Origin of the sequence: Alteromonas lipotrueae (assembly GCF_019249255.1) — a bacterium.
GTDB lineage: Bacteria > Pseudomonadota > Gammaproteobacteria > Enterobacterales > Alteromonadaceae > Alteromonas > Alteromonas lipotrueae.
Genome location: NZ_JAESDJ010000003.1, coordinates 115,344 through 173,014 on the forward strand (window position 1 = coordinate 115,344; position 57,671 = coordinate 173,014).

A 57,671-nucleotide genomic window follows, 5' to 3' on the forward strand; every position below is an offset into this window, starting at 1 on the left:
TGAATCCCAAGGTAAAGGTTTGATGCCAGATGGCACCAGTCGTTTCTCGAAAGACGGTGAGCCAATTTACCATTACATGGGGTGTTCTACTTTTTCTGAATACACCGTATTGCCAGAAATTTCTTTGGCTAAAGTGAATAAATCAGCGCCTCTTGAAGAAGTCTGCTTGTTAGGCTGTGGCGTTACCACGGGTATGGGCGCTGTGCTTAATACTGCTAAGGTAAAAGAAGGCGATACCGTTGCTATATTTGGCTTAGGCGGCATTGGGCTTTCAGCTATTATTGGTGCACGTATGGCGGGCGCTAGTCGTATTATCGGTATTGATATTAACGAAAGTAAATTCGACCTTGCTAAGCAACTTGGTGCTACCGACCTTGTTAACCCTAAAAATTTCGACAAACCTATTCAGGAAGTGATAGTTGAAATGACCGACGGCGGCGTAGATTACTCCTTTGAGTGTATCGGTAACGTGAATGTGATGCGTTCTGCACTCGAGTGCTGCCACAAAGGTTGGGGCGAATCGGTGATCATTGGAGTAGCCGGTGCAGGCCAGGAAATATCTACTCGTCCATTCCAGTTAGTAACAGGCAGAGTATGGCGTGGTTCTGCTTTTGGCGGTGTGAAAGGTCGCTCTGAACTACCTGGTATTGTTGAACGCTACCTAGATGGTGAATTTGGCTTACAAGAATTCATTACACACACAATGGGGCTTGATGGCATCAATGATGCGTTCGATTTAATGCATAAAGGCGAAAGTATTCGTTCTGTTGTGCACATGGATAAATAGCGCTTAACCACTAAATTTGTCGTGTAATATTCAACAAGACCCGCGGTGAAGAACCCAAGCGGGTCTTGTTTATTTTTCTTCTATAGTTATCTTCCCTATTTACAACCATCCCCACTCTAATGCTTTAAGCACGGCTCGAGTTCTGTCTCGCACGCCCATTTTCGCCATAATGGCAGACACTTGGTTCTTAACCGTCCCGGTTGACTTGAACATAGCCTCAGATATTTCTTTATTGCTATAACCAGCGGCCACTAAACGTAAAATTTCTATTTCTTTTCGGCTTAAAGCTTCTGGCTGTTCAAACGACTCGAAGTTAACTTCTAACCCTTGTAACCCTTTAAGTACTTTTTCGGTAACACTTGGTTGAATGAGGGTATCCCCATTAACGACGGACTTAATTGCGTCAATTAAGGTTTCAAGTGAGACATCTTTAAGCAAATACCCTTTCGCCCCCGACTGCATCGCTTGAGTAACCAGTTCATGATCGTCAAATGTGGTTAGCATAATAACGGGGGTATCAATGTTATGCTTTCGCATTGCACGCAAAGCATCAATACCCGTCATCTCGGGCATACGAATATCCATTAATACAATATCTGCTCTATTAGCGTTAAGTGCATCAATAACATGGGCACCATCATCACACTCGGCCACGACTTCTACACTGTCATCCAATGCCAATAAAGAGCGTATTCCTTGTCGCACTAACATTTGATCTTCAACTAATACAACACGAATACTCATATTGGCTCCGGCAATAAAATATCAATAAGAAAACCTTGGTTGTTAAAGCCGAATTTCATTGTTCCACCAGTCTGCTCTACTCGCTCTACCATTCCGGTTAATCCATTACCCTTTTTTACAGGGCTTTCGGTCTGTACTTGTTCATCTTGTAGTTTCAACCAATAGCTATTTTTATGCTTGGTTAAACTGACACGCAGTTGCGCAGACTGAGTGTGTTTAATGGTATTCGTTAGGCTTTCTTGTACGCAACGAAGTAAGGTATCAGCGGTGGTCACATCTTCAATTTTGACATTATCTGCAATAGATAATTGCAGGCTTGGCCGAGGCAAATCTTTAAACAGAGCCCTCACCGCTTGCTGCCAATCCAAGGCCGCATTTTCACGAATATCGGACACCGCTTCTCTTACATCAGAAAGTAGCAGCTTAGCTAAGCTATGGCACTGATCAACATGCGCCTTTACTTCATCTAGCCCGCTAGCGTTAGCTTTATGGGACGCCACCTGCAAATTAATGGTAAGCGCCGTTAAGTGATGACCGAGTACATCGTGAATATTTCTGGCAATGCGCAGCCTTTCGTCCTGCTGCCCAGCTTGTCGTATAAGTTGTTGAGCACTCATTAACTGGCGATTCAATTCATCAGACTTTTCTCTGGCCATTTTTTCTTTAATAGCCACGTTTGACATCATCATGGCAAATAAATTGAACGTCCAGAATAGGGCAGCAGTAAGCAATGCATAACTGTCTTGCCAATAAAACGAGTGGATCAATCCTAGCGGTAAAGCGGCTACAACAGAAACAGCCAAACATATTTTCCACGCTAGATAGTAGGGCAGTAAAGCTGACCATATCACCAGAAAAATAGCGAGATAACTGTAGGGTAATAAAAATAAGCTAGTCACCGACAGCACATACAATGTGACCAACAATGGTATTCGCCACTGAGGAAACGACATATCTCGCCGTGTAACAACACTAAAACACAATGCTATTCCACCCACTACAGCACTAGTTAGCCAAGGCCTAGACGACGAGACGCCATAGTGTGAAAACGAGTAATAAAGTGCAGAACTGCTCACAAATAGCCAAGTTATGAGTGCGCTTGTCCTTTCGAAGTCAAAAAATTTGAGTATTTTCATACGCCTATTATTGCCTCAAGCGACGATAAATACATAGGCCAAAAGTCACTTTTTATCTTGTGACCTTCGGCACTAATACTAGAGAGAAGATATTGGCAAACTGACTACATCAAACATTTAAGGTGTAAGTCATGCAAAACATTCACAGCGCTATCGTTCTATTTCACATTATTTGCGGTGCAAGTTCACTGTTACTTTTTTGGGGACCATGTTTTACCAAAAAAGGCGGAAAACAACATAAAAAGATAGGTAATATTTATCTGGCCACGATGACGTTGACATCAGTCAGTGGTGTAGTTAGCTCGTCATTAGTGCTGCTTGCGCCCCTTCTTATCTTTCCGACGATGCCGGCGCACTTTGAAACTGTTGAGTATTTTCTTGCTTACCTTCAAGGCCAGTATATCTTCTTGCTCATGCTAAGCCTTCTGGTTTGGAACAATGTCAGGCACGCTAAAAGAGTCTTAGAGGTAAAAGTTAACCGAGGTGAGCTTCGTAAGGTTGAATACTTATGGTTACCCACTGCACTATTTTTTGTAGCCAGTATTGCGTTGTATCAAGGCATAAAATACAACATTACACTGACCCAAATTTTTGCGCCTATCGCACTATTTAACAGCATTGGTATTGCGCGATATGCATTCAAAAAAGACATTGCCAAAGGAGCATGGGTCATTCAACACATCGGGCATATTATTGGCTCAGGCATTGGAGCCTACACGGCATTTTTCGCTTTCGGTGGCCGCAGCCTATTTCAAAGCCTCCCCTTACTTCAGCTAGGAAGTTGGGTATTGCCAAGTTTAATCGGCGTCCCTTTTATTATTTGGCTAAGCAGGAAGTATTTTACGTTATTTAATCCAACTGCCCCTTCGTAATCAATCGTTAAAAAATCATCAAATACATAGTGCACTTGCTATCGATCAGAAAAGTGTATTAGTGTGTTTACATCATGCAAAAGGATTTGTAATTTAATGAAAAATAAAATGAAACAACAGCTAAACGTACTAATTACCCTGTTGTTACTTTCTGCGTCCGCCCCCTGTTTTAGTAAAGCAGATTCTGAGCAGGTACCTGAAAAAGAAAACGACATTGAAACCATAGAAGTCACCGCTAAACTTAAATTGCATCAATTAAAGTACGCTATCAAGCAGCGCTCATACGAATTTTTCGATGTTTTCAACAAGTACAATGATGTACCTGAGTTCGAAGTTATTTGTCGTTACCGAGCACCAAAAGGCTCAAAAATAAAGCGAAAAGAGTGTGAATCTCGTTATATAAAAGCGAAAAGAACACAGCTTATTGGTACTGCAATGGCAACAGGCGGCAGGCTTCCAGACGAAGGCCTTGTTGATATTCAAACCCGCGTCATGCGTATTGAATCACAAATGCACCTGCGTTCATTAATTGTCGACAACCCTGAGCTAAAAGAAAGCTATAATTCGTTAAAAGATGCTATGGACCGTTATGAAAAACATAAAGATGCAAGCAAAGAGTAACGCTTTAATCGTTAATGGTTTTACCCCTTTTAAAAATATCAATAAAGAGACCTTATAATGAAAATGTTAGTCGCTTTGGCGTCAGTTTTATCTATCGCATTTACGCTGAGTAATGCATGCGCGAACCAAGTAGCTGAAAGCACAAAACGAAAAAACGCAGAAGCTAACGCTAGCGCAGAAACTAAGCCTCATATTGAAGTCACTCTCGACTCACTAACCAACTATCAAGTTAATAACGACCGTATGGTTAGTTCTGGTTTGCCTTCTGCTGCGCATTTTCAATTATTGAAAGACGAAGGGATAAGTAGGGTTATAGATCTAATTCCCGGCGAGCGAGGGCAAGAAAAGCTAATGGTTGAAGCACTATCGCTTGACTATCACAACATTCAAGTTGAATGGGAACACCCTACCCTCGCTAATTTCAAAGACTATACGGGCTATATGGCTCAAGAAAATTCAACCGATGATAAGGTGCTTACTCATTGTAAATTGAATTGGCGAGGTGCCGTATTTACCTATTTGTACCGCATTACCGCATTAGGTGAATCAGAGCTATTGGCTAAACAAGACTTACTGGCCATCTGGCAGCCGAATCAAACCTGGTTTCAATTTATTAATACCGTCATAGATGACTTTAACCAAACCCACAATGCTCAACTCGTTACCTCTGTAACGCCACAGGTAGAGCCTCTTGAACAATAATTTTTAATTGTATTTTGGTAGCGACATCACCAAGAGCATAGTAAAACATCATTTAAGTTTGACACATACGAAAATTCATATACGATACCAACATATATGATTTAGCGTATTTGAGATAAATGATGACTGCAGCAACTTCTACTTCATGCGTTTCGCTTTCACCACTTTCATTGTTTAAATGTTTAGCGGAAGAAACTCGGCTAAAAACACTGTTTATGCTTTGTGTTAAAGACGAACTTTGTGTGTGTGATTTAACCGACGCGCTCAATCTTAGCCAACCCAAAATATCGCGTCATCTGGCCGATTTACGTAAATGCGGGCTAGTGACTGACGACCGACGTGGTAAGTGGGTTTATTACCGCCTCAACCCAGCGCTTCCCGCATGGGCCAAAGAAGTGATTCATTTATCTGCCACAAATAACGCTGGCTATATTAGCGATGCGCTAAACAACCTTAAATATGACGCGGGCTGTTAAACGCCCTTCTTACTTTTTTCAAATATGTGACGTAAACCATCAGGATTTTTGTAATGAAAATATTGTATATCTGCACGCACAATCGTTGCCGTAGCATCCTTTGCGAAGCCATTACTAATGCTTCAAGCAATTCATCGTTAGAAGCACGTAGTGCTGGTAGCCAGCCTGTGGGTGAAGTACATCCGTTGTCAGTAAAGTACCTTGCCGAGCGTGGCTATAGTACCGACGGTCTTAAAAGCCAGTCGTGGGACGACTTTGAAGACTACCAACCTGACATCGTCATTACCGTGTGTGACTCAGCAGCGGGTGAAGCTTGTCCTGTTTACTTTGGCAACTCTCTGAAGTTGCACTGGGGTCTTGAAGATCCTTCGAAATTAGAAGGTAGTGAAGAAGACAAAGCCCAAGCGTTCTACAACACCATCGATATTATCGAAAGCCGCGTTGCCGCACTAAGCGATATTGCATCTCGTAACCTTGCTATCGAAGACGTTAAAAAGGCGCTTCAGGAAAAAGGAGCTCAGTAATGTCGGAAAAAATATCACCTTCTGATAACTTAGTGACAAGCGTTACGCCTGCACCTACAGCTGAAGACTTCGCAAAAACGTATTCTGAACACAAACCGCGTATATTGTTGCTTTACGGCTCGTTAAGAGAGCGCTCTTACAGCCGTTTAGTAATTGAAGAAAGTGCGCGCTTGCTTGAATACTATGGTTGTGAAGCTAAAATTTTTGACCCTAGAGGTTTGCCACAACCAGACACAGAGGATGACACCCACCCAAAAGTAAAAGAGCTTCGCGAGCTCATGATGTGGTCTGAGGGGCAAATTTGGTGCTCGCCTGAACGGCACGGCAGTATGACAGGCATTATTAAAAGTATTATCGATTGGGTACCCTTGAGCATTGGCGCGGTGCGCCCAACTCAAGGGAAAACCTTAGCTGTAATGCAAGTCAGTGGTGGCTCTCAATCGTTCAACGCAGTGAATCAAATGCGTGTGCTTGGTCGCTGGATGCGCATGCTGACCATTCCTAACCAGTCTTCGGTGGCAAAAGCCTTTTTAGAATTTGAAGACAATGGCCGGATGAAGCCATCTTCTTACTACAACCGCATCGTGGATGTAGTTGAAGAACTGGTGAAATTTACCCTGCTGACCCGCGACAACAAAGATCACCTTGTTAATCGCTATTCTGAGCGCGTTGAAAGCGCAGAAGAATTGAGCAAACGGGTTAACCAAAAAACGATTTAGTCGACGCGATACTCGCACGTACTATCAACACGAAAGACATAAAAACCATTAAGGACACTGTCTCATGGGATTTTTCGAACGATACCTATCCGTATGGGTAGGACTTTGTATTATTGCAGGTGTAAGTATCGGCAGTCTTTTTCCAGACTTCTTTACGCTAGTAGCTAGCCTTGAATATGCTCACGTTAATTTGGTGATTGCTGTACTAATTTGGCTCATGATTTACCCAATGATGATTCAAATTGATTTTTCATCCATAAAAGATGTGGGTAAAAAGCCCAAAGGGCTGGTGCTCACCTTAGTAGTGAACTGGTTAATAAAGCCTTTCACAATGGCGCTACTTGGCTGGTTATTCTTCAAAGGCATTTTCGCCGACTGGGTAGACCCACAAACGGCCACTGAATATATCGCCGGTATGATTTTACTAGGCGTAGCACCGTGTACTGCCATGGTATTTGTATGGAGCCATTTAACAAAAGGTGATGCAAACTATACCCTCGTCCAGGTCTCTATTAACGACTTGATAATGATTATCTTATTTGCCCCTATCACGGCTATGTTACTGGGTGTTACCGATATCACAGTCCCCTGGGATACATTAATTCTATCTGTGGTGCTATATGTGGTATTGCCGCTCATCGCTGGGGTTATTACACGTAAGAAGATGGAGAAAAAAGGCGAGCAAGCAGTTACCGCTATTATCGAACGCTTTAAGCCATTCTCGGTACTTGGGTTGCTAATTACCATTGTTTTACTGTTTGGCTTTCAAGCAGAAACAATATTGGCTCAGCCTCAAGACATTGTGCTAATTGCTATTCCGTTGCTTATTCAAACCTACGGGATATTTGCGATAGCCTACTTTGCGGCGAAAAAAATGAAACTACCTCACAATGTTGCCGCACCTGCTTGCATGATTGGTACGTCTAACTTTTTCGAGCTCGCCGTTGCTGTTGCCATTTCCTTATTTGGCTTACATAGCGGTGCTGCCCTCGCAACTGTTGTTGGAGTGCTGGTTGAAGTACCAGTTATGTTATCACTGGTATGGTTCGCGAATAGAACCCGCCATTGGTTTGAATAGCACAAGCATTCATTAGCGCTACAAAAGTTAGCACAAACCTAAACGCAAAAAGGAGCTCAAATGAGCTCCTTTTTTTGTATTTATTAGTGTATGAACACTCAATATCACTACCCGCTAGGGTGTTTGTTTAGCACACCATGGTTTCTGGCAGAATAAATCCATAACGCTTTAATGTGGTTTCTAAAGGTAGGCGTTTAAGCGGCTTTTCAATAAAAGCGAGCGCGCCCAACTCCATCACACGGTTTTGCATCACCGGTTGGATATCACCTGAAATGACCACAACAAACACTTCTATTTTTCGGCGCTTTATTTCTTCAAGTACGCCTACCCCATCGAGTATCGGCATGGTTAAATCTAGCAACACTAAATCGATGCGATGATGCCCCATTATCTCGAGCGCATCTACACCATTTGATGCTTCATAAATTTCACTCGCTAATCCATCGGGCAAGTTACGGCGCGCCATTTTTCTTGCTAGCGCCGAATCATCACAAATCAGAATGTTAAAGCTCATGGTCTACTCTTAGTAATCTACTAGTACATACATCGCCACATAAAATTAGCAGCGTTGAATATATTGTCGAAAACATGGATGAAGAAAGTAGGCTTAAGATTATATTAAACGAAAGTATAAAAAAACACTTTTAGGCCAATTTTCCAGTAGCTTATCGTAAATATTTGTTACTTTAGAAGGTATATGCAGCCAAAATTAAAAACAAAGCACAGAGCGCCGCATCGAATATCACATATTGTTAAAGGTTAAATTATGCTGGATGTAACCCTTTCTAAAAAAGTTGCTTATCAAGTTCTTTCCCATTTTGATAAGAGCTATCGTTGGTTTACTCGTATTACGAGAGGTGCCCAATCACGGTTTGAACAAGGCCAATGGAAAGAAATTCAGCTAGCATCGAAAGAGCGCATTACCATTTACGAACAAAGCCTTTCAGATGCCATTGCCGATGTTTACCACCTAACTGAAGTGCACAAGAAAAATGACGAGTTTTGGCAAGACTTAAAGAAAACCTTCGCACGACAACTTGAAGGCCACCCACAATTTGAGCTAGCCGAAACCTTTTATAACTCTGTGATCGGGCGTTTATTCAAACACCGCAAAATAGACAACAGCATGATGTTTGTATTGCCCAGTCGCTGCTTTTTACCCGGACAAGACCGAGATAAAGTCATTCACAGCTTCGATACCACCACCACGGTGCGCGAGATGTACGTGTCTATTTTCAAAATCTATCGCTATGGTATCCCTTTTGAAAACTACGAACGTGACATGCAAAACCTTGAAGAAGCACTTAGAAAGCGATTAACCACACGGCAATTGGCCAGTGTTCATACGGTTGAGCTTTTAAAGCCCACGTTTTTTAGGGGGAAATCGGCATATCTCATTGGCAGAATATGCATGCCTGAAGAAACCCTCCCTTTTGTAATCTCTTTGCAACGCAGTGATGAACATACCTTGTTCGTAGATGCTCTGCTTACACACAGAAGTGATTTAAGCGTTATCTTCGGCTTTGCCAGAAGCTACTTCATGGCTGATACCCAAAACCCAGCAGAAGTCGCTGCGTTTCTGCAAGAACTATTACCCAACAAAAAACACTTTGAGCTCTATATGGCGCTGGGTCACTACAAGCACGGGAAAACAGTCTTCTATCGTAATTTCCTCGACCATATGGCTACCTCCGATGATCACTTCGAGGCCGCACCTGGTATAAGAGGATTGGTGATGATGGTGTTCCACCTGCCCTCATATGGTGTGGTATTTAAAATTATAAAAGATGAATTTGCCGAAAGTAAGAAGATCACCCGAGAGCATGTTAAAGACTGCTACCGGTTGGTGAAGATGTCAGATCGAGTGGGACGAATGGCAGACACCCATGAGTACGTTAACTTTCGCTTTCCCTTGTCTCGCATCGACCCATTACTCATTGAAGAGTTAAAGGAAACATGCGCTTCTAGCCTTGAATTTACCGAAGACGAGCTGGTCATTAAGCACTTGTATATAGAACGTAAGATGACTCCGCTTAATTTGTACCTTCAACAAGAAGAAGATGAAGATAAAGTACGTAGCGCATTAAACGAGTTAGGGCTATGTATTAAACAAATAGCCATGGCAAATATTTTCCCTGGCGACATGCTGCATAAAAATTTCGGTATCACGCGACATGGCAGAGTTATCTTTTACGACTATGATGAAATATGTTTAATGAACGAACGTCATTTTAGGGCGCTACCCAAATCAGATGACCCTTATGCGATGGACATGTTGTCGGTTGGACCTAGTGACGTTTTCCCAGAGCAGTTTGAGCATTTTATTGTTGGAAAACGGAAACTTAAAGATATTTTAAAGTCGCTACATGGCGACCTAATGACCCCGGAATACTGGCATGAAGTACAGATGAAATGTGCGCGTGGGGACATTCAACATTTTACGCCATATAACGCCAACGTCCGTTTTAATAGGGGTGCTGATAGCAACCCAAAGTGATCGCAACACGATAGATTGAATGTATAAACGTTGATATTTAACTCCATTAATTAGAAGTACCAAAATCATGAATGTGCTACTTGTTGAAGATGATCCCAAAGTTGCCGCTCACATTGAAAAAGGATTTATTGGTGAAGGGCACAGCTGCATTGCGGCGCGTGATGGCGAAAAGGGCTTAGCTGAAGCTTTGTCCGAAGATGTAGACGTTATTGTATTAGATGTAATGCTTCCTTTGTTAGACGGCTTTACCATCTTGGAACGTTTACGAAATGACAACGTACTTACCCCTGTACTACTGCTTAGTGCGAAAAGCCAAGTAGAAGATAAAGTGCGAGGTTTACGTTCAGGCGCTAACGATTACTTGACCAAACCCTTTGCGTTTGAAGAGCTACTTGCCCGTGTTGAAGGGCTGGCAGGAAGAGAACGTGAAAGTGGCGATAAGACACTAATCAAAGTGGGTGATCTTACGCTTGACCTAGTGAACAGGAAGGTGCAAAGAGGTGATACTGAAATAGACTTACAATCAAAAGAGTTTCAGTTATTAGAGTGCTTATTGCGCCATCAAGGGAAAGTCGTTACACGCAGCATGCTGTTGGAACAAGTGTGGAATTATCACTTCGATCCGCAAACCAATGTTATCGATGTGCATATTAGCCGTTTGCGTCAAAAAGTAGATAAAGCATTTAACGTCCCTCTTATTGAAACGGTAAGAGGCACGGGATATAGAATTGCGGATCCTGTTGTGTGTTAGCAATAGGCAACTTCACCCGAAGTTCTAGTTTCCGTGTTGGGGTATTACTAACCTCGTTAGCGCTTGTCGCTATTTTATTTATCGTTTACTTCTGGCGTCTTGCCAGCAGTGATGTATTTATTCGTGAGGCAAGCGCTGCGGTTGATGCAGAAACCTATACATTCACGCTATTACATAAACAAGCAGGCATTGATGCGGTAATTGACAATATCCAATTGAGAGCAACGCCCAGTCTAGCGATAGGCCCGAAACACGCCGATACAACTCACCCGCTGTCAGCTTCTCGATTAATTGTGGTGCTTCGCGACAGCGAAAACCAGATAGTAGCAGGCAATTATCCAATGTGGCCTATTGCCATGGGTGAAAGTGTTGACGCGGGCACTACCCTTACAAGCATTATTAAATTGCCCGCACTGAGCGGCGAAAAAGAGAGTATCGCGCAAGACAGCACCCGCTATTCCTTCTCTGATTCAACCAACAGCATCCTTTATGAAGAGGTAAATTGGGGCGGCTATTCTTTGTTTGTTGGCCGGAATATCGATGATTTATACAGTGCACAGTGGTTAGGAAAAACGTTTGGTTGGATAATTATTGCCTTGCTATGCGTATTGGGTGCCATAAGCTTTGCGGTCGCGCTGTATGTGGTAAAACGCATTAACCGCATGGCACAAACTGCTGATTACATTATTCGTACTGGTAATTTAGAAGAACGATTGGAAATAGACAGCAACTGGGATGATTTAAGTCGACTGGCTGTTGTGTTCAATCATATGCTCGATACCATTGAAAGTGCGGTGAACAATATAAAGTCGGTAAGCGACAGTATTGCCCATGACTTGCGTACACCGTTGGCACGCTTACGCAATAATTTAGAACATATTGGTGATGAGAAACTACGGCACGAAACTACCTACGAAGCTGACAAACTCTTAAATATGTTCAACAGTCTTTTGCGAATTAGCAAACTAGAAACGGTTCACAAAAAAGAAGGGTTTTGTGAAACCGAGCTAAGTGAAATGATTATTGATGTAGAGGATTTATATCAGCCATTGGCCGAAGACCGTGATATTAAACTTATTAGCCAACTGTCAAAAGTTCAGTTCTACGGCGATCCAAACTTACTGTTTCAAGCAGTAGCGAATGTGCTAGATAACGCCATAAAATACACGCCTGATGGCGGAACCGTTACGCTACAACTTACCGCCACGTCTTCCAATGTGATTATCAGCGTGAATGATAATGGGAAGGGAGTTGATGAACATGAACTTGATAGTTTAGAACGCCGCTTCTTTCAGGCTGACAAAAGCAGAACCTGTGAAGGGAACGGGTTGGGGTTATCGCTTGTTTCGGCAATTATTAAACTGCACAAAGGTAAACTATGGTTTGTGCACGACCCGCTTATGCAAGGGCACGGGTTGGGCGTAGTATTCACCTTCCCCCGTTAATGCTTTGATAAAGTGCCAAATCGACACTAGTCTTGTTTCTGCATAAAAATGGTAACTTCGGCCATTACCACACCAAACTTTTTAATGTATGAGCGGTTCATCATGGCACTATCGTCAAATGCCCAAAACCAATCATCGAAGGTAACCGAATAGGTTGTATCATCAACCGGTAAGTCCATATTGTAATGAAAGTTAAATGCGTTGCCGTATGAAGTGCCTTTTGCTGGCCCGTCTATATCACCCGCGTTGCCCACGTAGGTGCCATCGGCTTGCTTAACAATTTTCCACGTACGATTTTTTGGCCCTTCGCCTACCCCGTAGGTGAATGTCTCATCTAGCGTTAATGTGCCGCCCTCGTTTTTACCTTCAATATCTACCACAAAGCGCTGAACCACTTCGCCGGACCGATTTTGAACTATTCCCCATGCTCGAACGTTACCAGCAAAAAACTCCTCAATATTGAACGTAGGGGAAACTTGCTTGTATGTATTGCCTTCTATCGATGTAGAACATCCGACTATAAGAGTAAGGCAAGATAAAAGCCCGACTAACACCGTGCGCTGTATAAATTTCATAGTGACCTCAATTTTGGTTTATTTTGCTGCCGCCTATCGACGTATTCTTTCAATAAGTCTTTCGCTAAAAAAGGCAGCCGACTGCGCGCTTGTTACTGCGCTTTGTGTTTTTATGGGTTGATGTTTTTAGCTAATTTTTTTGATTTATATTTTGTTTATAGCCTTTATTCATGAGCTTTATTGATGAGCTTTTTAACGCGCTTAGAATCTCTGCCCATTATTGATAAAGAATGTACTTATTACTTTTGTAACAAGGCTTTACGTAATTTTGGTTCAGAGGTTTTTTCTGACAGCCAAATGTCGAAAAAAGACTGCGTGAAGTTTGTATCCTCAATAGTGCCAGCTAGCTCACCATTGATATAAAACTCACTGGTTCGGTTTGAGGTAGCCACACCGGTAATCACGTCACCGTCTTCAACGTCGGGGAAAAGTGCCGCCATTTTTTCTCGCCATTCACTTAACACAGCTTCGTCGCTAATACCTTGCTTACGCATTTCATCCACCGAGCGCTGTGCTATTTTTTTACCGTCTAGTCCCCTTTGATAATCTAGCTTTAATGCAAAAGGAGCATTAGGCTGCCACGTTCCTTTTGGGGCGTAGAGCGTAGCGTCGTACACGTCCCAAAACATATACGTAAACATTGCATTACCCACCACTTGCGCCTCTGGCACTTGTTTGGTGACATAATCAGGCACGCTTTGCGCCAGCACATTTTTCGACAAAACCACAAGTGATATTCCCAATGCGATGACGAGCTTTAAAGTGGTATAACGACGTTGAAACATATACATGTACCTTCTTTATCTATCTTCTAGTTATACTGTTGGAATTGCCACATTGATCATTTGAATAGCTTGTTTTGAATTTTGAAAGTTTTGCTGATGCCCTATGTTTACCCTCCCCACTAGAGCCCTTTACGCCAGACTGGGAGGGTGCTGAACATGTATCAATGTTTGTTAAGCGGGACGATAAAATACATCCCGTCATTTCAGGCAACAAATGGCGTAAATTAAAGTACGCGTTTGCTCTTCCTCCGCACCAAGAAATGGCTTTAAATTCGCAGGCGGGTTTCCGCTCGGATTTGAACACCCAGCTACCTTCCTCAGTAGTCAGTTTTGGCGGTGGGTTTTCCAACCATCTGCATGCTTTGGGTTATTTATGTCATCAGCTAAATGTGCCTTTTCACGCTATTATTCGCGGCGACTACACAAAACACCCCAGCCCAATGATTCAGGATTTAGTGAAATGGGGCGCTCAAGTTCACTACGTAAATAAAAAAACCTATCAGCAAAGGGATGAGCCTACTTATTTAGCGAGCCTACGAACTCAGTTTCCCGATGCGTTGATTATTCCTGAAGGTGGCAGCCAAATGGCGGCGCTAAAAGGCGTGCAAGAAGTCGTAAACGAAATAGATATCCCTTTCGACCGTATTATTGCTCCTGTTGCCAGTGGCGCGACCTTGGCAGGGTTAACCTCTGCATTATCACCCCACCAACACGCTATTGGCATTGGCGTATTAAAAGGAGAAGGATATCTAGAAGGACTCGTAGAAAAGTTTCTTGAGCCGGGGCTTGCTTTTAATCTTGCTCATACTTCTACACCCACTCATACATCAGCCCTTAGTGCTTGCTCAAAAAGCCAATTCAGCATCAATCATGATTTTCACTGTGGCGGATACGGGAAAATCCCCCCGTACTTGAAGGCATTCTGTGAAAACTTCAATCAAACAATGCCTTTTGAAATTGAAGGGGTTTACTCTGGAAAAATGTTTTGGGCACTTAAGCACTTGCTAGCAAATTTTGCTTCAACGAATCTCTCGACCAATGCATGTGAAAAAGGGGCATTTAAAAAAGGACAAACACTTATTATTGTTCATACTGGTGGAATTCAGGGCGCCAGAAAAAATAAAATCCCTTGATCTTATAGACCTACACATTCGTTTAACCTAATATCGAGGTTGTGGGGAATATTTTCTACAAGCACAGCCTGGTTGTATCTAGCTTCGCGTTACTCATAGCTTTCGTTCAAACGCAATAATCGTTAGGAGATGCACCGTGATAAAAGGAACAAGTAGCTTACCTCCCCCTTTAAATATATTGGTTTCTAGGGCGCTCAAGTTATGCGAACTGGTACTTTCTACCAGTTCCGTCTTCTATCCCTTCGCGGCTATCTATGAAAATGGCAAAGTCGGTTGTTTGTTTAGCGAAGAAACCCATTATCGTATCGATGAAAGTCAACTTATAGAGTGTTTGCAGTGGCGAATCATCGACACTACTACAGACTCTGAAAGTTACAGTATTCTCGTTTATGCCGCGACGGTTGAAACGCAAAAGCACACCCGCTTGGATGCTATCGCCATCAGTGCTGCTTGCCCCAATGACGAGGAAAAACTTTTACTCTATCCTTATTATCGAGTGGGCGACAAAATTGTGGTTTCCCCTCCCATCAATACAATGCCAGAATAGGCGTTATCGCGTATAAATTACGCTTATTCGTTTTCCTTGTGTTAACGATGACTATTTTTTGTCGAACCTATGCTGTCTTTGCTTGCCAATTTGGTATCGTCTGCTAGCATTCAGCCCAAAATTCATTAGCTTATTTAGGGATTAATTATTATGTCTCGCGTTTTAATTATTGGTGCTGGCGGCGTTGCCTCAGTAACCGTAAAAAAGTGTGCACGTTTACCTCAGCACTTTGACGAAATTTTTCTTGCCAGCCGCACTGTGTCTAAGTGTGAAGCATTGCAACAAGAAGTGGGTGCAGACCGCGTTAAAGGCGTATTCGCCCTTGATGCCGATAACGCCAAAGAAGTAGAAGCGCTTATTAATGATGTTAAGCCTGACTTAGTAATTAACCTTGCATTACCGTATCAAGATTTGCCTATTATGGACGCGTGTTTAGCCACTAACACCGACTACCTTGATACCGCAAACTACGAACCAAAAGACGAAGCAAAATTCGAATACTCTTGGCAGTGGGCTTACCAGCAGAAATTTAAAGACGCTGGCATTATGGCGTTGTTAGGCAGTGGTTTCGATCCAGGTGTAACCAACGTGTACACCGCTTACGCTGCTAAGCACTATTTCGACGAAATTCACTATTTGGATATTGTTGATTGTAATGGTGGTGATCATGGTCAAGCGTTTGCAACCAACTTCAACCCTGAAATCAATATTCGTGAAATTACTCAACGTGGTCGTTTCTGGGAAAATGGCGAGTGGAAAGAAACCGATCCACTCAGCGTGCGTGAAGATTTAGATTACCAAAATATTGGTGTGCGCGCGTCATACTTGATGTTCCATGAAGAATTGGAATCTTTGGTTAAGCACTTCCCTACCCTAAAACGTGCGCGTTTTTGGATGACCTTTGGTGATGAATACCTCACACACCTTCGTGTTTTAGAAGGCGTAGGCATGACCAGCATTGAACCAGTTGAATTCCAAGGCCAAAAAGTGGTGCCTTTAGAGTTCTTGAAGGCTGTATTACCTAACCCAGGTTCACTAGCTGAAGGCTATACCGGCATGACCTGTATCGGTACTTACATTACTGGCGTGAAAGATGGTAAAGAAAAAACCATTTTCATCTACAACAACTGTGAACATGCTAAGTGTAACGATGAAGTGGGTGCACAAGCGGTGTCTTACACTACAGGTGTTCCAGCCATGATTGGGGCTGCGCTAATGCTAAACGGCACTTGGAAAGAAAACGGTGTTTGGAACATGGAACAATTTGATCCAGACCCATTCATGGATATGCTAAACGAGCACGGCCTTCCTTGGCATGTACTTGAGTGTGATAGCAGCCCATTCACTAAGTAACAGAACACTGTAACTGGAGCAAATAAAGGTTGGCAGACTTAACGCAACGAACAGATATCCCTTCTCCTTGCTATGTGCTGGAAGAGGAAAAACTCATCCGAAACCTTGAGTTGATGAAGCGTGTACAAGACGAGTCAGGTGTTAGAATTATTCTGGCTTTGAAAGGGTTTTCAATGTGGTCGAGCTTCGACATCATTAAACCTTATTTACATGGCGCAACCGCAAGTTCGGTATGGGAAGCCAAATTAGCCGCTGAAATGGGTAAGGAAGTCCATGCCTATTCTCCTGCGTATAAAAAGGCGGATATAGAAGAGCTGGCTACGCTGGTGAATCACTTGTCGTTCAATAGTCTGTCACAATGGCAAACTCACAAAGATGCGCTTGCGGGCGTGTCTCTGGGTTTGCGTATTAATCCAGAGCATCAAGAAGCAGATACCCCGCTTTACGACCCCGCAGCGCCGGGTTCGCGACTAGGGCTTCGAGTAAGTGAACTGGAAGGTGTAGATTTATCGGGCATTGACGGCTTCCATTGTCATAACTTGTGTGAGTGTGACTCATTTGCTACCGAACGTACGCTTAAAGCAATAGAGGCACGCTTTGGCGATTACCTAGGTCAGTTAAAGTGGTTAAACTTAGGAGGTGGCCACTTGATGACTAGCGAAGGTTACGATGTTGACCACCTGATTAAAACCCTTAGCGATTTTAAACAGCGCTACCCGCATTTAGACGTTATCTTAGAGCCGGGCTCTGCCGTCGCGTGGCAAACAGGGCCGCTAATTGCTGAGGTCGTGGATGTAGTAAACAATGATGGTGATATTGCCATTTTAGATATTTCAGCCACGGCGCACATGCCTGATGTGCTTGAAATGCCTTATCGGCCGACGATTTTAAATGCGGCGTTACCTGGCGAGAAAGCCTACGACTATCGTTTAGGTGGAAATTCCTGCTTAGCGGGCGATGTGATTGATACCTATTCCTTCGATGCGCCATTAAAAGCCGGCGATCGGGTTCAGTTTGAAGACATGATGCACTACACCATGGTGAAAACGTCATTCTTCAACGGCGTTGAACACCCTGCCATTGGTATTTTGCGTAAAAATGGGGAGTTCGAAATTGTTCGCCAATTCACTTACGAAGACTTTAAAGGCCGCTTGTCATAAGCAGTAGATAGCGACTTTTACCTAAAAAAATAAATGCCCGCTGCGTTAACGCTAGCGGGCATTTTTTTGGTTCTTTTATTCGTGGTGTTTTATTAGACATATTTTTTGAGGCAGTGAAAATGATTGCCTCAATAGACGGTAATCGATTAGCATCAACGCTATAGAATACCAGTACCGTTAAGGTTCTGGCTTTTATCTACCGTACCTTCCGCGATAACCGTATCATCAAGATAAATAGCAAATGGCGTACCTTCAGGGCCTGTAAGATTATACCGAAATCCATGCATTTCATCGGCTAAGGCTAACTTCACCTGCGTGTTAGGGTGAATTAAATCGTATTCACCAGAATCGCCGGATTTATCAAAAATATCGACGACCCATTTGCCCTCTGGCATCTCAATTTTCAAAACTTGCTGACTCATAACTATCCTCCAACCTTATACTTAACGTGATAAGCAAGAGTGCAAAGTGCGCTAAGCCTATCCCGTGTTAACTATATTGTTTAGATAGGTACCCTTAATCCATAGGTCTGAGATCAATCAGTCTCTTTCACTTCTTTCGCACCTTTTGCTTCTAGTCCTGCTTGGTACAAGGCATTCTTTTTCAAGTCATAGTGATCAGCCACAACAGCTGCAGCTTTTTTTAGCGGCATGTGATCACATAACGTGGTTAAAAGCGACATGGCTTCAGTCGATATTTCAGATAAATTCACTTGGGCTGGCGACACCATCACCACGAACTCACCTTTTTGATGGGCTGCATCGGCTTCTAAATAATCAATAACATCACCTGGCGTACCACTCACATAGGTTTCAAAGGTCTTGCTAAGCTCTTTGGCGACCACAATGTGCCTGTCTCCTAGCACACGGGCAATGTCATTCATTGTGGCTAAAATACGGCGTGGGGCTTCGTAAAATACGCTCGTGCAAGTACGCTCTTTTAGTGCAGCAAGTTGGTTGTCTTTAGCTTGTGTTTTTACCGGTAAAAAGCCTTCAAAAATAAATCGGTCTGTTGGCAGCCCTGAAGCACTTAGCGCGGTAATAGCGGCACATGGGCCTGGCAATGCGGTAACAGGAATACATTCTTCCCGGCAGCGCCTAACAAATACAAAACCAGGGTCGCTAATTAATGGCGTGCCCGCATCACTGATTAACGCTACAGATTCGCCGTCTTTTAAGCGCTGAACCAGCATTGCGGTACGTTTATCTTCATTATGATCATGCAGCGATAAGGTACGTGTAGAAATACTGAAGTGCTGTAATAACCGGGAGCTGTGTCGTGTATCTTCCGCAGCAATCCAGTTAACCTGTTTTAGTACCTCGATAGCGCGGGCGCTAATATCATCAAGGTTGCCGATAGGTGTAGGAACGATATACAAGGTGGCGAAATTGGTCATATAAACAATAAAAATAACGAATAATAAAGAAAGTGTACCACGCCATTGGGCTAGTTTACGCCGGCAAACGTAGATTTTCATCGTGGTTAGGATAAACTTGCCGCTACTTGCCGTTAAACGAAGTGAAAGGAAACAGACTGTGGGTCACATTGGACATTTTACAAAGCGCATTACCTTTGCAATGGCGACAGCCACCAGCATGCTATTTTTAGCAGGCTGCGGGAGCACACCTGAACCCACCTCGGCACCGAAGATTATCAATACTGAGCCGGTAGAAGCGCCAGTAGAGAAGCATATCACGCCAGAACACAAGCTGGTAGAAGCTAAAAAAGTATGGCTTCAAACCCGAGACAAAGTGAAGCGAGACACGTTACTACTAGATGCCGTAGGCCTTTATATCGCTCAAGACGATACCATTTTAGCGCAGCAAATCTTATTTGAAATGAAACAAGACGGTGTAGCTACCTCGTTGCAAGATAGCTACGCCATACATGTTGCGATGGCATATCAGAACGACCCTTCTTCATCGCCAGCGCAACTTACTGCAATGCTGGAAGATGTAAATACTAGCCCTGCCCTTGTTGCCAAACTTGCGGCGCTACAAGCAGACCTTTATGCCAAGCAAGGTTTGTGGGCAAAGGCGGCCAATAGCGTTTTGTCTACCGAGCTAGAAGACGAACAGAAAGTCGCTAAGGTGTGGTCGCTATTAAACCAAATACCTGCCGATAGGCTCAAGCAAAGTGAAAACCAATACCCTAAGTTGCAGCCCTTCTTTGCCCTTCGTCAATTAACCATTGAAAATGTGCGAAACCCGCAGCAGTTGAATCGGTCAATTACGCAATATCAACAGGTTTATGCAGGCCATATGTTGGCAAAGCATTTACCCAAAGATGTTGCATTAGCACAGGCGCTAACCGCCCCTCAAATTCGCGAACTTGTTGTTCTATTGCCGCTGAGCGGAAGGCTTGCGGCTACTGGTGAAGCGGTGAAAGACGGCATTATGGCGGGTTATTATCAACAGCTTCAACAAAGCAGCAACCCAAATAGTATGCCTGCCATTCGGTTTGTTGATACTACCAACGCTGATACACAAACCATGGTCGCCGCTATTGGCGACGCTAAATTTATAGTCGGCCCACTACTAAAAGAAACCGTTGAACAATTAATACCCGCGTTACCGCCCGGCGTGAACATGTTGGCGTTAAACCGCCCAGATGAAATGCCGACAATTTTAGACAACTCAACGTCAGTACACTCTGATTCTGTTAGCTATGAATCTGAGATACCTTCCTCCATGGCACCAGCGGTCAATTATTTCGCCCTTGCGCCGGAAGATGAAGCCAATCAGCTTGCAGAGTTTATTTATAGCAAAGGCTTTAGAGCCCCTATTGTTATTGCAGCACAGAGTAACTTGTACCAACGTATGAACGATGCATTTAAAGCGCGCTGGAACACGTTGCACGAACATGAAGCCCAAGCCCGCAAGGCTAACATCACCTCAGTGACGTTCAATGATAGCGAGTCACTAAGAGAGGGCATTACCCAAGCCTTAGATGTAGCGCAAAGTAATCAGCGTATTAACCAAATTGAATACATGACGAACGAAGAAGTTTACAACATGCCCCGCAGCAGACGAGACATTGATGCCATTGTTGCGTTCGCGTCGCCACAAGATACCGAACTTCTTAACCCCATTATTGAAGCTAGCTTAAATCCGTACGATGGAAAACAAGTGCCTGTTTACGCGACCTCTCGTTCAATGGACTACAACAGCGGCAAGAACCAGTGGCGTGATTTGCAAAACGTACGCTTTATCGACATGCCGTGGATGATGCCAAACCATAAATGGCAACAACTTGCTCAAGAAACTAAGCAAACGTGGCCCAACCGCAGTACGTTGCAAAATAGACTGTTCGCCTTCGGTGTAGATGCTTACGAATTACTTCCTCAATTAGGGATGCTAAACACCCTGTCGTACATAACATTCGACGGGTTAACCGGTACACTTACGCTGAATAAAAACAGTGAAGTAGAACGAAACTTACCTCAAGCCGTTATTCGTAACGAGCGCGTGCAAATGCTAATGGAGTAAACTACATTGTCCGTATTGCAAGGGAATGCAGCAGAAAACAAGGCCGTTACCTATTTAGAGGAACAAGGGCTTACATTACGTTGTCGTAACTACCGAACCAAACGTGGTGAACTTGATATTGTTATGCAAGATGGTGACACCATTGTTTGTGTAGAAGTGAAATTTCGCAAAAAGTCACAGTATGGTCAGGCCGCCGAATTTGTCACAATGAAGAAACTTCAACGAATTCAGGCTGCGTTTGCGTTCTATTTGTTAGATAATAACCTTAATCCCGCGTCTACCCCATTACGCATAGACGTTATCGCCATTGACGGAAGCGACCTTCAGTGGCTTAAAAATATTGGATAAAAAGCGCAGCACGTCAGGCATTGCAGGAGGTAGGGCAGGCTTACGCAAACTCGCGGTGAACCCATCCATGGGCGCTCCGCTGCCGCATCCATGCGGCAGAGGGTTTGCTACAGCCTGCCCTACCTCCTACATACTGATGTGCATTGTACATTCAAAGTAGTAATTGCTTGATATCCTGAAATGCAGAGAAAAGAAGTATGATTGAACAAATTAAAGCGAACTTTACTGAAAGTATTCAAACCAAAATTGCTGCATCTGAAATTTTGCCTGAATCAATTGAAAAAGCAGCCATGATGATGGTTGAGGCGCTAATTCGCGGCAACAAGATTCTTAGCTGCGGTAACGGTGGTTCGGCGGGTGATGCACAGCACTTTTCTTCTGAAATGCTTAACCGCTATGAACGCGATCGCCCTAGCCTTCCAGCCATTGCGTTAAGTACTGATACTTCTACTATTACTTCCATCGCTAACGACTATAGCTACGATGAAATTTTTGCCAAACAAGTTCGTGCGTTAGGTCAGTCTGGCGATATTTTGTTTGCTATATCAACCAGTGGTAACTCACGAAATGTAATTGCCGCCATGGAAGCTGCCTTGTCTCGCGATATGACCATTGTAGCCTTAACCGGTAAAGACGGTGGTGAAATGGCAGGTTTCTTAAGCGAGCACGATGTTGAAGTACGTGTGCCTTCTAACCGCACTGCCCGTATTCAGGAAGTTCACTTGTTGGTTATTCACAACTTATGTGAATGCATTGATGACAGCTTATTCCCAGCCGACCTTGGAGACGAATAACGTTTACCCATTTATGAAACGAGTTAAAACGTTAACTATTACTCTTGTATCACTGCTTTTTGTGATGCAATTACAGGGCTGCGTGGTGGCGGTTGGCGCCGCGGGTGCAATGGCTGCAAAAGTGGCGAACGACAGACGTACCGTTGGTACTCAACTTGATGACCAAAACGCAGGTCGCTCTGTGGCTTATCAATGGTCAAAAAGTGAAGCACTAAAAGAGCAAACCAATCTACAAGTCGATATGTATAACGGCATTGCTTTGCTTACCGGACAAGCCCCCACGCAAGCGTTAATTGATGAAGCGGTTAGACGGGCTCAGGAAGTCGATTACCTAAAGAAAATTCACAATCAAATTCGCATTGGCGAGCCTATTGGCGCAGGAACTCAAGCTAACGACATTTGGCTTGCATCAAAAGTCCGCACCAAGATAGTGGCCGATGAACGCGTGCCAGCTTTACAAGTTAGCGTGGTAGTGCAAGATTCTGAAGTGTTCTTAATGGGCCGATTAACCAATGCAGAAGCTAATGCTGCTGTAGATATTGCAAGGAACATAACGGGCGTAGCCCGCGTAGTGCGCGCATTTGAGATCATTTAGTCGCGATACCGCAACGGCCCTGCTTGTTGCTGGGGCCTTGTTTATGGAAATTCTGGATGCCACGGTGATCACCACCGCGCTTCCCGTTATTGCCGCTGATTTTGGCGTGCCAGCAACTCAGCTTTCTATTGGCGTATCTGCCTACCTTGTTGCCGTTACCTTTTTTATTCCGCTAAGTGGTTATGTGGCCGACAAATTCGGTGCCCGTAATGTCTTCATGGCCGCCATTATCATTTTTGTGGTGGCATCAATATTATGTGGAATTAGCACTAACCTAACTAGCTTTACCTTATCTCGGATTATGCAGGGCATTGGCGGCGCCTTAATGGTGCCCGTAGGCCGTTTAGTGGTGCTGCGAGACTTACCCAAAGAAAAGCTAGTTAAAACCGTTGCTATTATCACGTGGCCGGCGTTAAGTGCCCCTATTCTTGGCCCTGTATTAGGGGGTTGGATTGCCACCCACTTGAGCTGGCAATGGATATTCTTTATGAACGTGCCATTAGGTATATTCGCGCTTATTGCTTCCGCCTATTTGCTTGAGAACTTCACCGCGAATGTGGGTAAGTTTGATGTAGTAGGCTTTCTACTAACCGGTATTGGCTTTGCCTCTTTTATGGCCGGTATAGAATTATTTGCGGGTCACAATACTTCTACCCTATTGGGCAGCGTGGTAACCGTATTTGGGCTGTTATTATTGATAGCTGCGGTATTTCATATTCGCCGTGCAAAAAAACCTCTGTTTTCTTTTGAAGCTATACAGTATCGAACCTTTCGATTGTCGATGTACGGCGGCTCGGTGGTACGTATAGCTTTAGGTAGCGCACCTTTTCTTGTTCCGCTTATGCTGCAATTGGGAATGGGTTACTCGCCGGTGGAAGCAGGTACATTATTGCTATGGCTATTTGTAGGTAATATTGCCATTAAACCCGCGACTACCTGGATAATGAACACCTTTGGCTTTAAGCGAGTGCTTATTGCAAATGGCATTATGATCTCACTGGGTTTTGTGGCGCTATCGCTAGTTACTCAACAAAGTTCATCGGTTGTGATTGCGGTTATCTTATTTGTTAGCGGTGTGAATAGGTCGATGCATTTAACCTTACTAAACACTATCGCCTTTGCTGATGTGCCAAAAGATAAAATGCGCGATGCCAATACACTGGGTGCAATACTCATGCAAATGAACCGTGGCATGGGGATCACCATTTCTGCGCTTATGCTGGCCGTTGCTTCACTGATGGTGGGTAATTCAAGTAGCGACCCGTCGCTTATCAACTTCAAAATTGCTATGGCGATGATGGCAGTAGTTGCGCTGCTTAGTATTACCGACAGCATAATGTTATCAAAAACTGATGGCGACTCAGTTTTGAAAAAGCGACTTAAAAAGCAGGTAAGCTGAAGTAGCACAGGCAAGTGCTACTGTTCAGATAAAGCGAATGACTTTCGGTTTAATTCGATATGTCAGCAACTGACTTAACTTTGTCTGACAGGCTGCTGCGTACCTTGAGTTCAATTGGTAAATGCAACTAACGAACTTTATAGGTACTGGGTTTTACCTTTTGATGTAATGGAGAGAGGGCCTGAAGCAATTTCTGAACACTATGAAAAGCTATCAACCGATCTTTACCAAGAAGTTAAACCGCGCATGGGGGCAATCGACTACGCTGCCGACTATATGACCAATGGTGTTAAATCTTCCGAGAAAGGTCTGAAGCTATTAGAATACAACGCTGCATTATACCCCGACTCTGCATGGGTTAATTTCAATTTAGCCAAAGGTTATAAGCAACGTGAAGAAATGACGCTGGCAAAAACATACGGACTAAAAGCTTTAAGGCTAGTAGCTCAAGATAACGAAAAGTTAAAATCTTCAGTTGTTAATTTTCTTTAAGCCTTATAATTCTATTGATGTAACTCCTCTGAAGGCCTGAGATTTATTTCAGCTAGAAAATTAAAATGCCACGCTTTTGCTCATGCCAGATATTCAACGATACAAACCTATCAGGCCGAACCCACAACTTATTCATGACAAATGTCATGTAACTTTGCTTACCTTTGTGACTAACCAAATCTTTCCGCGTATTACATACTTTCATCACTGCTTACGCACTTTTATTTATCAAACAAAAAGGCTGGTTATAAACCAGCCTTTTTTATATATCCGCTACACCTATTTCACATGTAGCGTTTATCTTTTTAGCTTACTCAATTCGTTAATTAAAACTCAGTTGAGAAACGTACGCCAAATTCGCTAGCGTCATTGCTTAATACTTGCAGAATATAATCGCCAGTGTTTAAGCGAGCATTGTCATAACGCTCATCAAAAATATTGCGGCCATATAGTGCCACCGTGTAAGCCTCATCAGCTGGCGTATATGCCACATCAAAGTTAACTAATTCACGGCTTTCAATTTCCGTCATACGAGCAGGCTCTGAGCTAGGCTCACCGTACATATCTGCGCGGTATGAATAGTCGATACGAGCGCGAATTTTATCGCCACCTTCAAGGTCGAAAGTATATGACGGGCCAACCGCAAACGTTAAATCAGGCGTTAATGGTGCAACAGGATTAAATCCATCTTGCTCATCTACTTCAACGTCCATATAACCAATACTGGTCAACATGCTGAAGTTTCCTACGTTTAAGGTAGTATCTAGCTCGATACCGCGAGAAGTTTGTTCAACCACTAAGTTTGCTGTATCAAAACCGCCTTCACTTACACGGCTAACTTGGTACGGTAGGTCTTCAAACTCAGTGTTAAATACTGCAACACTTACGTCGAAGTATTCATTAACGCGACCTTTAACACCCACTTCGTAGTTCACTGCGGTAATGTTATCAGAAGCAACAAAGCAGTTGCTTGCATTAACTGCTGCTACTGCGCCGTCTAAATCATCGAAGCCACCCGCGCCAAAGAACTCGCCAATTAGGCAGTATGGACGAGCAGGATATTGACCTGACTGATAACCATTTTGAATAGTGGCATAACCTGTCATGCCATTTTCAAAGGTATAGTTAGTCGCCAATTCCCACGTCACTTCGTCCCATTCGTTTGAATCGAAAATGGTGCCAAGGGCGTCAAAAACATTAGCAGATGCGTCTTTTTCATCTTCAGTGTAACGAATACCACCAGATACACTAAGCTCGTCAGTTAAGTCATGACGAAGGTTTAAGTACACCGCTTTACTGGTAGTTTCTTGATCAAGTTGAAGCGTGTTACCGCCACCATCAAAACTTGAATCGCTACCTTGGCGGTTACTACCTTCTTCATTGAAGTAATAAAGGCCAGCAACAAAGTCAGTGTACTCGTTGATATAACCATTTAATTGAACTTCAATTGACGTTTGGTCTGCTTCACCGCGTTCTGGATATTGGTCTAATGAATAGATAGTGCCATCATCATCCAAACCCGCTTTGTACTTAGAGGTACGGCGGCTAGCAACGACTTTAGCAGTGTAATCGTCGTTAATATCCCATTCGGTAGTTAGAGACACACCACGGGCTTCATTCGATACGCTGGTCACTTCTGGTGTGCCTGTAGCGTTATCGTAAATGTCATACCCTTCTGGGGTTACATCACTATTTCTAAGCTCAAGACCTAGGCTGTTCGTACCTGCATAAAAACGCCCTTCTGGCATTTCATCAATAAGCACTGTGTAAGGGCGTAAACCACCGTCACCATTGTTGGCATCAGCGGTTAGTACCATACGGAAATCATCAGACGGCTCATATTTTACCGAGATACGACCAGAAATATCTTCTGTTTCGCCAACATCATATTCTGCATTAGGTACGTTAATGAACTCGCCCAAACCATCACGGGTGTTATAAGCAAGGTTCATGTTAAATGCTAGGGTGTCAGATAATGCATGGTTCACGAACAAGTCAGTCTTAACACGACCGCGAGTACCGAACTCTGCATTCACTTTAGTCACATCGCCTTGATCTGGCTCTTTGGTAATGATGTTAATTGCACCACCAATAGAGTTACGACCGTATAGCGTACCTTGAGGACCACGAAGCACCTCAATACGCTCGATGTTATTCAAGCTCCAGTTTTGACCCACTTGGCGGCCTAAATACACGCCATCTACATAGACGCTTACGCCTGGATCAGTAGTGATAAGGTGATCTTGAAGACCAATACCACGAATAAAAGGGTTTACAGAAGAAGTGTGACCCGCTGAGAAGCCCGTTACGTTTAAGTTTGGAACAAACTTACCAACATCCGTTAAATCAGTAATGCCTTGTTCAGCCAGCATATCACCGTCAAATGCACTAATTGCAATTGGTACTTCATAGATAACTTGAGGGCGCTTGGTTGCTGTAACGGTAATCGCTTCGTACATTTGTTCTTCAGTTGCTTCAGCCTCTTGAGCAAATGCCGAATGAGAAATGGCAGGTACGGTTAACGCTACTGCCAAAGCGACAGGCGAAAGTCTACTAACTAGTGTCTTAGACACGTCAGTATTGGTGATCATGTGTAACCCCTTTGCGAGAGTGTTTAGTGTCGAAAATTTATTGTTTTTAGGCTGCTTCAAGTTCTCTATGGAACTTTAAAACCAATAGACTCACAAAATAGAGGGTGTTACGACAAGTAACATTTAGCTGATTTATGGATATCCTAATGAAAGTGGCGGTATCCTACTGGTTATACTGTCACTTTCTCTACCCTACCAGCCCCCATCTACTCACGGTTGGAGTATTGGCATGAAGACTGGAGAAATATCATACTGACTTCTTTTTAACTTGCATAGCGAAATATTGCACTTTTATTAAATTGAGACTTTAAAATTAGACTAATTGGTTAAGCTTAAAACGGCTCCACCCCCACCATTCCAATTGACATATTATTATTTATAATCATTACGTTAGCATAGGTTACTTATTAAGCATAAAACCGATTGCCTTTAACTATTCACTAGACCATTTAGACAATACTCTCCCTCACCTTTACAGCATTCCAGCAAAAAGCGCTGCAAGTTGTAGCCGCCCCTCTACGTTAAATCGGCCTCTTTGTACTTTATCTCTTGTCGCTAGCCTTTTAGATTAACCTCTTGCACTAGCAGCAAATTGTTATCTTTTTTATTTTTCATAAGCCTTCCACTTATAAAAAATAACACCACTTTGTCGACAATAACCACTAAGAAAGTTTGACCGAACAATCTAAACCCCCTATATTGTCGACATGTAATTCATTTTGTGGTGAATAGCTTGTCGGTACAGATAACCCTAGAAAAGCCTGTAACTAATGCAGATAGAACCTTCTATCAGCTGCGAAAAGACATTGTAGAAGGTGTTATTCCTGCAGGCTCTAAACTTAGTGAGACTGAGTTGTCGACAAAATATGAAGTCAGCCGTGCGGTTATCCGAGAAGGTATTAATCGTCTTGCCGCCTGTCATCTTGTTGAGCGAAAGGCGAATATTGGTGCCAAGGTAGTATCGCTAACCCCTGAAGGGCTTATTCAGCTTTATCAAGTAAGAGAAGCACTTGAAGGCATGGCCGCTCGCCTTGCCGCAAGACACATGAGCGATGAAGAAGTCGCCTCATTACAAGGCTTATTAGATTCACACTTTAATAAAGTGAAAGACGCCCAGCTCTATTACCAAGAAGCCGGCGACGTGGACTTCCACTACCGCATCGTGACTGGCAGTAAAAACAGCCACCTCATTAGCGTGTTAATAGATGGGCTTTATCACCTTGTACGCATGTATCGCGTTCAGCTAGGCATGGCTGGCCCAAGGGTTACTACTGCCTTTGACGAACACAGACACATTGTTAACGCGATTGCGAATCGCGATGAAGAGTTGGCAGAAATGCTAATGCGACGCCATATTCTTTATTCTAAGAACAATATTGAAAACAAACTTAGCGCCACACCAACCTAATTTGAAACCAGAGAGTGTTACTTATGAGTGCAGGAAAGAAATTCAGACAAGCACTGGCCGACAATAAGCCATTGCAAATATTAGGCACCATTAATGCCTATACCGCCATGATGGCAAAATCTATCGGCCACAAAGCAATATACCTCTCCGGTGGTGGCGTTGCGAATGCTTCATACGGGCTACCCGATTTGGGCATGACATCACTAAACGACGTGATTGTTGATGTACAACGCATCACGTCAGCCTGTGATTTACCGTTATTGGTAGACATAGACACGGGCTGGGGCGGCGCATTTAATATTGCAAAAACCATTCGCGATATGGAAAAAGCAGGCGCTGCGGCTGTGCATATGGAAGATCAAGTTGCGCAAAAGCGCTGCGGCCATCGCCCTAACAAAGAAATTGTGAGCACAGAAGAAATGGTCGATCGCATTAAAGCTGCGGTAGATGCTAGAACCGACCCTGACTTTTTCATTATGGCGCGAACCGACTCTTTCGCTCAAGAAGGGTTAGAAAAAGCCATTGAACGCGCAAGGGCTTATGTTGCGGCCGGTGCCGATGGCATATTTGCAGAAGCAGTAAAAACTGAAGAACACTACCGCGCATTTTCAGAAGCGTTAGACGTCCCTATTCTTGCCAACATTACCGAATTCGGACAAACCGAACTTTGGAACAAAGAACAACTTGGCGAATGGGGCGCTGCGATGGTGCTTTACCCACTAAGTGCATTCCGCGCCATGAACAAAGCGGCCGAAAACGTGTACCAATCAATACTTGATAATGGCGATCAAAAAGCCGTTGTCGACACCATGCAAACACGCATGGAGTTATACGATTACCTTGGCTATCACGACTACGAGCAAAAGCTCGACGAACTGTTCGCCAAAGGCAAAGGCTAACGGCTGAGATGACTCGAGGCAGTATTGCATGCGAGGCCGCTTTGGCTGAATTGACTCGAGGCAGCATTGCCTGCGAAGCCGCTTTGGCTGAGGAGGCAGGGATACGGCGCTGCCACGCCGTAAACCCATCCATGGGGGCTCCGCCTCGGCATCCATGCCTCGGAGGGGCAGCGCTCGTATTCCCTGCCTCCCCATCCGCGGCCTCGAACGCCAATTTGCATCGAGTAATACTTTGTTAAAAACAACGCTTTTAAATATCGATTGTTGAATTAAAAACTAAACAAACTTTTGTACCTTACATACACAAGACCGGAGACAACAAGATGGCTAAACAATTAAGTGGCGCGGGATTACGCGGCCAAGTTGCAGGAAAAACAGCACTGTCTACTGTAGGCGTATCAGGTTCTGGCCTGACATACCGTGGTTACGATGTAAAAGATTTAGCAGCCAGTTGCCAGTTTGAGGAAGTGGCTTATCTTATTTTAAAAGGTAAATTGCCTACCCAGTCCGAGTTAGATGAATACAAAACCTTACTTCGTGGTAGGCGCGGATTGCCTCAGGCTCTTAAAGATGTATTAGAGCGTATTCCAAAAGATGCACATCCTATGGACGTACTTCGTACAGGTTGCTCTATGTTGGGCAACCTTGAAATGGAAAACGATTTCAGCGAACAGCAGCAAGCAACCGATCGTATGCTAGCTTGTTTCCCAAGCATTATTTGCTATTGGTATCGCTTTACTCACGATGGCGTTCGTATTGATGTAGAAACCGATGACGATTCAATCGGCGGTCATTTCTTGCATATGCTACACGGCGAAAAACCTCGCGAGTTGCATGAAAAAGTCATGCACGTTTCACTTATTTTGTATGCAGAGCACGAATTCAATGCCTCTACCTTTACCGCTCGCGTATGTGCCTCAACCTTGTCAGATATGCACTCATGTGTCACCGGCGCTATTGGCTCACTTCGCGGTCCATTGCATGGCGGTGCGAATGAAGCAGCTATGGAAATGATTGAAGGCTTTACCTCGGCAGACGACGCTGAAAAAAAAATGATGGCCATGCTTGCCCGTAAAGACAAAATCATGGGCTTTGGCCATGCCATCTATTCTGAATCAGACCCACGTAACGAAATCATCAAAGGCTGGTCTGAAAAGCTCGCTGCCGATGTAGGTGACGAGGTGCTTTACCCCGTATCTGTGCGCTGTGAAGAAGTAATGTGGCGCGAGAAAAAGCTATTCTGTAACGCTGATTTCTTCCACGCTTCCGCCTATAACTTTATGGGAATTCCCACCAAGTTGTTTACCCCTATCTTCGTGATGTCTCGCCTAACGGGCTGGGCAGCACATGTGATGGAACAACGCGCTGACAACCGTATTATTCGCCCGTCAGCTGAATATACTGGTGAAGATATTCGTGACGTGCCTCCTATGTCTGCACGTAGTTAACGACTAAGGCTTAAAATCATGAGTAATATGAATTACGAATACCGTAAACCTTTGCCTGGCGCAGGTATCGATTTTTTTGATACCCGCGAGGCAGTGGAAGCCATTGAACCTGGTGCCTACGATAAACTTCCTTACACCTCACGAGTGTTTGCTGAAAACTTAGTGCGCCGTTGTAACCCTGACGCATTAACCGATTCACTTAAGCAGTTTATTTATCGCAAGAACGACTTGGATTTTCCGTGGTTTCCAGCCCGCGTGGTATGCCACGACATTCTGGGGCAAACCGCGTTGGTTGACTTGGCTGGTTTACGTGATGCTATTGCGGCGAAAGGCGGCGATCCGGCGAAAGTAAACCCCGTTGTGCCTACCCAGTTAATTGTCGATCACTCATTAGCCGTTGAACATGCGGGTTTTGAACCCGACGCGTTTGAAAAAAACCGCGCTATTGAAGATAGACGTAACGACGACCGATTCCATTTTATCGACTGGACTAAGTTAGCGTTTAAAAACGTGGATGTGATACCGCCGGGTAACGGTATTATGCACCAAATCAACTTAGAGCGTATGTCGCCGGTTATTCAGTCTCGCGACGGTGTTGCCTTTCCTGATACCTTGGTTGGCACCGACAGCCATACCCCTCATGTTGATGCACTAGGTGTTATTGCTATTGGTGTAGGCGGCCTTGAAGCAGAAAGCGTTATGCTGGGGCGCGCCTCTTACATGCGCCTACCTGATATTGTTGGTGTTGAACTTACCGGTAAGCCACAGCCCAATATTACTGCTACCGATATTGTATTGGCACTTACCGAGTTTTTACGTAAAGAGCGTGTGGTGTCTTCTTATTTGGAATTTTATGGCGAAGGTACTACGCACCTTACCCTTGGCGATCGCGCTACTATTTCAAACATGACACCCGAATACGGCGCTACCGCGGCGATGTTCTACATCGACCAGCAAACCATCGATTATTTGCGCTTAACTGGCCGTGAAGAAAAGCAAATTGCCTTAGTTGAACAATACGCGAAACACACAGGTTTATGGGCAGATTCATTAGCGAGTGCCGAATACGAGCGTGTTCTCACCTTTGATTTATCCTCTGTTGGCCGCAACATGGCTGGCCCGTCTAATCCACATGCACGTTTAGCCACCAGCGATTTGGCTCAGCGCGGAGTTGCTAGCGCATGGGAACAAGAAGAAGGCAAAATGCCCGATGGCGCGGTAATTATCGCTGCCATTACCAGTTGTACCAACACATCTAACCCGCGAAATGTGATTGCAGCAGGCTTAATTGCCCGCAATGCAAACCAGCGCGGATTAACCCGTAAACCTTGGGTGAAAAGTTCATTAGCCCCTGGCTCTAAAGCGGTAAAGCTGTATTTAGAAGAAGCTGATTTAATGGGCGAACTAGAACAGTTGGGCTTTGGTGTCGTTGCTTTTGCCTGCACCACCTGTAACGGAATGAGCGGCGCGCTAGACCCTAAAATTCAGCAAGAAATTATAGACCGTGACTTATACGCAACGGCAGTGCTTTCTGGTAACCGTAATTTCGATGGCCGTATTCACCCGTATGCGAAACAAGCCTTTTTGGCCTCACCGCCATTAGTGGTGGCCTACGCCATTGCAGGTACGGTTCGTTTCGATATTGAAAAAGACGTATTAGGTATTGATAACGACGGTAACCCTGTCACGCTCAAAGATATTTGGCCAAGCGATGAAGAGATTGATGCCATTGTCGCGAAAAGCGTGAAGCCAGAGCATTTTCGTAAAGTGTACGAGCCCATGTTCGATTTGAAAGTGAATACTGGCAGCGACATTAGCCCGCTGTATGATTGGCGTGAAATGAGTACCTATATTCGCCGCCCTCCTTATTGGGAAGGTGCGATGGATGCGAAACGCACCATGACGGGTATGCGACCGCTGGCTATATTGGGCGATAACATTACCACCGATCATTTATCGCCATCGAATGCGATTATGGCTACCAGTGCAGCAGGTGAGTATTTGGCGAAAATGGGGTTACCGGAAGAAGACTTTAACTCTTATGCCACCCATAGGGGCGACCATTTAACGGCGCTTCGCGCTACTTTGGCGAACCCGAAAGTGTTCAACGAGATGGTGCTTGAAAACGGCGAAGTGAAACAGGGCTCGCTTGCTCGCATTGAGCCAGAAGGCAAAGTGGTGCGCATGTGGGAAGCCATTGAAGCCTACATGCAGCGCAGACAGCCACTGATTATTGTAGCAGGTGCCGACTATGGTCAGGGCTCTTCACGCGACTGGGCTGCCAAAGGTGTTCGTTTAGCTGGGGTAGAAGTCATTGCCGCAGAGGGCTTCGAGCGTATTCACCGTACCAACTTACTTGGCATGGGTGTACTACCTCTTGAGTTTAAGCCAGGTACAACACGCAAAACCCTTGAACTTGATGGCACTGAAACCTACGACGTTAAAGGTGAACCTGCACCGGGTGCTACGCTAACCTTAGTGGTTAATCGAGCCAACGGTGAAACCCTAGATGTGCCCGTAACCTGTCGCTTAGATACCGCAGAAGAGGTGTCGATTTACAGCGCAGGCGGTGTGCTTCAACGCTTTGCCAAAGACTTCTTAGAAGCTGAAGAGGTTGAAGGCTAACGCCTTCATCTTAGCGAATTGACGTTTGGCACTGAGCCACTTCACTTCATAAACACGCCGTGAACCCATCCATGGGGGCTCTGCCGCAGCATCCTTGCTGCGGAAGGTTTATGAAGCGAAGTAGCTCAATACCTTAGTGTGTAACGACGTTAAGCCAAAACTTGTAATACAACTGTGGAAAGTGATTTTTAAGCGCTGCTTTCGCTGAGTGACTGGTTGCCTTGCTGTTGTAAGCTCCCAACTTGCATCCATGCGTATTGAGGGCCCTGAGCCCAAATTACGTTCCCCTAACATCCTCCAACAACGTTTAATTAGGTGGTGGATTTAGGTGATGGATTGGTGTGTTTTAAGTGGGGCTTAATCGTTATCACGGCTCGCAACCAATCATCGTAATCAGCCATTGCCACCACTCAAAAAAGGAATAAACATGACGAAGTATGCTCCTCAAATTCGTGTACCAGCTACCTATATGCGCGGTGGTACCAGTAAAGGTGTGTTCTTTAACGTATCTGATTTACCCGAAGCGGCGCAGCAGCCTGGGCCGGCGCGAGATGCGCTTTTATTGCGTGTGATTGGCAGTCCAGACCCTTACGGTAAACAAACCGATGGCATGGGTGGCGCTACGTCGAGCACTAGCAAAACCGTGCTTATTAGTAAGAGTGAGCGCAATGATTACGATGTTGACTACTTATTTGGTCAAGTTTCTATCGACAAGCCTTTTGTAGATTGGAGCGGCAACTGCGGTAACTTAACGGCCGCAGTGGGCGCATTTGCGATAAATAATGGGTTGGTCGATGCCAATAAAATTCCAGATAATGGCATTGCTGTTGTCAATATATGGCAAGCCAACATCAATAAAGCCATTATTGCCAAGGTGCCTATTACTAATGGTGAAGTGCAAGAAACCGGCGACTTTGAATTAGACGGGGTGACGTTTCCTGCCGCAGAAGTTGAGGTTGCGTTTGTCGACCCAGCCGATGGCGAAGGCGCTATATTTCCTACCGGTCGTTTAGTCGATACGCTTGAAGTACCTGATGTAGGCTCTTTCAGTGCCACCATGATTAACGCAGGCATTCCGACTATTTTCATCAACGCTGAAGATATTGGCTACACGGGTACGGAACTGCAAGATGACATTAATAACGATGATGCCGCCCTTGCCAAATTTGAAGCTATTCGTGCTTATGGCGCTGTGAAAATGGGGCTAATTAGTGATATTGGCGAAGCGGCCTCTCGCCAGCACACTCCTAAAGTGGCTATGGTAGCGCCACCTACAGGCTATAAGGCCTCTAGTGGTAAAGACATTTTGGGAAATGATATTGATGTACTGGTTCGCGCTATGTCTATGGGTAAGCTGCATCACGCTATGATGGGGACAGCCGCTGTGGCCATAGCTGCAGCTGCGGCTATTCCGGGTACATTAGTGAACCTTGCTGCTGGTGGCAGTGAACGTGAAGCGGTTGTTTTTGGACACCCCTCAGGCACCTTGCGTGTTGGCGCAAAAGCAAGCTTCGAAAACGATAAATGGAACATTGAACAAGCCGTCATGAGCAGAAGCGCTCGCATATTGATGGAAGGCTGGGTTCGCGTTCCCACCGAACAAAGCTAAACCATTAGATTAGATTCTGTATTACTGGATGTAGTAGCCTAGCTGTTAAAACAAAAGCCGTTGCTACATCCAAGACTTTCGTTTCGATTCAACTTCAAATAGCACGTTATTAGCTAACTCATTCGCAAAACCTTCAGGTAAAAACGGCACTGAAATAGCCCCAGATGCTAATACAAACTGCACCGTGGCAAGCTTTCGCCTTTTCATGAACACACTTTGCTTTACCACTACCTGCTGAACTTTGTAGGGTTCGAAGCATAAGTAATCCACACCTATGCGCCCTCGCCTTACATAAATGTATTTACCGTCGCTAACCACACCCCAACGCCACCATCTAAGCACAATAACACTTAGCAGTATTGCGCTAACAAAAGTGACCCCTGCGGTAATATCTAAATGTTCTATATAGATACCGAATCCAGCACCCACCACAAAAGGAATAGAAAGCCCTGCTATCACCCAGTGTAAAATGTAACGCTTGCTTATAGACTGGTAGTCGCTGCGGCGAATTTTACTCTGCGGCATGACTTCTTGGCTTAACTCATCCGCTTCGTCTTCAGTCACAGAAGGTACAATAAGTCGGTTTGGCGACATAAGCTCATTGGTCGAGTGCCCAATTGATGCGTTTTGCTCGAAGTACAGGTTCACGCGCTTAAGAATTCTGTCTAACCAATCTTGCTTCGCAGAGATAACTTGAATGCGGGATGCCCGCATACTCACTTCTTGTTTATTCAATAACCCACTTCTGCGGATATATCTGTCGTTGTGGCGCGACAATGTATAATCGTAAAAGGTAAACAGAGCCCCGCCAATACTAATCACTGCGACCAAGGCCATAGCCATCATTAGCATCACAAACGCGTACAAGCCAAACTGCCACCACGCTATGGTCTGCTCGCCAACAAGCTGATTTAGCTGCAAGCCCTTTTCAGCCAGCCACTCTGATAGGTAGCCAAACGCATTGTCATAAAAGGGGGCTGCAGCACCTAATAAAATCCATACTCGGTTGTTGGTAATTCCGTGGATCACGATATCGGTTATAGAGCGCCTATTCAGTATGGTTTCGCCATCCTCGTTGGTTTCTAAATAGCGCTTGCTTTGGTCACTGTTGACCGCAATATTAGCAACAGCATTGCTATCATTTACATAAGAGCTTGCATGGCGCTCAGTTTGTTGATGCCCAGTCTCTTGATGTTCTTCCTCGCTATGTCGAGCGTCTAGGGGGCGAGAGTCTTGATGCTCGGCTAGTACTTGCTTTCTTAAGGCATGAGCATAGGCCAAAGGAACGGCGACAATTTTAGCCTCTTCTCCTGCACTTCCAGCGGTATCAAGTATTACGAGTGCAAAGCCGAACGGTCGATAGTAGAAAGGTAATTCAATTTTAACATTCTGAATACGCCAAAATGGCAAGTTGGTGTAACTTCGAGAAAACACCCCACTGTGAATTTCAACATGCTGGTTGTTTACTCTAAAGCGGTACATGAAGAAGCTAACAACACCGCTTGAAAAGAAAATAATGAAGATCGCAGCAATGCCTAAAAGGGTATTGGGCGATTGAATGTTATCGGTAATATTGGCCGTTACTGCAATGGCCGGTACGGCGTAAATGGCGCCTTGTGCCATGTTTTTAATGCTGCGAAGGGTAAAATAAGCAATGGCAATGGGGGAAAGCCTACGCCAGCCTTCGCCGGTATCAACCTTAACGGCTTTCCCTTGTGCGCTGCTTTCGGAAGGCTTCGCCGTTTCTACTTCGGGGGAAGCCATTATTTTGCACTCACATCTTTATGATCAAGTATGAACTGCCTTAACCGCTCGGCCACCTCCACCTCTATACCTGGAATTTCAAACGTGTGGGTTGCACCACCAGCCGAAAAAACCTGCAAAGAAGCTAAACCCGCTAGGCGCGCAATCGGTCCACGTTTTAATTCAACATGTTGAACGCGAAGTATGGGCTGGCAAGATAACGACCTAAATACCAAGCCTGATTGCAAGCTTAAGTCTTGTTCACGCAGGGCATATTTAATAAGCGGATCGGCAAAAAAATGATAGGTCGTCCATAAACATCCCAGCACAGAAATGCCCACAACAATATAAGGAAAGGCGGCGACCAAGGGCTCTGGTAGCGCGAAAAATGACTGATACCGTAGCGCACTAGCCACCATGATAAGCACAAACGCTATGCCAAAAACCAGTGAGATATTAATCACGCGGTAACGCGGAGAAATAGCTTCTAAATTAAGTTGGTGAAGTTGAGGCTTGTCTGATGCAGACGTGTTTTCATTAGCTGTTATAGCGTTTAGCTGAGCGTTGCTAAACGTCTCGTTATCAGAACTCATTGTCATTACGTCTACCCCTTGTAAACTCGCGAAATCAACTTTCAAATAAAAACGGGGCCTAATCAGCCCCGTAATTTTATAAACGAATTAATCGTCTACTCTCTGCTGATTAAGCCAATCCTGCAAGGCTTTCATGTCGTGCTGTACCGCCATCTGCAATTCTTCAACCCAATCATGAACGTTTTGCCACCACGTTGGATGGTCGCCTTGTTGAATTTGATTTGCAATACGCTGAACACGAGCAAGCCCTACTGAGCCTGCCGCACCTTTAATTTTATGCGCTTGCGAGCAGACTTCAGATTTCTCATCAGCGCTTAGGCTCAACTGCAAAATTTCCATGTATTCAGGCATTTTCTCCTGGAACACTTTCACACTTGCTCGCACCATATCATCGCCTATTGTATCCACTAACATCTGGAGCAAGTCCATATCTAAAATGTTACTTAATATTTTGCTTGGCTCTGGTGGGCGCTCTACCTGACCTTCAACTTCTAATGGTGCAGGCGGCGCATGGAATAATTCGTTAAACACCTCAATCACGCGAGATTTCTTAATGGGCTTGGCAATAATATCGTCCATGCCATTTTGCAAATATTCTTCCCGCTTTTTAATCACGTTCGCAGTAAGTGCCACAATAGGCGTTTGCATTACTAAGTCTTCTTCATGCAGCGTACTGGCCACGTCGAAGCCCGTCATATCTGGCAGCTGAATATCTAACAGTATTAAGTCGTATTGATTCGCGCGGGCTTTATCAATCGCTTCTTGCCCCGTCATGGCCACATCCACCTTTTGCCCCATTTTTTCAAGCAAGGCTTTGGCAACCATCACGTTAAGTTCAATATCCTCAACCAGTAGAATGTTCAAGTCAGTAACCTGAAGCTGCGCCACTTGCATAGGCTTTTTCGATATCTCTACCGGTAGCTCTATTTCAAAGCGCGTCCCTTTACCTACTACACTGGTAACCTTGATATTGCCCTTCATTAAATCGACCATTTGCTTACAAATAGCCAAACCAATACCGGTACCTGTCGCCGATTGATGATCAGGGTGATCAACTTGATAGTACATGGCGAAGATTTTTTCTATCTCTTCTTCAGGTATGCCTACCCCAGTATCTTCAATCACAAAGGTGACGAACGCGAGGTCATTTTCAGGTTTGGTAGATTCAATCGATAAGCTCACATGGCCTTTTTGGGTGAACTTCACTGCGTTAAACAGAATATTCCACAAAATTTGGCGCAAGCGCGTACCATCTACTTCAACTAATCTCGGAAGAGGCTCTTTAATCGTGGTCTTAAGCTCTAGCTGTTTATCACCCGCTAATAACCGAATAATACTGCTTAGCTCTTCGGTGAAGTCGCGAAGCGATACAGTCTTCAAGCTCAGTTCAACTTTGTCTCTATCCAACTTATCCAAATCGATAATATCGTTAAAAATATTGCCTAACGTAATAGCACTGGCATAAATAGTACTTACCCAGCTAAATTGCTCTTCGCTTAATTCGGTATCGCGCAGCATTCTACTTAAGCCAACAATACCGTTTAGCGGCGTGCGTAGTTCATGGCTAATCGTCGCAATAAAGCGCGTTTTATCGGTACTGGCTTTCGCCGCTGCATTTTCCGCTTGTTTACGTTCAGTCATGTCTCGACCAAATGATAGCAAGCCTAAACGGTTGCCTTCTTTATCGAAGAATGGAACTCGCTTCATTTCGAAGTAGCGACGGCGGCCATCGGCAAAGCGTAGCCATAACTCTTCAGTAATACTGGCGTTAGTTTCTAATACTTCGTGATCACTGGCGACGATTTGGCGCGCCAAGTCTTCTTCATAAACATCAGTAGGGGTTAAGCCAAGCAGTTCCTGCTCTGTTTTACCCGTCATGAGTTCTGCTATACGGTTGCAGCCCGCAAAGCGCCCTTCTTCATTTCGGTAGTAAATAAGATCTGGCGAAGCATCGATAATCGAACGAAGTAAGGTAGATAAACGGCGGGCTTGCGCTTCTTGTTCAGATTTATCCTGAATTTCACGTTCTAAGTCTTTAAATAAGGCTTCACGCTCTTCTTGCGCTAATTTACGCTGCTCAATTTCGTGGTTTAATTGGCGGATATTCGTTTGCAGCTCACGGTTAAGAAAAACATCTTCTTCACGCAAGCGCTCTAGTTGACTTACCACTTCTTTAAGATTGGTACGTGAGTTTTCTAACTGCTTTATAAGCTCGCTAAAAAAGTACAGCACCCAAGGTGCCGAAAGCATGGTGAGTATAACCGCGCTGATAAAGTCATCGGGTTGTACTGCACTGCCCATGCTTACGCGAATTACGTAAGAGCCGCCAAGCGTAAATACCAGCGATAATACAACGAACAGAATACTTAACTTAAGCGTACCGAAGCGCTGCACAAATTGTGCAAAGCGAATAGCCCAAGAGTCATTTGGAGAATCTGAATGCATGAACGACTTATTTTTAGGATTATTTTCGACATATCCTATCAGGGTTTATGCATTACGGAAATGCTCACTGAGTTCGCAGGTATTGAAGGGTGGCTGTGCGTTTAAGTGGACCGACTTATGGCGGTGCATTTTTTGTACAACGCAGTGCGATTCTGATATTGTGTAAGAAAGGCTTTACAACTACATAAAAATACAGCAAACAGGCCCTTGACTAGATATTAAACACCTCAACATGAATTTTTATTCATTTTTGGCAATTTGAAGATACTTGCTATAATTTCAATGCCTACCAATAAGACGATATATCGGGTTATAACATTTTTGTTACAAACATGAATTTATAAGTTTAACACTATGAAAATAGTGAATATTTTAAACTATATGCTAAATCTTTGTTATACCCCCTGCTTTAGCGTTTGATTTTACATATCAATATAGGTATTTTGTACGCCCCGCAAAGCAATAATGCATAAAAATGCGGAACACGACTGGAATCCTCTAATAATAAATAACGACAAGAAAAGGCGCATAGAGCGGTAATAGTGCCAGCTCGACAAAAGACGTCTGAACAATGTTGTGATACGCAATACCTAGGCGCATCTACACGCAACGCACACCTTGCCCCAGTCAAAGGTTGAAGGAGTTAAGAGATGAGTTTATACAACCCCAACGATTCCCGGGATAACTGTGGATTTGGCTTAATCGCCCATACCCACGGAGAAGCTAGCCATACGCTAGTAGAAACCGCTATTCACGGTTTAGACCGTATGCAGCATCGAGGCGGTATTGCCGCTGACGGGAAAACCGGAGACGGCTGTGGTTTACTACTGCAGAAACCGGATGCGTTCTTCCATACTATCGCCGCAGAAAATGGCTGGAAACTCAGCAAAAAATACGGCGTTGGCATGATCTTTCTAAGCCAGGACCAGGCCCTTGCGCAAACTGCGCGTGAGGTGTTGAATGAAGAACTTGAAAAAGAAACCCTTAGTGTTGTTGGCTGGCGCGAAGTGCCTGTCGATCGCTCTGTATTGGGTGAACTTGCTCTTACCGGCGTGCCACAAATAGAACAAGTATTTGTGAATGCACCAGCAGGTTGGCGCAAGCGCGATCTTGAACGCCGCCTTTATATGGTGCGTCGCCGCGCTGAAAAGCGCCTTGAAAGCGATCCTGATTTTTATGTTGCCTGCCTATCTGGCTTGGTAACCATTTACAAAGGCTTGGTAATGCCGAAAGACTTACCTGCCTTCTATTTAGATTTAGCCGACGAACGTCTGCAAAGTGCTATTTGTGTATTCCATCAGCGCTTTTCAACCAATACGTTACCACGCTGGCCACTCGCGCAACCGTTCCGTTTCTTGGCGCACAATGGTGAAATTAACACCATTAAAGGCAACCGAGATTGGGCAATGGCACGTGCCTCTAAATTTGCTACGCCGCTTATTCCTGATTTGAAAGAAGCAGCTCCTTTTGTTAATACCGAAGGTTCTGATTCATCGTCACTTGATAACATGCTTGAGCTATTCTTAGCCGGTGGGATGGATTTGTTCCGTGCCATGCGTTTATTAGTGCCACCTGCTTATCAAAATAACAAAACCATGGATGACGACCTACGTGCATTTTACGAGTTCAACTCGATGCATATGGAACCGTGGGATGGCCCTGCCGGTATCGTATTAACGAACGGCCGCCACGTGGCATGTAACCTAGACCGAAATGGTCTTCGCCCTGCCCGTTACGTTATCACCAAAAATGGCTTCATTACCCTTGCCTCAGAAGTGGGTATTTGGGATTACGAAGAAGCTGACGTTATTGAAAAAGGCCGCGTAGGCCCAGGTGAAATGCTAGCGGTTGATACCTACACAGGTAAAATCTGGCGTTCCACTGAAATTGATGAAGAGTTAAAAGCGCGTCACCCATATAAAGAGTGGCTCGATAAACATATTCGTCATTTAACGCCTATTGAAAAGCTAGATGCTTCACTGATTGGAAAACGCGTTTTTGATGACGACACCATTTCGGTATTCCATAAGCAGTTCAGCTATAGCTATGAAGAAATTCAGCAAGTTATTAAAGTACTTGCGAAAGACGGTCAAGAAGCCGTTGGCTCTATGGGTGATGATACGCCAATGGCGGTTATGTCTTCACGCCAGCGTACCGTTTACGATTACTTCCGTCAGCAGTTTGCACAGGTAACTAACCCGCCTATCGATCCATTACGTGAAAACCACGTAATGTCGCTAGCCACCTGTATTGGCCGCGAGCAAAACGTATTCAGCGAAACCTCAGGTTATGCAGACCGCGTATTGTTTAACTCGCCAATACTGATGTATACCGACTTAAAACAGCTACGTGAATTTAACCCTGATAATTACTATTCAGAAGTGGTTGAACTTCAGTACCAACCGCAAGAAGGTTTGAAAAAAGCCATCGAGCGTATTTGTAACGAAGTAGAGCACTTAGTTAAACAAAAGCGTGCGGCGTTCGTGATTTTATCCGATCGCAATATCAGACAAAACCGCTTACCTATTCCAGCTGCTATGGCCGTTGGTGCAGTACAGCGCCGTTTAGTTGATAAATCACTACGATGCGACGCGAACGTAGTCATTGAAACCGCCAGTGCCCGTGACCCACATCACTTTGCCGTACTCATTGGTTTAGGTGCTACAGCGGTGTATCCGTTCTTAGCCTACGAAACCATTGAACAGCTTTGTGAGAAAGGCGAACTCGACATTTCACCTATGCAAGCCACGTTGAACTACCGTAAAGGTATCAATAAAGGTTTGTACAAAATAATGTCGAAAATGGGTATCAGTACCGTGGCAAGTTACCGTAGTTCGAAATTATTCGAAGCTATCGGTATTAACGATGCGGTAATGGAACTGTGTTTCAGAGGTGTTACCTCGCGCCTTCAAGGTGCTGATTTCGACGATTTCCAACAAGATACGGTTAATCTAAACCGCGTGGCTTGGTTAAAACGTAAGCCTGTTGATCACGGTGGTTTGCTTAAGTATGTACACGGCGGCGAATACCATGCGTATAACCCAGATGTAGTCAGCACACTGCAAAAAGCAGTAATGAGCGGCGAATACAGCGATTACCAGCAGTATGCGAAACTGGTCAACGAGCGCTCTCCTGCGCACATTCGTGACCTGCTAGCGCTCGACCCACAAAGCGAGCCGGTTGATATTAGCGAAGTTGAAGACGCACAGAACTTATTCCCGCGTTTTGATACAGCCGCTATGTCAATTGGGGCATTAAGCCCTGAAGCACACGAAGCGTTAGCGATTGCCATGAACCGTTTAGGCGGACAGTCTAACTCCGGTGAAGGTGGTGAACATCCATCGCGCTTTGGTACTGAAAAGAACTCGAAAATTAAGCAGGTTGCTTCTGGTCGCTTTGGGGTAACACCGCATTACTTAGTAAATGCGAATGTTATTCAAATTAAAGTGGCACAGGGCGCGAAGCCTGGTGAAGGTGGTCAGTTACCTGGCGACAAAGTGAATAAGTATATTGCACAGTTACGTTTCTCAGTGCCTGGTGTAACCCTTATTTCGCCTCCACCGCACCACGATATATATTCAATTGAAGATTTAGCCCAGCTTATTTTCGATTTGAAACAGGTGAACCCAACTGCACTTATTTCAGTGAAGTTAGTGTCTGAACCTGGTGTAGGAACTATTGCTACCGGTGTAGCAAAAGCCTATGCAGATCTTATTACGGTGTCAGGTTACGATGGCGGTACAGGTGCAAGCCCACTTACGTCGGTTAAATATGCTGGAAGCCCGTTCGAATTAGGTTTGTCTGAAACACAGCAAGCGCTCATTGAAAACGGCCTTCGCCATAAAGTACGCGTTCAAACTGACGGCGGCCTTAAAACAGGTTTAGACGTAGTGAAAGCGGGTATTTTAGGTGCTGAAAGCTTCGGTTTTGGTACTGGGCCTATGGTGGCGTTAGGGTGTAAGTACTTACGTATTTGTCACTTGAACAACTGTGCAACCGGTGTAGCAACACAAGATCAAAAGCTTCGTGACGACCACTTCATTGGTTTGCCAGACATGGTTATGAACTACTTTAAGTTTATTGCCCAAGAAGTACGTGAAATTATGGCTGCCCTTGGCGTGACCAAGTTTGACGACCTTGTTGGCCGTACTGAGCTATTAAAAGTGATTGACGGTGTGACTGCGAAGCAAAACCGCCTTGATTTAACGCCATTGTTGGTAAGACCGAAAGCAGGTGAACATACCCGTTTATTCTGTTCACAAACCACCAATGAACCCGTTGATAAAGGTGTGCTAAACGCACAAATGCTTAAAGACGCGCAACAAGCGGTTGTTGACGGCGAGTCTCTTGAATTGAAATACCCTGTTCGCAACACCGACCGTTCGGTAGGTGCTTTGTTATCGGGTGAAATTGCTAAGCACCATGGTAACCACGACTTTGAAGATACGCCTATTAAAGTGAATCTTACCGGTACTGCTGGTCAAAGTTTTGGTGTGTGGAATGCTGGCGGCTTGCACATGCACCTTGAAGGTGACGCAAACGATTACGTAGGTAAAGGAATGACTGGCGGTAAGCTTGTTATTCATCCACCAAGAAACATGACTTACAATGCGCATGAAAGTGCCATTATGGGTAATACCTGCTTATACGGTGCAACTGGCGGTAAATTATTTGCTGCAGGCCGTGCAGGTGAGCGTTTTGGTGTACGTAACTCAGGTGCTATTGCGGTAGTTGAAGGTATTGGTGACAACGGTTGTGAATACATGACCGGTGGTATTGTTGCAGTACTTGGCCCTGTAGGCGTGAACTTCGGTGCCGGTATGACAGGTGGATTTGCGTACCTTATGGACGACAACGACGACCTAGATAACCGTGTAAACCAAGACCTTATTGAGATTATGCCTGTTGACGGTAAAGCGATTTTAGTAGAGCACTTACGTGGTCTTATTAATCAGCATTACGAAGAAACTGGCAGCGACCATTCGTTAGGCTTGCTGACCGATTTCGCGGCAACGCTGAAACGCTTCAAGCTTATTAAGCCGAAGACCAGTGATGTGAAAAACCTATTAGGTCACATCAGTCGTTCAAGCGCAGAATTGCGCATTCAGGCTCAGTAGGAGGAGAAAAGTTTATGGCAAAGAACGTATACCAGTTTGTCGATGTTGAACGTATCGATCCGCCGAAAAAGCCGATCATGGTGCGTAAACACGAGTTCGCTGAAATTTATCAGCCGTTAAGTCAGTCACAAACCGAAGGCCAAGCAGATCGCTGCTTGGACTGCGGTAACCCGTATTGCGAATGGAAGTGCCCAGTACACAACTACATTCCTCAATGGTTAGACCTTGCCAATGAAGGTCGTATTATTGAGGCGGCTGAGTTGTCGCACAAAACCAATAGTTTGCCAGAAGTATGTGGCCGCGTTTGTCCTCAGGACAGACTCTGCGAAGGTGCATGTACCCTAAATGACGACTTCGGCGCGGTAACCATTGGTAGTATTGAAAAATACATTACCGATACCGCGTTTAAAATGGGCTGGCGCCCAGATATGTCTGACGTAGTGTGGACAGACAAGAAAGTCGCTATTGTAGGTGCGGGCCCAGCTGGATTAGCCTGTGCTGATATTCTTGTTCGTAACGGCGTAAAGCCCGTGGTATTCGACAAGTACGAAGAAATTGGTGGCTTGCTAACCTTCGGTATTCCATCGTTTAAGCTTGAAAAAGATGTGATTAAGCTTCGCCGCGAAATCTTTACCGACATGGGTGTTGAGTTTGTACTTAACACTGAAATTGGTAAAGACATTGAAATGCAAAAACTGTTAGATGATTACGACGCTGTGTTCTTAGGCATGGGTACGTATAAATCGATGCAAGGCGGCTTTGAAAATGAACATGTACACGGTGTTCACGATGCTCTGCCCTTCCTTATTTCAAATACAAATCGCGTGATGGGCCTTGAAAAAGACGAAGCCGACTTTGTTGATATGAAAGGTAAGCGCGTAGTAGTACTTGGTGGTGGTGATACCACCATGGACTGTGTACGTACGTCTATTCGTCAAGAAGCCGACCGGGTAGTGTGTGCATATCGACGTGACGAAGAAAGCATGCCTGGCTCTCGCCGTGAAGTGGTTAACGCCAAAGAAGAAGGGGTTGAATTTATGTTCAACATTCAACCTTTAGATATTGCTGTTGATAGCGAAGGCAAAGCTTGCGGTGTTAAATTCGTAAAAACCGAGATGGGTCCACCGGATATCAACGGGCGTCGTCGCCCAGTTGAAATTGAAGGCTCTGAGCATGTGGTTGAAGCTGATGCGATCATTATCGCGTTTGGTTTCCAACCTAGCCCTGCCCCTTGGTTTGCTGAGTTCGGCATTATGCTAGATGAAAAAGGCCGCGTACGCGCTCCTGCTGCTGGTAAGTTTGCTTTCCAAACATCGCACCCTAAAATCTTTGCGGGCGGTGATATGGTACGTGGTAGTGACCTTGTGGTTACCGCTATCGACGAAGGCAGAAAAGCCGCTGACGGTATCATGGATTACATCGGCGTTTAATATTAGCGTTTAATATCCACGTGTAAAACAGCACGTTAACCGTACCTCGTTGTATGTAATCTATTTAAAAGCTCGCTTAGGCGAGCTTTTTTGTGGCCAGTATATCTAAAGCTGTAAAGAAATCCGCTCAGGGCACCTTCACCTACAACAAACTTTGTAACAACCTACCGCTAGCTTTCTACAAGCACTAATGTATAGTATATTTAACATTGAGTTAAATTTAGCGTACACAAAGTAAAATTTAACCACCATTACTAGGGCATGGAGAAAGATAATGATTTCGTTCAGAGAGAAGAGTTTGTGGGTGTCTTTGTTAGTATCTGCGGTGATCGCCTCTATTTATGGAGATAGCGTATATACACTTATGTTTTTGCAACCAAATACTAGCCTAGATACCACCACCGCCCTCATCATGCGAATTACTATTGCCTTCATTATCTTAGAGGTAGCGTTACATATTGCGTTAGCCATGAGCCAGCAAGAAGATGCCAATACACCTGAAGATGAACGAGAGCGTTATCATCGACTTACCGCGAATAATGCGGGTTATTGGGTACTGTCAGTAGGTATTGTGAGCTGCGTGATACAACAAATGATCAACAGTAACATCGATTTTGACGCGCAAAATAGCTACACCAATTATGCTCTTGCACCTATTGAACTGAAGTTAGTACTGATTTTTTGGTTATCGGAAGTCACCCGGTTTGGTACTGAGCTTTACTATTACCGGAAAGAAAGTTAATGACTGATAATTACATCATTACCAATAACATAAGAACTTTGCGCTTTCTTTCAGACGAAATGACACAGCAGGAACTTGCGTCGAAAGTGGGTGTTACACGCCAAACCGTTATGGCGATCGAGAAAGGAAAATACTCTCCATCACTTGAAGTGGCGTTCAAAATTGCTTTGGTCTTTGATAAGCCGTTTAATGAGGTGTTTCAGTATTCGACAGAGAATACATAGTGGCATTGATAACTCAGTTCACAATAGTTTTCACCCTATACCCATCATGCTATGAACATACCTTGTGCAACTATTTATCTATTGCTCTTATATAGTTAGCCCACTATTATCGATATAAAGAGTGAATACTGGTTAACAAGAATAATGACAAGCGGTTTACGTAAAAGCATCAATATAATTTTACTTGGCGGGCTAGCAATGGCGAACCATGCGTTAGCCGATACTGTGACCGCAAACAGTTCATTAAATGTACCTGTTACCCAGTCTTGCCCTACGTCCTTTTTTGACGTCTCGCTAATGACCAATGCACGTCAGTGTCAGCAATTCGACGAGGGCATGCCAGCTAGCTTGGTCTATTTTACTAAGTATGCACCTGAAGAGGTTATCGCCTTCTATCAAAATGCCTATCCGCAATTTGTCAGAAAACCTGCGGTTAACCAACGCACTATGCTTGCAGCAACAGATGATTCGGTTCGTATTGTGGTGTCACCGGATAATATGGGCACGCAAGTAGATGTACTTATCATTAGTAAGCCATAACCTGCCTTAAGGTTTATTTCCGCCTAGCTCCTCTCCTTGTTCAATGTGGCACTGCCTTTGCAGATTCCGTAAAGAACCACAGTGGTGTCAAAAAAAGCGTCATTTTTATGACGCGCATTACACGTTGATATGCGAGGAATATGATGGAACTGGCAATTATTTTAATGATGTTACTTATTGTGGTGGCATTAGGCGCCATAAAATTATCAGATGGTGGCGTAGCGTTTCCTTTTCGCCGAAAGCCACAGCTTTTCACTCCTGTAGAACACTCATTTTTAAACCTTATTGAACAAGCCATGGGGCGAGAGTTTCGTATCATTTGCCGTGTACGCTTGAGTGACATAGTGTCAGTAAGGCAATCGGCCAACAAGAAAACGGCCAGCCAAGCTATTTCTAGAGCCTCATCGCGACAACTTGATTTTATCTTGGTGGATAAGCAGGACATGAGCCCGATATTAGCTATCGACCTTGTGCATAACCAAGGGAAAGAGGGCTACAAAACTCAGCGCGATTGGTTTGTGTCAGGTGCATTAGATGCGGCAGGTGTTCCTCATGCTCGAATTAAGGTGAAGTCGGGCTATACCGTCGACGACATTCGTGAATGCCTTGAAAACAAGCTTATTCCTTATAGAAGAATTCAGCAAAAAATGTCACAGCTTCCTACGCACAACCCTGAACCGACTAAGCGCCCGACTCGTCCAGTAAGATCGAGCCGCGTGGCAGCTGCGTAAAACTTACTATTTTCCCCTAGCCTTTGTTGCGCTCCATTATTGCTGTAATAGCAGGTGACAAAGGCTTTTTCCTGTCAGTTTTCCTCATTTCCTTATACAATTCATTACCATATCTGTAGCAAGTTTTGCTTCCCCCAACATCTGAATAAATCGGTATTTACATGAAAGAGACTGACATGAAAGAGACTGGCATAAAAAAAATTGGCATTCTAGGCGCAATGGATGAAGAAGTTGCGTTACTTAAAGCTTCACTTTCAAACCTTAAAGAAACCACATGGAAGCACTTAACCTTTTATGAGGGCCACCTTAATGATGTTGAGGTTGTGCTGGTAAAGTGTGGTATCGGAAAAGTTGCAGCGGCTCTTGCCACTACGGTACTCATTGAACAGTACGCGCCTGACGCTGTGGTAAACACAGGTTCAGCAGGCGGGTTCGATAAAAGCTTAAACATTGGTGACTTAGTGATTGCCACCCACGTTATCCATCACGACGTGGATCTAACCCATTTCGGCTACACGCTAGGCCAGTGTGCTGGCATGCCTGAAGACTACCGTTGTGACAATACGCTCATTGAAGCCGCAAAAACAGCAACGAGCGAGTTAGAAAATATCCAATCTACCAGTGGCCTTATTTGTACTGGCGATTCGTTTATCGGTACCGACGAAGCAGTTGAAGCGCTACGTGAAAATTTCCCCGAAATGAAAGCCGTCGAGATGGAAGGTGCCGCTATAGCGCAAACCTGTCATATGCTTGACGTTCCGTTTCTAGTCATACGTTCGCTGTCTGATATCGCGGGTAAGACATCAACTGTCAGTTTTAAAGAATATTTGGATACTGCAGCAAAACATTCAGCGCAACTTGTTATGGCTATGATTAAAGCGTTGGCGTAGCAGTAAATGGAAGCATTGCTGACCCAATCAGCATATCAGTCGGTGCTGGTATTATGGTTGGCCGTTGTTTTAGATGCCCTTTGGCGGTGGCCGCTTAGCAGCCACCCGCTTACCCTCATGCGTTATTTGGTTAGGCAGATGGGGTTTAAAGTTCTTCCCTCTTTACGCTACTCTCGATCGCAGCATTATATCTCCGGCTCATTAGCGGCCATTGTATTATTGGCCCCTTTAATCATTTGCCTTGCCATACTCATATACATGGCCCAATACCCTGTTTTTTTCGAAGCCGTGATCATGGTTGCCTTGCTCGACTTTGCCTATCAGCGCCATCAATTCAGTAAGATTTTAAAAACGGTAGGAAAAAATAAAAAAGTACTCACCAGGGAAACCGTAGACACTATAGTTGCCCGCGAATGCACCCAATTAACCGATGTTGGTATTGCGAAAGCGGCCATTGAATCGCTATGGCTTAAGTTTTTATATCTTTATTGCGGCGTTATTTTTTACTTTATGCTGGCAGGGCCTATTGGTGCGTTAACCTACCGTTTGTTATTACTCACCTCGTGGCAATGGCACTATCGAAATCCTAAAATGGTGCATTTTGCGAAACCTGTGCGAAAGCTTGTTTCGTTATTAGTGGTTCCCCCTGCGTTACTCGGTTGTGTTGCTGTGCTTCTTTTCACTCACCCCATAAAAGGCATTCGAGCAGTAACACGAAGTAAAGCTCGAGACAAAACCTCCTTGTTACTTGCGCTATTTGGGGGAATACAAAACATTCAATTGGGCGGCCCTGCAATTTATCATGGACGAAAATACCGCTATCCTCGCTTGGGTGGTGCCGAACAAGTGAAGTATTCAGATATGATACGCAGTAAGCGCACTATAGTCGGCGCCATGGCCGTGGTCACCGCCATCGCTAGCGTCTGTTTATTATTAGTCGCGGCACAAACACAAACTCTAAGCGAGGTCTTCTAACGTGAAAAGCGTATTTCACATGCTGCGCAAACACGCTGCATTTATAATAAGCATTTTGCCATTTAACAAATTGAGTAAGGGCAGTATGGTGAAGCGTTCGTTGATAATCGCTATATTACTCACACTAGTGCCTCTTTCCACTTCAGCTGGAGAGCAAATTTACGAGCAAACTCAGCATGAACATATTCAGGATACAGAAGCCAGCAAATCAGCCCCGCGGATTATCACTCTCGCACCTCATTTAACCGAGTGGGTTTATAGCCTTGGTTTAGAAGCACACTTAATTGGCGTTAGCGACTACAGTAACTTTCCTGATGAAGCACAGCTATTGCCAAAAGTAGCCGACTATCAAGGTGCCGATTTATCCCAGATAATGGCGCTGCAACCTACCTTAATCCTAGCCTGGGAAGGAGGCAACAAACCGCAAGATTTACACCGTTTAGAAAGCTTAGGTTATAAGGTGTTTCGAGCCAAAATCACTGAAATTGAAGACATTGCCACTGAATTGATGCGTTTAGCCAAAGTGACTAACACAGAAGAAAAGGCCAACGCGCTCACCAGTGAGTTTTTGCGCCATTTAGCAGCATTAAGAGCCAAGTATGCCACGCCATCGAATAAAGAGGTGTTTTATTACTCTTGGACATCGCCGCTAATGACCATAGGTGACAATGCCTGGCCGAACAAGCTACTTAACGTATGTGGTGCGCAAACCCTATTTGCCGACAGCCCGGTCGATTACCCGCAAGTTTCGGTACAAGAAGTATTATCTAGGCAGCCTTTTACTTTGGTGGCCGCTAGCAATCAGCCAGCGTCCGATCTTGAGCAATTTTGGCTTGCCCACCGCCGTTTTTTGTCAGCCCCCTTGATTGCGGTTAATCCAGACATTACCAGCAGGTTCTCACTGCGGTTAATTAATGAACTAAAAACACTGTGTAAGGGTATTAACTAGCAATTCCACAAGGTATAATAACCTTGTTTTATTTCTGAAGGTTATTCATGCGAATCGTTTTAGTCTTGTTTCTCGTCGTTGTTGCAGTCACGTTATTTGTGTCAATGCAATGCACAGCGAAAGCAACCTCTCAAGTATCGGTTGCAGCTTCCCCGTACCTTATTGAGCGGGTTAAAAACAATGACTGGATGCTTATCGACGTGCGTTCTCCAAGCGACTTTGCTGATGGACACATTCCAGGCGCCATCAATATGCCTCATGAAAATATTAACGATTATCTTACCGAGCTAGAAGGCCATAAAGACAAGCCTATTATTATTTATTGTCAATCTGGTACTCAGGCTAAACTTGCTATGAAGTTTCTAAAAGACTTAGACTTTTCTGAAGTCATGCATTTAGAAGGTGACATGCTAGGCTGGAATGCCTCTCAAATGCCAATCGACAGAATGTAACTTTCCGTAGTTATAGCCTCTGCAAATATAGCTATTTGCAGCTGCGTTTCGCTTTTAACTGCCAGCCAAACTCTCCCCTACAGCACTCTCCACTATCACACGACAATAACCCTACGTTTTTGATACACTGACACGCATTCACTAAGGTGACAGACAATTCATGAAAATAGACCTCGCAACACCCGCTATGCTTTTTCCAGCAATTTCATTGCTGTTACTGGCTTATACAAACCGGTTTTTAACCCTTGCTACGCTTATTCGTAACTTTTCAAAAGAAGAGCGTGACGACAATACCCTGGCCCAAATCAAGAATTTGAGGCTTCGTATTCAGCTTATTAAGCGTATGCAAATTGCGGGAGTTGGCAGCTTCTTTTTGTGTGTCGTATCTATGCTGGCGATTTACCTTACTTATCAACAAGTGGGTAATTGGATATTTGCATTGAGCTTAGTGTCTCTTCTGTATTCACTTTGGATGTCGGTAAAAGAAATACTTATTTCCGTAGAAGCATTAGATTTTCACCTTGATGGTATGAAAGAGCAACATGACACTTCCAAATCTAAATAGCGTTACGTACCTACCTTTAGCACCCGAACATTTTGATGATGTTATACGCTTAGGCAATGAGGTTCAGGGTGAAAATTACCTGATGCCTGACACGTTAAAAGCCATGTATGACAAAAGCTGGCACAACAATATTAATGCTAGCTTAGTGAGCTATTGTGGGGACGACATTGTGGGCTTTCGTATTACCTACGCTCATTCACAGTGGCAGTGTGATAAATGGTGCAGCCCAGAACTATGGCCGGTAGAAGCCGACAAAGTATGCTATTTCAAATGCAATACGGTATCGCCCGCTATGCAAGGGGCCGGTATTGGAAGTACCTTATTAGCCAAGTCGGTGAGCGCGGCCAAAGCGCAAGGCGCTGAAGCAGGACTTGCTCATATTTGGCTTTCAAGCCCGGGTAATAGTGCGTTTAAATACTTTACTAAAAACGGCGGCGAACTTATTAAGAAGCACCCGAACAAATGGCGCTATGAGTCTATACATGAAGGTTACGATTGCCCTGTGTGCCCTGAAACCTGCGAATGTGAAGGCGCAGAAATGATATTACGGTTTTCTTAAAGCCGAAATAAGTACACAATTTAATGATTATTGGGTAGCACTGTTTTCACGCTTAAAAGCCGCAAATTAATTAGCGACTGACGAAACAGAAAGTAATACAGATAGCATCCCAAGCAAAAAATACAGACATTAAAAAGCCCCGATAAATCGGGGCTTTTTTGTATTTTTTTAGCATCTAATAGCTAATGTCAAACTAAGCTAACGTAATTCTCGCGAATTTACGTTTACCCACTTGATAGACATTTTCGCCAGCTTCGGTAAGTACAAGACGAGTATCTTCTACTTTATCGCCATTAATTTTCACAGCGCCTTGCTTAATCATACGCATAGCGTCAGACGTTGAACCCACTAACTTTGTTTCTTTTAATAAGTTACCAATAGCAATGCCGTCATCGCCAAGTGCAATTTCAAACTCTGGCATTTCATCAGGAATCGCATTTTTCTGGAAGCGCTGAATGAAGTCTTGATGTGCACCTTCTGCTGCGGCATCGTCGTGGAAACGAGCGATGATTTCTTTTGCTAGCAATATTTTAATATCACGCGGGTTTTCACCGTTTTCAACGCGTTGCTTAAGTTCAGCAATTTCTTCAAGCGGGCGGAAGCTTAGTAGGTCGTAATAACGCCACATCAAGTCATCTGAAATCGACATCACTTTACCAAACATCTCGTTTGGTGCATCAGTAATACCGATATAGTTGTTTAATGACTTAGACATTTTTTGAACGCCATCTAAGCCTTCAAGCAACGGCACCATCACAATAGACTGTGGCTTAATACCTTGCTCTTTTTGAAGCTCGCGGCCCATTAGCAAGTTAAAGCGTTGGTCGGTACCACCTAACTCAACATCAGATTTAAGCGCAACTGAGTCCCAACCTTGCACAAGTGGATACAAAAATTCGTGTATCGCAATAGGCTGACCATTGTTGTAACGCTTTTTAAAATCATCACGCTCAAGCATACGTGCAACGGTTTGGCTGGCGGCTAGTTTAATCATGCCTGCAGCGCCTAACTGATCCATCCACTCTGAGTTAAAGCGAATTTGAGTCAGTTCAGGATCAAGAATTTTGAACACTTGTTCTTGATACGTTTGCGCATTTTCTAATACCTGTTCTTTACTTAAGGGCTTGCGTGTCACATTTTTCCCTGTAGGATCGCCAATCAGGCCAGTAAAATCCCCAATAAGAAAAACAACGGTATGGCCTAACTGCTGAAAGGTTCGCAGTTTATTGATCAAAACAGTGTGACCAAGATGAAGATCAGGCGCAGTAGGATCAAAACCCGCTTTTATGGTTAGGGTTTTGCCGGATTTTAATTTCTCAATTAAATCCTCTTCGGGGAGTATTTCATCCGTTCCCCGTTTAATTTCAGCTAGCGCTGTTTGCCAGTCTTTCATCGGTTATTTCACACTCTTGATGTTGTAGAATCTATTTTGAGCGGCATTTTACGCGGACATTGGAACCATTAAAAGGTTTCTGCGTCAAAAAGCGGATGACTTGTCGTCACGTTCGTTATTGAACGCAATGGTTGAGGGCTGAAAGTAGCCTCAGTGATGAGTGATAACTCGCTTGTGTCTGTGGGGAAGAAGCTGTAACAAACCCTCCACCGCATGGATGCGGTGGCGGAGCTCCCATGGATGGGTTTACAGCGTGTTTGTGGAAGCTTCTTCCCCGCGGGCGCAAAAGCGAGTTATCGCTCTCGGCCTGTTCAGTCTAACTTAGTAAGTCAGGGTTCGACTGCCATTGCGTTCAATAATTAACTTTTGCGCTAAAAAACAATGAGAAAAGTTGCATTTTTAAGCAACTTATGTGACAAGTACATTGCACATAAAATTCTCAAGTAGGTAGTATTATGAGAATCAAACTAGACGCCCTAAAGGCGCTAAACATATTTAAACAATTACCAAAGCAACACCGAACAGGATTAGCTATTGCTAGTATGTTTTTAGGTGGGCTTATTCTATTGCCGTCAGTCACAGTAGAGGCGAGTCGTCATCAAGACGCTTTGGTACTTGATACCGGTATTCGGTACCCTCTTGATTTGAACATTATGCCGTCCACCGACGTGTTTTCGATTGAAGAAGAGTCGACCTGGCAAACTTATAAAGTACGAAGCGGCGATACCCTTGCAAAGCTCTTTAAGCGTGCGGGTTTTACCTCTCGTGATGTTTACAATGTTACTCAAGCCGGTGACCTTGCTAAAACACTGGTCACGTTATTACCTGGTGATGAGCTTTCGTTTAAAATTAACAACGATGGTACATTTGGCGAGCTTAAATATAAGCTTTCTTCTACCGAAACCTTATTCATTCGCCCCGACCCCACCAGCGAAGATAATAGCTTAACGGCCGATCTTGAAAAGCGTGACGTTGATATTCGCTATAATTTTGCCCAAGGCGAGATTCATTCAAGCTTTTGGAATGCTGCGGTAACAGCAGGATTAACCAGTAATCAGATTATGAACCTTGCGGGCATTTTTGGCTGGGATATTGATTTCGCGATGGAGATTCGTTCAGGCGATACCTTCAATGTGGTGTTTGAAGAACAATACATCGATGGTGAGTTTGTGGGCTTTGGCGACATAGTTGCGGCAGAATTTACTAACCAAGGTGAAGACTTTAGCGCTATCTTGCATGAAGATGGTACTTACTACACACCTGAAGGCCGAAGCATGCGTAAGAGCTTCTTACGTGCGCCAATTAACTTTAGGTACGTGAGCTCTAACTTCTCGAAAGCACGTTTCCATCCTGTCCAAAAACGCTGGAAAGCACACCGTGGTACCGACTACGTTGCCGCGGTTGGAACGCCAGTTATGGCCGCGGGTGATGGTAAAGTAATTAAGTCAGCGTACGATAAATACAATGGTCACCATGTTTTTGTTCAACACGGTGAAAAATATACTACTAAGTATCTGCACTTTAAAAAGCGAGCAGTAAAAGTAGGCGACACGGTTAAACAGGGTCAAACCATTGGTTACTTAGGTAGCACTGGCTTGGCATCTGGCCCGCATGTTCACTACGAATTTTTGGTAGACGGTGTACACCGTAACCCTCGTACCGTATCACTGCCAAAAGCATTACCTATTGCCGCTGAAGAGCGTGAAGCATTCATGGAAATTGCTCATGTACGTCAGCAGCAGCTTAATAACAACAAACGCATTATGCTTGCAATGAAATAGCCGACTTATGGCAAAGTATATTGGCCTTATGTCAGGGACTAGCATGGACGGCGTTGACGCCGTCCTTTGCGATATCACTGCAGATAAGTGCCAAACCTTACATGCCGTATCCATTTCCTACCCTGCTAATCTACTTTCTTTACTTCATTCACTTTGCACCCCCTCTACTAACGAGCTCAATGCGATGGCAACCGCCGATAGGTTGGTAGCAGAAAGCTTTGCACAAGCCGTAAGCGTGTTGCTATCAGAGACTCAGCTTTCATCAAGCGATATCACCGCAATTGGCTCTCACGGGCAAACCATAAGGCACTTTCCGCAGGGAATTGAACTTCCCTACGACATTGAGCAAAAAGGTTTTACATGTCAGATTGGCGACCCTAATACTCTTGCCGTGTTAGCAGGTATTGATGTTATTGCTGATTTTAGGCGTAAAGATATTGCTCTTGGCGGCCAAGGTGCGCCCTTAGTTCCAGCCTACCATAATGCTATCTTCGCTCATGACACCAACCCCAGAGTGTTGGTTAACATTGGCGGTATTGCGAACATTTCAGTATTAGCAGCAAAACGAGATGCTATTGCCCCTCTTGGCTATGATACTGGCCCAGGCAATACCCTAATGGATGGGTGGATTAAACAGCATTTAAACCAGCCCTATGATGACAAAGGCCAATGGGCGAATACGGGTGTAGTAAGCAATGACTTATTAACTGGACTGCTAGCAGATAGCTATTTTCATCAAACTGCGCCTAAAAGTACCGGCAGAGAGTATTTCAATTTAGCATGGTTAACGTCTTACCTTGATGCGCTCGCACGTTCACAAGCCAGCACACTCGCCCCTCAAGATGTGCAAGCGACGCTATTAGCACTAACAGCAACGAGTATTGCTGATGAAATTAACAGGCAAAAAATGCCCAAAGGCGCACAAGTCATCGTTTGTGGGG

At 44.4% G+C, this 57,671-nt stretch carries 52 protein-coding genes (2 of these 52 cut by a window edge); 40 read left to right on the forward strand and 12 right to left on the reverse strand.

Translation table 11 applies throughout. The features are described from left to right. A protein-coding gene (locus tag KYS23_RS05820; RefSeq protein WP_218418209.1) for an S-(hydroxymethyl)glutathione dehydrogenase/class III alcohol dehydrogenase crosses the window boundary here: on the forward strand, positions 1–787 show its 3' portion. 362 nt of this gene lie to the left of the window's left edge; the window shows 787 of its 1,149 coding nt (coding positions 363–1,149); its start codon lies beyond the left edge, outside the window; it ends in the stop codon at positions 785–787. 99 nt (positions 788–886) lie between these two features. Here KYS23_RS05820 and KYS23_RS05825 read toward each other — a convergent pair whose 3' ends face one another. Together KYS23_RS05825 and KYS23_RS05830 are read right to left on the reverse strand one after the other, a co-directional pair. Then, on the reverse strand, positions 887–1,531 hold the full coding sequence (locus KYS23_RS05825) for a response regulator transcription factor (protein ID WP_159532858.1): 645 nt from the start codon (positions 1,529–1,531) through the stop codon (positions 887–889). Beyond that, complete coding sequence (locus KYS23_RS05830) at positions 1,528–2,484, reverse strand: sensor histidine kinase (protein ID WP_246604307.1); 957 nt, start codon at positions 2,482–2,484, stop codon at positions 1,528–1,530. The genes KYS23_RS05825 and KYS23_RS05830 overlap by 4 nt, the downstream gene beginning before the upstream one ends. 314 nt (positions 2,485–2,798) lie before the next feature. Between KYS23_RS05830 and KYS23_RS05835 the strand changes: the two genes are divergently transcribed. The 7 genes from KYS23_RS05835 to arsB all read left to right on the forward strand — a co-directional run bounded on the left by KYS23_RS05835 (position 2,799) and on the right by arsB (position 7,659). Beyond that, the gene (locus tag KYS23_RS05835) at positions 2,799–3,539 is read left to right on the forward strand and encodes a hypothetical protein (protein ID WP_159532862.1); all 741 of its coding nucleotides are present in this window, start codon (positions 2,799–2,801) and stop codon (positions 3,537–3,539) included. Between the two features lie 96 nt (positions 3,540–3,635). Further along, positions 3,636–4,160: a hypothetical protein gene (locus tag KYS23_RS05840; protein ID WP_159532864.1), complete on the forward strand. Its 525-nt coding sequence runs from the start codon at positions 3,636–3,638 to the stop codon at positions 4,158–4,160. A gap of 57 nt (positions 4,161–4,217) precedes the next feature. Beyond that, the gene (locus tag KYS23_RS05845) at positions 4,218–4,862 is read left to right on the forward strand and encodes a protein tyrosine phosphatase family protein (RefSeq protein ID WP_232370678.1); all 645 of its coding nucleotides are present in this window, start codon (positions 4,218–4,220) and stop codon (positions 4,860–4,862) included. Between the two features lie 122 nt (positions 4,863–4,984). Continuing rightward, entirely contained in the window at positions 4,985–5,338 is a 354-nt protein-coding gene (locus KYS23_RS05850) for a metalloregulator ArsR/SmtB family transcription factor (protein ID WP_218398236.1), read from the forward strand. A 53-nt stretch (positions 5,339–5,391) separates the two neighbouring features. Continuing rightward, positions 5,392–5,862 carry an arsenate reductase ArsC gene (locus KYS23_RS05855; RefSeq protein ID WP_159532866.1) on the forward strand — a complete coding sequence of 157 codons (471 nt, stop codon included), beginning with the start codon at positions 5,392–5,394 and terminating at the stop codon, positions 5,860–5,862. Continuing rightward, positions 5,862–6,581 (forward strand): arsenical resistance protein ArsH, encoded by a 720-nt coding sequence (arsH, locus tag KYS23_RS05860; RefSeq protein ID WP_159532868.1) that lies wholly within the window; start codon positions 5,862–5,864, stop codon positions 6,579–6,581. Before KYS23_RS05855 ends, arsH begins: the two co-directional genes overlap by 1 nt. Positions 6,582–6,645: 64 nt before the next feature. Next, entirely contained in the window at positions 6,646–7,659 is a 1,014-nt protein-coding gene (arsB, locus tag KYS23_RS05865) for an ACR3 family arsenite efflux transporter (protein ID WP_218398216.1), read from the forward strand. Positions 7,660–7,786: 127 nt separating this feature from the next. Here arsB and KYS23_RS05870 read toward each other — a convergent pair whose 3' ends face one another. Beyond that, entirely contained in the window at positions 7,787–8,173 is a 387-nt protein-coding gene (locus KYS23_RS05870; RefSeq protein WP_159532872.1) for a response regulator, read from the reverse strand. Positions 8,174–8,425: 252 nt separating this feature from the next. Here KYS23_RS05870 and aceK point away from each other — a divergent pair, with 252 nt between their 5' ends. From aceK to KYS23_RS20670, 3 genes are all read left to right on the forward strand, one after another. Further along, the gene (gene aceK, locus KYS23_RS05875) at positions 8,426–10,156 is read left to right on the forward strand and encodes a bifunctional isocitrate dehydrogenase kinase/phosphatase (RefSeq protein ID WP_159532874.1); all 1,731 of its coding nucleotides are present in this window, start codon (positions 8,426–8,428) and stop codon (positions 10,154–10,156) included. Positions 10,157–10,223: 67 nt separating this feature from the next. Further along, the gene (locus KYS23_RS05880; RefSeq protein ID WP_159532876.1) at positions 10,224–10,907 is read left to right on the forward strand and encodes a response regulator transcription factor; all 684 of its coding nucleotides are present in this window, start codon (positions 10,224–10,226) and stop codon (positions 10,905–10,907) included. Then, positions 10,901–12,352, forward strand: a complete 1,452-nt coding sequence (locus KYS23_RS20670) for a sensor histidine kinase (protein ID WP_218398214.1) — start codon at positions 10,901–10,903, stop codon at positions 12,350–12,352. Before KYS23_RS05880 ends, KYS23_RS20670 begins: the two co-directional genes overlap by 7 nt. Positions 12,353–12,378: 26 nt before the next feature. On the opposite strand, the gene KYS23_RS05890 is transcribed toward KYS23_RS20670, so the two are convergent. Together KYS23_RS05890 and KYS23_RS05895 are read right to left on the reverse strand one after the other, a co-directional pair. Further along, positions 12,379–12,927 (reverse strand): DUF3833 domain-containing protein, encoded by a 549-nt coding sequence (locus KYS23_RS05890; protein ID WP_218418211.1) that lies wholly within the window; start codon positions 12,925–12,927, stop codon positions 12,379–12,381. Positions 12,928–13,166: 239 nt separating this feature from the next. Further along, complete coding sequence (locus KYS23_RS05895) at positions 13,167–13,718, reverse strand: chalcone isomerase family protein (protein WP_246604308.1); 552 nt, start codon at positions 13,716–13,718, stop codon at positions 13,167–13,169. A gap of 158 nt (positions 13,719–13,876) precedes the next feature. Here KYS23_RS05895 and KYS23_RS05900 point away from each other — a divergent pair, with 158 nt between their 5' ends. From KYS23_RS05900 to nspC, 4 genes are all read left to right on the forward strand, one after another. Continuing rightward, positions 13,877–14,845 carry a 1-aminocyclopropane-1-carboxylate deaminase/D-cysteine desulfhydrase gene (locus KYS23_RS05900; RefSeq protein ID WP_246604315.1) on the forward strand — a complete coding sequence of 323 codons (969 nt, stop codon included), beginning with the start codon at positions 13,877–13,879 and terminating at the stop codon, positions 14,843–14,845. Positions 14,846–14,981: 136 nt separating this feature from the next. Then, positions 14,982–15,392 carry a hypothetical protein gene (locus KYS23_RS05905; protein WP_013782868.1) on the forward strand — a complete coding sequence of 137 codons (411 nt, stop codon included), beginning with the start codon at positions 14,982–14,984 and terminating at the stop codon, positions 15,390–15,392. Between the two features lie 150 nt (positions 15,393–15,542). Beyond that, on the forward strand, positions 15,543–16,745 hold the full coding sequence (locus KYS23_RS05910; protein ID WP_159532884.1) for a saccharopine dehydrogenase family protein: 1,203 nt from the start codon (positions 15,543–15,545) through the stop codon (positions 16,743–16,745). Between the two features lie 29 nt (positions 16,746–16,774). Then, positions 16,775–17,905, forward strand: coding sequence for a carboxynorspermidine decarboxylase (nspC, locus tag KYS23_RS05915; RefSeq protein ID WP_129739924.1), 1,131 nt, complete (start codon positions 16,775–16,777; stop codon positions 17,903–17,905). 158 nt (positions 17,906–18,063) lie between these two features. Here nspC and KYS23_RS05920 read toward each other — a convergent pair whose 3' ends face one another. Then, a complete protein-coding gene (locus KYS23_RS05920) occupies positions 18,064–18,327 on the reverse strand; it encodes a hypothetical protein (RefSeq protein WP_159532888.1) in 264 nt (87 codons plus the stop codon). A 113-nt stretch (positions 18,328–18,440) separates the two neighbouring features. After that, positions 18,441–19,301 carry a 16S rRNA (cytidine(1402)-2'-O)-methyltransferase gene (rsmI, locus tag KYS23_RS05925; protein ID WP_159532890.1) on the reverse strand — a complete coding sequence of 287 codons (861 nt, stop codon included), beginning with the start codon at positions 19,299–19,301 and terminating at the stop codon, positions 18,441–18,443. Positions 19,302–19,440: 139 nt separating this feature from the next. Between rsmI and KYS23_RS05930 the strand changes: the two genes are divergently transcribed. From KYS23_RS05930 to KYS23_RS05955, 6 genes are all read left to right on the forward strand, one after another. After that, entirely contained in the window at positions 19,441–21,393 is a 1,953-nt protein-coding gene (locus KYS23_RS05930; RefSeq protein ID WP_232370679.1) for a penicillin-binding protein activator, read from the forward strand. 6 nt (positions 21,394–21,399) lie between these two features. Continuing rightward, entirely contained in the window at positions 21,400–21,741 is a 342-nt protein-coding gene (locus KYS23_RS05935; protein WP_159532892.1) for a YraN family protein, read from the forward strand. 197 nt (positions 21,742–21,938) lie between these two features. Further along, positions 21,939–22,535, forward strand: a complete 597-nt coding sequence (locus KYS23_RS05940) for a phosphoheptose isomerase (protein WP_013782861.1) — start codon at positions 21,939–21,941, stop codon at positions 22,533–22,535. Positions 22,536–22,548: 13 nt separating this feature from the next. After that, positions 22,549–23,130, forward strand: coding sequence for a BON domain-containing protein (locus tag KYS23_RS05945; RefSeq protein ID WP_159532893.1), 582 nt, complete (start codon positions 22,549–22,551; stop codon positions 23,128–23,130). 43 nt (positions 23,131–23,173) lie between these two features. Further along, the gene (locus KYS23_RS05950; RefSeq protein WP_159534675.1) at positions 23,174–24,529 is read left to right on the forward strand and encodes an MFS transporter; all 1,356 of its coding nucleotides are present in this window, start codon (positions 23,174–23,176) and stop codon (positions 24,527–24,529) included. Positions 24,530–24,643: 114 nt separating this feature from the next. Continuing rightward, on the forward strand, positions 24,644–25,021 hold the full coding sequence (locus KYS23_RS05955; RefSeq protein WP_159532895.1) for a hypothetical protein: 378 nt from the start codon (positions 24,644–24,646) through the stop codon (positions 25,019–25,021). Positions 25,022–25,347: 326 nt separating this feature from the next. Here KYS23_RS05955 and KYS23_RS05960 read toward each other — a convergent pair whose 3' ends face one another. Further along, a complete protein-coding gene (locus KYS23_RS05960) occupies positions 25,348–27,612 on the reverse strand; it encodes a TonB-dependent receptor (RefSeq protein WP_159532897.1) in 2,265 nt (754 codons plus the stop codon). 733 nt (positions 27,613–28,345) lie between these two features. On the opposite strand from KYS23_RS05960, the gene KYS23_RS05965 reads away from it, so the two are divergent. From KYS23_RS05965 to prpF, 5 genes are all read left to right on the forward strand, one after another. Next, on the forward strand, positions 28,346–29,020 hold the full coding sequence (locus KYS23_RS05965; protein ID WP_159532899.1) for a GntR family transcriptional regulator: 675 nt from the start codon (positions 28,346–28,348) through the stop codon (positions 29,018–29,020). A 23-nt stretch (positions 29,021–29,043) separates the two neighbouring features. Continuing rightward, positions 29,044–29,919, forward strand: coding sequence for a methylisocitrate lyase (gene prpB / locus KYS23_RS05970; protein ID WP_159532901.1), 876 nt, complete (start codon positions 29,044–29,046; stop codon positions 29,917–29,919). Between the two features lie 323 nt (positions 29,920–30,242). Then, entirely contained in the window at positions 30,243–31,367 is a 1,125-nt protein-coding gene (gene prpC / locus KYS23_RS05975) for a bifunctional 2-methylcitrate synthase/citrate synthase (RefSeq protein WP_218418213.1), read from the forward strand. A 27-nt stretch (positions 31,368–31,394) separates the two neighbouring features. Then, positions 31,395–33,992, forward strand: coding sequence for a Fe/S-dependent 2-methylisocitrate dehydratase AcnD (gene acnD, locus KYS23_RS05980; protein WP_159534677.1), 2,598 nt, complete (start codon positions 31,395–31,397; stop codon positions 33,990–33,992). 427 nt (positions 33,993–34,419) lie between these two features. Next, positions 34,420–35,601 carry a 2-methylaconitate cis-trans isomerase PrpF gene (prpF, locus tag KYS23_RS05985; RefSeq protein ID WP_218398209.1) on the forward strand — a complete coding sequence of 394 codons (1,182 nt, stop codon included), beginning with the start codon at positions 34,420–34,422 and terminating at the stop codon, positions 35,599–35,601. Positions 35,602–35,664: 63 nt separating this feature from the next. On the opposite strand, the gene KYS23_RS05990 is transcribed toward prpF, so the two are convergent. From KYS23_RS05990 to arcB, 3 genes are all read right to left on the reverse strand, one after another. Beyond that, positions 35,665–37,365, reverse strand: a complete 1,701-nt coding sequence (locus KYS23_RS05990) for a PH domain-containing protein (protein ID WP_218398208.1) — start codon at positions 37,363–37,365, stop codon at positions 35,665–35,667. Beyond that, positions 37,365–37,943 carry a PH domain-containing protein gene (locus tag KYS23_RS05995; protein WP_218398206.1) on the reverse strand — a complete coding sequence of 193 codons (579 nt, stop codon included), beginning with the start codon at positions 37,941–37,943 and terminating at the stop codon, positions 37,365–37,367. The genes KYS23_RS05990 and KYS23_RS05995 overlap by 1 nt, the downstream gene beginning before the upstream one ends. A gap of 81 nt (positions 37,944–38,024) precedes the next feature. After that, positions 38,025–40,382: an aerobic respiration two-component sensor histidine kinase ArcB gene (arcB, locus tag KYS23_RS06000; RefSeq protein ID WP_218398204.1), complete on the reverse strand. Its 2,358-nt coding sequence runs from the start codon at positions 40,380–40,382 to the stop codon at positions 38,025–38,027. A gap of 650 nt (positions 40,383–41,032) precedes the next feature. Between arcB and gltB the strand changes: the two genes are divergently transcribed. The 12 genes from gltB (at position 41,033) to KYS23_RS06060 (ending at position 53,556) form a co-directional block, all read left to right on the forward strand. Continuing rightward, on the forward strand, positions 41,033–45,499 hold the full coding sequence (gene gltB / locus KYS23_RS06005) for a glutamate synthase large subunit (RefSeq protein WP_159532916.1): 4,467 nt from the start codon (positions 41,033–41,035) through the stop codon (positions 45,497–45,499). A gap of 14 nt (positions 45,500–45,513) precedes the next feature. Then, positions 45,514–46,929, forward strand: a complete 1,416-nt coding sequence (locus KYS23_RS06010) for an FAD-dependent oxidoreductase (protein ID WP_159532918.1) — start codon at positions 45,514–45,516, stop codon at positions 46,927–46,929. 274 nt (positions 46,930–47,203) lie between these two features. Beyond that, on the forward strand, positions 47,204–47,671 hold the full coding sequence (locus KYS23_RS06015; RefSeq protein WP_159532920.1) for a hypothetical protein: 468 nt from the start codon (positions 47,204–47,206) through the stop codon (positions 47,669–47,671). Beyond that, a complete protein-coding gene (locus KYS23_RS06020; RefSeq protein WP_159532922.1) occupies positions 47,671–47,895 on the forward strand; it encodes a helix-turn-helix transcriptional regulator in 225 nt (74 codons plus the stop codon). The genes KYS23_RS06015 and KYS23_RS06020 overlap by 1 nt, the downstream gene beginning before the upstream one ends. Positions 47,896–48,039: 144 nt before the next feature. Continuing rightward, positions 48,040–48,435, forward strand: coding sequence for a hypothetical protein (locus KYS23_RS06025; RefSeq protein ID WP_218398203.1), 396 nt, complete (start codon positions 48,040–48,042; stop codon positions 48,433–48,435). A 143-nt stretch (positions 48,436–48,578) separates the two neighbouring features. Continuing rightward, entirely contained in the window at positions 48,579–49,166 is a 588-nt protein-coding gene (locus KYS23_RS06030; RefSeq protein WP_159534679.1) for a DUF2726 domain-containing protein, read from the forward strand. Positions 49,167–49,357: 191 nt separating this feature from the next. Beyond that, the gene (locus KYS23_RS06035) at positions 49,358–50,056 is read left to right on the forward strand and encodes a 5'-methylthioadenosine/adenosylhomocysteine nucleosidase (RefSeq protein WP_159534681.1); all 699 of its coding nucleotides are present in this window, start codon (positions 49,358–49,360) and stop codon (positions 50,054–50,056) included. A gap of 6 nt (positions 50,057–50,062) precedes the next feature. Beyond that, complete coding sequence (locus KYS23_RS06040) at positions 50,063–51,031, forward strand: cobalamin biosynthesis protein CobD/CbiB (protein WP_159532926.1); 969 nt, start codon at positions 50,063–50,065, stop codon at positions 51,029–51,031. A gap of 85 nt (positions 51,032–51,116) precedes the next feature. Next, on the forward strand, positions 51,117–51,980 hold the full coding sequence (locus tag KYS23_RS06045) for a helical backbone metal receptor (RefSeq protein ID WP_246604310.1): 864 nt from the start codon (positions 51,117–51,119) through the stop codon (positions 51,978–51,980). A gap of 47 nt (positions 51,981–52,027) precedes the next feature. Continuing rightward, entirely contained in the window at positions 52,028–52,432 is a 405-nt protein-coding gene (locus KYS23_RS06050; protein ID WP_013782825.1) for a rhodanese-like domain-containing protein, read from the forward strand. A 160-nt stretch (positions 52,433–52,592) separates the two neighbouring features. Continuing rightward, positions 52,593–52,997, forward strand: a complete 405-nt coding sequence (locus KYS23_RS06055) for a DUF2721 domain-containing protein (protein ID WP_159532930.1) — start codon at positions 52,593–52,595, stop codon at positions 52,995–52,997. Further along, entirely contained in the window at positions 52,975–53,556 is a 582-nt protein-coding gene (locus KYS23_RS06060) for a GNAT family N-acetyltransferase (RefSeq protein ID WP_218398201.1), read from the forward strand. The genes KYS23_RS06055 and KYS23_RS06060 overlap by 23 nt, the downstream gene beginning before the upstream one ends. A 193-nt stretch (positions 53,557–53,749) precedes the next feature. Here KYS23_RS06060 and tyrS read toward each other — a convergent pair whose 3' ends face one another. Continuing rightward, positions 53,750–54,949 carry a tyrosine--tRNA ligase gene (gene tyrS / locus KYS23_RS06065; RefSeq protein WP_159532933.1) on the reverse strand — a complete coding sequence of 400 codons (1,200 nt, stop codon included), beginning with the start codon at positions 54,947–54,949 and terminating at the stop codon, positions 53,750–53,752. 455 nt (positions 54,950–55,404) lie between these two features. Here tyrS and KYS23_RS06070 point away from each other — a divergent pair, with 455 nt between their 5' ends. Continuing rightward, positions 55,405–56,730 (forward strand): peptidoglycan DD-metalloendopeptidase family protein, encoded by a 1,326-nt coding sequence (locus KYS23_RS06070; RefSeq protein ID WP_218418214.1) that lies wholly within the window; start codon positions 55,405–55,407, stop codon positions 56,728–56,730. A 7-nt stretch (positions 56,731–56,737) separates the two neighbouring features. Continuing rightward, a protein-coding gene (locus tag KYS23_RS06075; RefSeq protein WP_159532937.1) for an anhydro-N-acetylmuramic acid kinase crosses the window boundary here: on the forward strand, positions 56,738–57,671 show its 5' portion. Its footprint extends 221 nt past the window's final position; only the first 934 of its 1,155 coding nucleotides appear in the window; its start codon is at positions 56,738–56,740; the stop codon falls past the right edge of the window.

Bases quoted from the DNA above. Each gene is read 5' to 3' on its own strand.
- KYS23_RS06060 (WP_218398201.1), top strand. From the start codon at position 52,975: ATGACACTTCCAAATCTAAATAGCGTTACGTACCTACCTTTAGCACCC.
- KYS23_RS06050 (WP_013782825.1), top strand. From the start codon at position 52,028: ATGCGAATCGTTTTAGTCTTGTTTCTCGTCGTTGTTGCAGTCACGTTA.
- KYS23_RS06070 (WP_218418214.1), top strand. From the start codon at position 55,405: ATGAGAATCAAACTAGACGCCCTAAAGGCGCTAAACATATTTAAACAA.
- rsmI (WP_159532890.1), bottom strand. From the start codon at position 19,301: ATGACCAATTTCGCCACCTTGTATATCGTTCCTACACCTATCGGCAAC.
- KYS23_RS05895 (WP_246604308.1), bottom strand. From the start codon at position 13,718: ATGTATATGTTTCAACGTCGTTATACCACTTTAAAGCTCGTCATCGCA.
- KYS23_RS05920 (WP_159532888.1), bottom strand. From the start codon at position 18,327: ATGAGTCAGCAAGTTTTGAAAATTGAGATGCCAGAGGGCAAATGGGTC.
- KYS23_RS06015 (WP_159532920.1), top strand. From the start codon at position 47,204: ATGATTTCGTTCAGAGAGAAGAGTTTGTGGGTGTCTTTGTTAGTATCT.
- KYS23_RS05960 (WP_159532897.1), bottom strand. From the start codon at position 27,612: ATGATCACCAATACTGACGTGTCTAAGACACTAGTTAGTAGACTTTCG.
- prpF (WP_218398209.1), top strand. From the start codon at position 34,420: ATGACGAAGTATGCTCCTCAAATTCGTGTACCAGCTACCTATATGCGC.
- KYS23_RS05910 (WP_159532884.1), top strand. From the start codon at position 15,543: ATGTCTCGCGTTTTAATTATTGGTGCTGGCGGCGTTGCCTCAGTAACC.
- KYS23_RS05995 (WP_218398206.1), bottom strand. From the start codon at position 37,943: ATGACAATGAGTTCTGATAACGAGACGTTTAGCAACGCTCAGCTAAAC.
- KYS23_RS06030 (WP_159534679.1), top strand. From the start codon at position 48,579: ATGGAACTGGCAATTATTTTAATGATGTTACTTATTGTGGTGGCATTA.
- KYS23_RS05835 (WP_159532862.1), top strand. From the start codon at position 2,799: ATGCAAAACATTCACAGCGCTATCGTTCTATTTCACATTATTTGCGGT.
- KYS23_RS06040 (WP_159532926.1), top strand. From the start codon at position 50,063: ATGGAAGCATTGCTGACCCAATCAGCATATCAGTCGGTGCTGGTATTA.
- acnD (WP_159534677.1), top strand. From the start codon at position 31,395: ATGAATTACGAATACCGTAAACCTTTGCCTGGCGCAGGTATCGATTTT.
- KYS23_RS06045 (WP_246604310.1), top strand. From the start codon at position 51,117: ATGGTGAAGCGTTCGTTGATAATCGCTATATTACTCACACTAGTGCCT.
- KYS23_RS05850 (WP_218398236.1), top strand. From the start codon at position 4,985: ATGACTGCAGCAACTTCTACTTCATGCGTTTCGCTTTCACCACTTTCA.
- KYS23_RS06025 (WP_218398203.1), top strand. From the start codon at position 48,040: ATGACAAGCGGTTTACGTAAAAGCATCAATATAATTTTACTTGGCGGG.
- KYS23_RS06055 (WP_159532930.1), top strand. From the start codon at position 52,593: ATGAAAATAGACCTCGCAACACCCGCTATGCTTTTTCCAGCAATTTCA.
- KYS23_RS05870 (WP_159532872.1), bottom strand. From the start codon at position 8,173: ATGAGCTTTAACATTCTGATTTGTGATGATTCGGCGCTAGCAAGAAAA.
- KYS23_RS05940 (WP_013782861.1), top strand. From the start codon at position 21,939: ATGATTGAACAAATTAAAGCGAACTTTACTGAAAGTATTCAAACCAAA.
- KYS23_RS06020 (WP_159532922.1), top strand. From the start codon at position 47,671: ATGACTGATAATTACATCATTACCAATAACATAAGAACTTTGCGCTTT.
- KYS23_RS05990 (WP_218398208.1), bottom strand. From the start codon at position 37,365: ATGGCTTCCCCCGAAGTAGAAACGGCGAAGCCTTCCGAAAGCAGCGCA.
- KYS23_RS05880 (WP_159532876.1), top strand. From the start codon at position 10,224: ATGAATGTGCTACTTGTTGAAGATGATCCCAAAGTTGCCGCTCACATT.
- KYS23_RS05840 (WP_159532864.1), top strand. From the start codon at position 3,636: ATGAAAAATAAAATGAAACAACAGCTAAACGTACTAATTACCCTGTTG.
- arcB (WP_218398204.1), bottom strand. From the start codon at position 40,382: ATGCATTCAGATTCTCCAAATGACTCTTGGGCTATTCGCTTTGCACAA.
- gltB (WP_159532916.1), top strand. From the start codon at position 41,033: ATGAGTTTATACAACCCCAACGATTCCCGGGATAACTGTGGATTTGGC.
- KYS23_RS05900 (WP_246604315.1), top strand. From the start codon at position 13,877: ATGTTTGTTAAGCGGGACGATAAAATACATCCCGTCATTTCAGGCAAC.
- prpB (WP_159532901.1), top strand. From the start codon at position 29,044: ATGAGTGCAGGAAAGAAATTCAGACAAGCACTGGCCGACAATAAGCCA.
- KYS23_RS05855 (WP_159532866.1), top strand. From the start codon at position 5,392: ATGAAAATATTGTATATCTGCACGCACAATCGTTGCCGTAGCATCCTT.
- KYS23_RS05830 (WP_246604307.1), bottom strand. From the start codon at position 2,484: ATGTCGTTTCCTCAGTGGCGAATACCATTGTTGGTCACATTGTATGTG.
- KYS23_RS05845 (WP_232370678.1), top strand. From the start codon at position 4,218: ATGAAAATGTTAGTCGCTTTGGCGTCAGTTTTATCTATCGCATTTACG.
- tyrS (WP_159532933.1), bottom strand. From the start codon at position 54,949: ATGAAAGACTGGCAAACAGCGCTAGCTGAAATTAAACGGGGAACGGAT.
- KYS23_RS05825 (WP_159532858.1), bottom strand. From the start codon at position 1,531: ATGAGTATTCGTGTTGTATTAGTTGAAGATCAAATGTTAGTGCGACAA.
- KYS23_RS05890 (WP_218418211.1), bottom strand. From the start codon at position 12,927: ATGAAATTTATACAGCGCACGGTGTTAGTCGGGCTTTTATCTTGCCTT.
- aceK (WP_159532874.1), top strand. From the start codon at position 8,426: ATGCTGGATGTAACCCTTTCTAAAAAAGTTGCTTATCAAGTTCTTTCC.
- KYS23_RS06010 (WP_159532918.1), top strand. From the start codon at position 45,514: ATGGCAAAGAACGTATACCAGTTTGTCGATGTTGAACGTATCGATCCG.
- prpC (WP_218418213.1), top strand. From the start codon at position 30,243: ATGGCTAAACAATTAAGTGGCGCGGGATTACGCGGCCAAGTTGCAGGA.
- KYS23_RS05945 (WP_159532893.1), top strand. From the start codon at position 22,549: ATGAAACGAGTTAAAACGTTAACTATTACTCTTGTATCACTGCTTTTT.
- arsB (WP_218398216.1), top strand. From the start codon at position 6,646: ATGGGATTTTTCGAACGATACCTATCCGTATGGGTAGGACTTTGTATT.
- arsH (WP_159532868.1), top strand. From the start codon at position 5,862: ATGTCGGAAAAAATATCACCTTCTGATAACTTAGTGACAAGCGTTACG.
- KYS23_RS05950 (WP_159534675.1), top strand. From the start codon at position 23,174: ATGGAAATTCTGGATGCCACGGTGATCACCACCGCGCTTCCCGTTATT.